General features: G+C 55.4%; 41 protein-coding genes (1 of these 41 running past the window's edge). 16 read left to right on the top strand and 25 right to left on the bottom strand.

The annotated features are described in order from the left end of the window. On the top strand, positions 1-257 hold the 3' end of the coding sequence (locus CXF87_RS16965; RefSeq protein WP_101147477.1) for an alpha/beta hydrolase. 694 nt of this gene lie to the left of the window's left edge; only the last 257 of its 951 coding nucleotides appear in the window; its start codon lies beyond the left edge, outside the window; it ends in the stop codon at positions 255-257. Here CXF87_RS16965 and CXF87_RS16960 read toward each other — a convergent pair. The 4 genes from CXF87_RS16960 to CXF87_RS16945 form a co-directional block, all read right to left on the bottom strand. Beyond that, on the bottom strand, positions 254-949 hold the full coding sequence (locus CXF87_RS16960) for a response regulator (RefSeq protein WP_101147476.1): 696 nt from the start codon (positions 947-949) through the stop codon (positions 254-256). The genes CXF87_RS16965 and CXF87_RS16960 overlap by 4 nt on opposite strands. Before the next feature lie 74 nt (positions 950-1,023). Next, on the bottom strand, positions 1,024-2,430 hold the full coding sequence (locus CXF87_RS16955; RefSeq protein ID WP_101147475.1) for an ATP-binding protein: 1,407 nt from the start codon (positions 2,428-2,430) through the stop codon (positions 1,024-1,026). After that, positions 2,430-5,555 carry an efflux RND transporter permease subunit gene (locus tag CXF87_RS16950; protein ID WP_101147474.1) on the bottom strand — a complete coding sequence of 1,042 codons (3,126 nt, stop codon included), beginning with the start codon at positions 5,553-5,555 and terminating at the stop codon, positions 2,430-2,432. Before CXF87_RS16950 ends, CXF87_RS16955 begins: the two co-directional genes overlap by 1 nt. Beyond that, entirely contained in the window at positions 5,552-6,778 is a 1,227-nt protein-coding gene (locus CXF87_RS16945; protein WP_101147473.1) for an efflux RND transporter periplasmic adaptor subunit, read from the bottom strand. Before CXF87_RS16945 ends, CXF87_RS16950 begins: the two co-directional genes overlap by 4 nt. Positions 6,779-6,983: 205 nt before the next feature. Between CXF87_RS16945 and CXF87_RS16940 the strand changes: the two genes are divergently transcribed. After that, entirely contained in the window at positions 6,984-7,577 is a 594-nt protein-coding gene (locus tag CXF87_RS16940; RefSeq protein ID WP_101147472.1) for a TetR/AcrR family transcriptional regulator, read from the top strand. A gap of 29 nt (positions 7,578-7,606) precedes the next feature. On the opposite strand, the gene CXF87_RS16935 is transcribed toward CXF87_RS16940, so the two are convergent. Continuing rightward, the gene (locus CXF87_RS16935) at positions 7,607-8,617 is read right to left on the bottom strand and encodes a zinc-binding alcohol dehydrogenase family protein (protein WP_101147471.1); all 1,011 of its coding nucleotides are present in this window, start codon (positions 8,615-8,617) and stop codon (positions 7,607-7,609) included. 126 nt (positions 8,618-8,743) lie between these two features. Between CXF87_RS16935 and CXF87_RS16930 the strand changes: the two genes are divergently transcribed. From CXF87_RS16930 to CXF87_RS16920, 3 genes are all read left to right on the top strand, one after another. Beyond that, positions 8,744-9,628: an alpha/beta fold hydrolase gene (locus CXF87_RS16930; RefSeq protein ID WP_101147470.1), complete on the top strand. Its 885-nt coding sequence runs from the start codon at positions 8,744-8,746 to the stop codon at positions 9,626-9,628. Between the two features lie 110 nt (positions 9,629-9,738). Beyond that, positions 9,739-11,922, top strand: coding sequence for an OsmC domain/YcaO domain-containing protein (locus CXF87_RS16925; RefSeq protein ID WP_101147469.1), 2,184 nt, complete (start codon positions 9,739-9,741; stop codon positions 11,920-11,922). Between the two features lie 97 nt (positions 11,923-12,019). Continuing rightward, positions 12,020-12,235, top strand: coding sequence for a DUF2798 domain-containing protein (locus CXF87_RS16920; protein ID WP_101147468.1), 216 nt, complete (start codon positions 12,020-12,022; stop codon positions 12,233-12,235). A 61-nt stretch (positions 12,236-12,296) separates the two neighbouring features. Here the strand turns inward: CXF87_RS16920 and CXF87_RS16915 are convergent, their stop codons facing one another. The 14 genes from CXF87_RS16915 to CXF87_RS16850 form a co-directional block, all read right to left on the bottom strand. Then, on the bottom strand, positions 12,297-13,163 hold the full coding sequence (locus tag CXF87_RS16915) for a DMT family transporter (protein WP_101147467.1): 867 nt from the start codon (positions 13,161-13,163) through the stop codon (positions 12,297-12,299). Positions 13,164-13,371: 208 nt separating this feature from the next. Continuing rightward, entirely contained in the window at positions 13,372-14,607 is a 1,236-nt protein-coding gene (locus tag CXF87_RS16910; protein ID WP_101147466.1) for a cation:proton antiporter domain-containing protein, read from the bottom strand. Positions 14,608-14,653: 46 nt separating this feature from the next. Next, positions 14,654-16,888, bottom strand: a complete 2,235-nt coding sequence (glgB, locus tag CXF87_RS16905) for a 1,4-alpha-glucan branching protein GlgB (RefSeq protein WP_101147465.1) — start codon at positions 16,886-16,888, stop codon at positions 14,654-14,656. After that, positions 16,881-20,228, bottom strand: a complete 3,348-nt coding sequence (treS, locus tag CXF87_RS16900; protein WP_101147464.1) for a maltose alpha-D-glucosyltransferase — start codon at positions 20,226-20,228, stop codon at positions 16,881-16,883. The genes glgB and treS overlap by 8 nt, the downstream gene beginning before the upstream one ends. A gap of 88 nt (positions 20,229-20,316) precedes the next feature. Then, a complete protein-coding gene (locus CXF87_RS16895) occupies positions 20,317-22,344 on the bottom strand; it encodes an alpha-1,4-glucan--maltose-1-phosphate maltosyltransferase (RefSeq protein WP_198556124.1) in 2,028 nt (675 codons plus the stop codon). A 52-nt stretch (positions 22,345-22,396) separates the two neighbouring features. Next, positions 22,397-24,601, bottom strand: coding sequence for a glycogen debranching protein GlgX (gene glgX, locus CXF87_RS16890; RefSeq protein ID WP_198556123.1), 2,205 nt, complete (start codon positions 24,599-24,601; stop codon positions 22,397-22,399). A gap of 101 nt (positions 24,602-24,702) precedes the next feature. Further along, positions 24,703-25,311: a DUF2934 domain-containing protein gene (locus CXF87_RS16885; RefSeq protein ID WP_101147463.1), complete on the bottom strand. Its 609-nt coding sequence runs from the start codon at positions 25,309-25,311 to the stop codon at positions 24,703-24,705. Positions 25,312-25,382: 71 nt separating this feature from the next. Next, on the bottom strand, positions 25,383-28,199 hold the full coding sequence (gene treY / locus CXF87_RS16880; RefSeq protein ID WP_101147462.1) for a malto-oligosyltrehalose synthase: 2,817 nt from the start codon (positions 28,197-28,199) through the stop codon (positions 25,383-25,385). Then, on the bottom strand, positions 28,192-30,333 hold the full coding sequence (malQ, locus tag CXF87_RS16875) for a 4-alpha-glucanotransferase (RefSeq protein ID WP_101147461.1): 2,142 nt from the start codon (positions 30,331-30,333) through the stop codon (positions 28,192-28,194). The genes treY and malQ overlap by 8 nt, the downstream gene beginning before the upstream one ends. Next, the gene (gene treZ, locus CXF87_RS16870; protein ID WP_101147460.1) at positions 30,330-32,162 is read right to left on the bottom strand and encodes a malto-oligosyltrehalose trehalohydrolase; all 1,833 of its coding nucleotides are present in this window, start codon (positions 32,160-32,162) and stop codon (positions 30,330-30,332) included. Before treZ ends, malQ begins: the two co-directional genes overlap by 4 nt. A 56-nt stretch (positions 32,163-32,218) precedes the next feature. Further along, positions 32,219-33,898: a glycogen synthase GlgA gene (gene glgA, locus CXF87_RS16865; protein WP_101147459.1), complete on the bottom strand. Its 1,680-nt coding sequence runs from the start codon at positions 33,896-33,898 to the stop codon at positions 32,219-32,221. 543 nt (positions 33,899-34,441) lie between these two features. After that, positions 34,442-35,374 (bottom strand): lysine exporter LysO family protein, encoded by a 933-nt coding sequence (locus CXF87_RS16860; protein ID WP_101147458.1) that lies wholly within the window; start codon positions 35,372-35,374, stop codon positions 34,442-34,444. Then, on the bottom strand, positions 35,375-36,094 hold the full coding sequence (locus CXF87_RS16855) for a hypothetical protein (RefSeq protein WP_101147457.1): 720 nt from the start codon (positions 36,092-36,094) through the stop codon (positions 35,375-35,377). Positions 36,095-36,184: 90 nt separating this feature from the next. Further along, positions 36,185-37,120: a 2-hydroxyacid dehydrogenase gene (locus tag CXF87_RS16850; RefSeq protein ID WP_101147456.1), complete on the bottom strand. Its 936-nt coding sequence runs from the start codon at positions 37,118-37,120 to the stop codon at positions 36,185-36,187. A 304-nt stretch (positions 37,121-37,424) separates the two neighbouring features. Between CXF87_RS16850 and doeA the strand changes: the two genes are divergently transcribed. The 3 genes from doeA to CXF87_RS16835 are packed head-to-tail and all read left to right on the top strand — an operon-like array spanning position 37,425 to position 40,160. Next, on the top strand, positions 37,425-38,624 hold the full coding sequence (gene doeA / locus CXF87_RS16845; protein WP_101147455.1) for an ectoine hydrolase DoeA: 1,200 nt from the start codon (positions 37,425-37,427) through the stop codon (positions 38,622-38,624). Between the two features lie 25 nt (positions 38,625-38,649). Then, positions 38,650-39,681 (top strand): N(2)-acetyl-L-2,4-diaminobutanoate deacetylase DoeB, encoded by a 1,032-nt coding sequence (gene doeB, locus CXF87_RS16840; protein WP_101147454.1) that lies wholly within the window; start codon positions 38,650-38,652, stop codon positions 39,679-39,681. Positions 39,682-39,689: 8 nt separating this feature from the next. Next, a complete protein-coding gene (locus tag CXF87_RS16835) occupies positions 39,690-40,160 on the top strand; it encodes an Lrp/AsnC family transcriptional regulator (protein ID WP_008956062.1) in 471 nt (156 codons plus the stop codon). A gap of 8 nt (positions 40,161-40,168) precedes the next feature. On the opposite strand, the gene CXF87_RS16830 is transcribed toward CXF87_RS16835, so the two are convergent. After that, positions 40,169-41,398, bottom strand: a complete 1,230-nt coding sequence (locus CXF87_RS16830; RefSeq protein ID WP_101147453.1) for a GGDEF domain-containing protein — start codon at positions 41,396-41,398, stop codon at positions 40,169-40,171. 384 nt (positions 41,399-41,782) lie between these two features. Between CXF87_RS16830 and CXF87_RS16825 the strand changes: the two genes are divergently transcribed. From CXF87_RS16825 to CXF87_RS16800, 6 genes are all read left to right on the top strand, one after another. Continuing rightward, positions 41,783-43,279: an NAD-dependent succinate-semialdehyde dehydrogenase gene (locus CXF87_RS16825; RefSeq protein WP_008956291.1), complete on the top strand. Its 1,497-nt coding sequence runs from the start codon at positions 41,783-41,785 to the stop codon at positions 43,277-43,279. Between the two features lie 152 nt (positions 43,280-43,431). Continuing rightward, positions 43,432-44,865 carry an aspartate aminotransferase family protein gene (locus tag CXF87_RS16820; RefSeq protein WP_101147452.1) on the top strand — a complete coding sequence of 478 codons (1,434 nt, stop codon included), beginning with the start codon at positions 43,432-43,434 and terminating at the stop codon, positions 44,863-44,865. 116 nt (positions 44,866-44,981) lie between these two features. Then, a complete protein-coding gene (locus tag CXF87_RS16815; protein WP_101147451.1) occupies positions 44,982-45,659 on the top strand; it encodes a haloacid dehalogenase type II in 678 nt (225 codons plus the stop codon). A 61-nt stretch (positions 45,660-45,720) separates the two neighbouring features. After that, positions 45,721-46,068: a putative quinol monooxygenase gene (locus tag CXF87_RS16810; RefSeq protein WP_008956294.1), complete on the top strand. Its 348-nt coding sequence runs from the start codon at positions 45,721-45,723 to the stop codon at positions 46,066-46,068. 44 nt (positions 46,069-46,112) lie between these two features. Beyond that, on the top strand, positions 46,113-46,580 hold the full coding sequence (locus CXF87_RS16805) for an S-ribosylhomocysteine lyase (protein WP_101147450.1): 468 nt from the start codon (positions 46,113-46,115) through the stop codon (positions 46,578-46,580). A 176-nt stretch (positions 46,581-46,756) separates the two neighbouring features. After that, on the top strand, positions 46,757-47,368 hold the full coding sequence (locus CXF87_RS16800) for a LysE family translocator (protein WP_035559052.1): 612 nt from the start codon (positions 46,757-46,759) through the stop codon (positions 47,366-47,368). 239 nt (positions 47,369-47,607) lie between these two features. Here CXF87_RS16800 and CXF87_RS16790 read toward each other — a convergent pair whose 3' ends face one another. Continuing rightward, positions 47,608-48,096, bottom strand: a complete 489-nt coding sequence (locus CXF87_RS16790) for a MarR family winged helix-turn-helix transcriptional regulator (protein WP_101147448.1) — start codon at positions 48,094-48,096, stop codon at positions 47,608-47,610. 145 nt (positions 48,097-48,241) lie between these two features. Here CXF87_RS16790 and CXF87_RS16785 point away from each other — a divergent pair, with 145 nt between their 5' ends. Both CXF87_RS16785 and CXF87_RS16780 read left to right on the top strand, forming a co-directional pair. Continuing rightward, the gene (locus tag CXF87_RS16785; RefSeq protein ID WP_101147447.1) at positions 48,242-49,432 is read left to right on the top strand and encodes a hypothetical protein; all 1,191 of its coding nucleotides are present in this window, start codon (positions 48,242-48,244) and stop codon (positions 49,430-49,432) included. Then, on the top strand, positions 49,432-50,670 hold the full coding sequence (locus CXF87_RS16780; RefSeq protein ID WP_101147446.1) for a Zn-dependent hydrolase: 1,239 nt from the start codon (positions 49,432-49,434) through the stop codon (positions 50,668-50,670). The genes CXF87_RS16785 and CXF87_RS16780 overlap by 1 nt, the downstream gene beginning before the upstream one ends. A gap of 197 nt (positions 50,671-50,867) precedes the next feature. Here the strand turns inward: CXF87_RS16780 and CXF87_RS16775 are convergent, their stop codons facing one another. The 4 genes from CXF87_RS16775 to CXF87_RS16760 form a co-directional block, all read right to left on the bottom strand. Further along, positions 50,868-51,692, bottom strand: a complete 825-nt coding sequence (locus tag CXF87_RS16775; RefSeq protein ID WP_101147445.1) for a DUF3037 domain-containing protein — start codon at positions 51,690-51,692, stop codon at positions 50,868-50,870. Further along, positions 51,689-52,435 (bottom strand): HipA family kinase, encoded by a 747-nt coding sequence (locus CXF87_RS16770; protein ID WP_101147444.1) that lies wholly within the window; start codon positions 52,433-52,435, stop codon positions 51,689-51,691. The genes CXF87_RS16775 and CXF87_RS16770 overlap by 4 nt, the downstream gene beginning before the upstream one ends. A gap of 1 nt (position 52,436) precedes the next feature. Then, complete coding sequence (locus CXF87_RS16765; protein WP_101147443.1) at positions 52,437-55,907, bottom strand: class I SAM-dependent DNA methyltransferase; 3,471 nt, start codon at positions 55,905-55,907, stop codon at positions 52,437-52,439. 128 nt (positions 55,908-56,035) lie between these two features. Next, on the bottom strand, positions 56,036-57,307 hold the full coding sequence (locus CXF87_RS16760) for a methyl-accepting chemotaxis protein (RefSeq protein ID WP_101147442.1): 1,272 nt from the start codon (positions 57,305-57,307) through the stop codon (positions 56,036-56,038). Positions 57,308-57,671 lie beyond the last annotated feature (364 nt).

Genomic DNA, 57,671 nt, shown 5'->3' with positions numbered 1-57,671 from the left:
AGACCGAGACGTACCGGCTAGCGTCGCCTGCCTGGCAAATTACCCCACAGGCACCGCCTTTTTTTCTGTTTCACGGCAAATGGGACAAACTCGTGCCGGTGGATCACGCTACGGACTTCTATCAAGCCCTGCAGGCTAACAATATCGAAAGCGAGCTGTACCTCCAGCGCTGGCGCGGCCACATCACCAGCTTCCTACTGCGTGGCGGCGCTATTGATGCAGGCATCGCGTTTCTTAATCGGCAGGTAAACCCCTAACCTTCCGGCTGATACTTATAGCCGACACCATATACCGAGCGGATGATTTCCAGTTCAGGGAGCGCTTCGTGGATCTTCTTGCGCAGTTTTTTGATGTGGCTGTCCACGGTGCGCTCAGAAACGATGCGGTTATCGCGGTACATGTGATCCATCAACTGTTCGCGGCTGAAGATGCGCCCCGGCGCCTGCATCATGACGCGCAATAACTGAAACTCCACCGCGGTCAGGCCCAGGTCCTGCCCGTGGGCAAGGGCTTGCCAGCCGTCTTCGTTTAACACTACCGGGGCGTTTTGCACTTCACTCGGCGCCTCGGCTGCCGCTTGGCTGCGGCGCAGTACGGCTTTGACTCGAGCGACGACTTCACGAGGGCTAAAAGGCTTGCAGATATAGTCATCGGCGCCTAGCTCCAGTCCCAGCAGGCGGTCGACCTCTTCTACCTTGGCGGTGACCATGATGATCGCTATGGAAGGCCACTGCTGGCGAATTTCCCGGCTTAAGATGAGGCCATCTTTACCCGGCAGCATGATATCGAGCAGCACCAGGGCTGGGGAGTGCTGCTCAAGCCACGGCATCACTTCATCACCGTGACCCAGGGTGGTCACCTCAAAGCCATGAGTGGTTAAGTAGTCCGCCATCAGGCGGGCAATTTTCGGTTCATCCTCAACAACGAGCAAAGAGGCAGCATGAGACATAGCGGTAGACTCGCTTAGCAGTGAACGGGAAAGCATGGCTTAAAACAGTTTTTAAACACGAATTCTGAAAAACATTAATTAGCGGCCAACAAAGGAAAGCGCAGCGTCCAGCGCAGCCCACCTAGCGTGGAGGGAGAGGGCGTCAGCGTTGCACCATGGGCATTGACCAAGGCACTCGCAATAGAGAGCCCTAGACCGCTGCCGCCACTAGCGCGGCTGCGTGATCCTTCCACTCGGTAGAGGCGCTCGGTCAAACGGGCCAGCTCGCCTTCCGGTACCCCCGGCGTACTATCTTCCCAAGTGACTACTGCCTCCCCTTTCTGAGTCGTGAGCGTAACACGCAGCTCTCCCGGCGGCTGGGTGTAGGCGCAGCTGTTGTCCAGCAGGTTGTTCCAAAGTTGGCGCAGGCGCTGAGCATCGCCACGAATCATAATGCCAGGCTCGATCTTTTCCGTCAGCGTTAAACCGCTGTCCACTAACCAGCGATCAGCGTCAGCCAGTCGGCTAGCCAGGCAGTCGCTTAGATCCATCGGCGCCAGTTGTATATCCAGCGCGCCCGCGTCGCTTTGGGAAAGCAGACGTAAATCCGCCACTAAGCGCTCTAGCTGACCCACCTCCTGGGCGAGAGAGCTAAGATTTTCCTGACTCAGGGGTCGAATGCCATCCTGCATGGCTTCGATCTCTCCGCGCAGTACCGCCAGCGGCGTGCGCAGCTCATGGGCCGTATCTGATACCCAGCGGGCGCGGGCATCACGGCTGGCTTCCAGCGTGGCGGCAAGCACATTGAAATCCCGCGCTAGGCGAGAGAGTTCGTCGCGGCCGCGTTCCGGTAGCCGGGTGTGGTAGTCGCCTTCGGTAAGGCGCAATGTGGCGCCGGCCAATGCCCGGGTACGACGCCCCAGCCACCAGGAAAGCCCGCCCGCCAGTAGCAATGAAGCAACGCAGAGTGATATGACGATAAGTACCAGATTACGCTGCTGGCGCTCCAGGAAGCGGCTCTCCATGCGCTCCATCATTTCCCGCGGCGGCCGGAATCCCAGCGACCCGATAGTGGTTTCACCGCTTTGCAGGGTTAGCCAATGCCAGTTGCCCGAGTTTTCGCGCCCGCTGTTCGGCGGCACGATAAAGCGTCCATCTTCCGCGCGCAGGCTAAAGTCACGCGCTTCACCTAGCGGTGAGGGTCGGTCGCGATGCTCCTGGCCCAGTTCAAAACGAACAATAAACGGCCAGCGTTCCGGCGACTGCTCCAGCCACTCCCAGCTCTGCTGGGTTTCCCAGCGTGTGACGAGACCATCGGCCAGCAGCGTGGCGCGGCGCTCCTGAGCTTGGTTGAGATAGTCGAGAAAGCCGCGGTCAATACTGTAGGACACGGCCAGAAACATACTGGCTGAGATGGCCACATTGACGCTTAGGATAATCACAAACAGCTTCAGGCCCAGCCGAGAGGGCCGCCATTGGCGTATCGCGGTGAGCATGGTCATTAATGAGTGCCCTCCTCGTGGCTAGGGGTAGAGGGAAGAGTTTTAGGCTGACGCGGGGCACTAAGCCGTTCGCGAACATTCTCCATGCCCAGGTAGAGGCAGGGCACCAGAATTAACAGAATAGCCGTAGCGAACAGCATGCCAAAACCTAGCGAAATCGCCATCGGAATCATAAAGCGTGCCTGCCGCGAGGTTTCCAAGATCATGGGTGCCAAGCCCAAGAAGGTCGTCAATGTGGTCATCATAATTGGCCGTAAACGGCGGGTAGCCGCTGCCACGATGGCGCCCCGGGCATCCATGCCTTCGCGGCGTTTACGGTTGGCGTAGTCAATCAGCACCAGCGCATCGTTAATCACCACGCCAGAGAGCGCGAGCATGCCCAGCAAGCTGATAATCGAAAGCCCGAAACCCATAACCATATGGCCAGCCACTGCACCGACAATGCCAAAGGGGATCGCGGCCAGCACCAGCAGCGGCTGTAAATAGCTGCGGAACGGAATGGCGAGCAGGGCGTAAAGGGCGGCAATCATTAACCACATGGAGGTCCTGAGCGTGGCCAAGTTGTCGGCGGTGTCCTGCTGACGACCGCCCATGCTGACCTCAAGCCCTGGCCAGGTTGCTTCAAGGTTGGGGAACACCTCTTCCTGCAACGTTGCCAGCACCTGGTTAATGGCCAGATCGCTTTCCGAGTCGGCGGTCACGGTAATAATCCGTCGCCCGTTAATGCGCTCAAGACTGCTAGAGGCCTGACTGATGGTGATGTCGGCTACCCGTGAAAGTGGCACGCTGAGGCCGTCAGGCGTGCGCACCGGCATGCGGTAGAGCTCATTCAGGCTGTCGCGGTTGTCGTTGGGCAGACGAACCTCAACGCTGATTTCGCTGCGCCCGACGTACTGTTCAAGTGCCGTGGCGCCCTGAAGAGGTCCGCGTAGTGCTTCGGCTAAATTGCTGCCTGTAAGCCCCAACGCTCGGCCTTCGGCAGAAAGGCGCATCTCTAACTGCGGTTTACCGTCGCCCAGGCCGCTGTCGATATCGGTGAGTCCATAGCCGCCCAATGTTTCCGCCAAGCGTTCGGCGGCGGCTTCCAGTACCTGCGTGTCCGGGTGGGAAAGGCGAAGGCTGAGCGCCGCGCCGCTGCCGGGGCCGCCGACATCAGCCTCAAAACGCACTGACTGAGCGCCGAGTAAATCGCCGGTTAGGTCGCGCCACTCCCGGGCGATGCGCGACGGTGGCCAAGCCTCTAAACTCTCGCTGGCAATATCCAAACGCACTTCCAGGCTTTCGCCGTCCAGGCGGCTGCGTGAGCTACTAAAGCTGAGGGTTTCTTCGCGCTCGCTGAGGACATCGGCGGCGTCGAGCAGTTGCTGGCTAAGCTCACGGCTAACGCTGATATTGCTGCCAATGGGCAGCGTTACCGTTGCCTGCACCTGATCCGATTCGACCCGTGGCATCAGGGAAAAACCCAAACGCCCGCTCATTGCCCAGGAGAGGGCGATCAGCAGAATGGCGATGCCCAGCGAAATACTCAGCAGTCGTTGGTTCAACGCGCGCTGCAGAAACGGCTCGAATTGACGATAGGTGAAGTGGTGCAAGCCGCCCTGCAGGCGCTGGCGAAGTGATTCAAGCGGACGCTGCCACGCCGGCGTTTGGCGCGGTTTGCGGCTATGCGCTAAGTGGGCGGGCAGTATGACGAGCGCTTCCAGCCAGGAGATCAGAAAGACGGTCACCACCACCACCGGCACCGTGGCAAAAATCAGTCCTAAAAAGCCGGGTAAAAACAGCAGCGGCAGGAAGGCGACGATATTGGACAGAATGGCAAACGTGAGCGGCGTGGCGATCTCGCTGGCGCCTTTCACCGCTGCATCGCGCAGCGAGTAACCCTCTTCCCGATAGCTGTAGATATTTTCGCCAACGATAATGGCGTCATCCACCACGATCCCCAGGGCGATAATAAAGGCGAACATCGACATCATGTTGAGCGAGACGCCGATCCAGGGCAGAAACAGCATGGCGCCCAGAAACGCCGTCGGAATACCCAGGGTGACCCAGAAGGCTAGCCGTGCTTCTAGAAACAGCGCCATGAGTACCAACACCAGCGCTAAGCCCATCCAGGCATTTTTTAACAGTAGGCTAAGGCGGTCTTCGTAAATTTCCGAGCTGTCGCGGGAAATAGCCAGGCTAACGCCTTCCGGCATGCCTGCACGCAGGCGTTCAAGTTCACCGTTGACCGCTTCTGAAATACTGGTTGGGGTTTGATCGCCGATTTGGTACACATCGACGGAGAGACCGGGCTGACCGTTATAGAACTCCTCGCGATCGGTCTCGGCAAAACCGTCACTGACCCTGGCGATCTCACCGAGTACAATCGGAGCGCCCTGGGTGCTAGTGAGTATCGGCAGCTCTGCAAAGGCTTCGGCGCTATTGCGCCGCCCTTGATAGCGAATTAGCCACTCGCCTTCGGCTGTCGTTAGCTGACCACTGGCAAGGTCGAGCGCCTCTTCGGCGATGCGGCTAGCCAGCTCCTGATGGTCGAGACCGAAGCGCTCGATGGCCTCTTCGTCCAGGTGGACTTGAATCTCCCGCTCGCGGTTGCCGGAAAGCTCAGCGCGGGAAATGCCCGAGGTGGCTTGCAGCTCGCCGCGCACATCTTCAGCCGCGTCGTGGAGTGCCTCTAGGCCGACCTGGCCATAAACCTGCAGGCTGAGCACACTGCGAGAGCGTCCCGCCAGGGTGAAACGCGGTGGGTCGGCGGCGCTGGGCAGTGTGGTGATAGCGTTCACTGCCTGCTGAATATCCTGATAGGCGCGCATGACATCAATGCCGTCAATCAGCGTGGCGCTGACGTTGGCGCTGCCTTCGCTGGCCGTCGCGGTCAGCTCGTCGATGCCCTCTACATCGGCAATCGCGGCTTCCACCGGTAGCAGCAGGCTCTGTTCAACGTCTTCTGGCGTCGCGCCAGGATAGCTAATCGTGACTTGCACGACTTCGATGTCAAATTCAGGGAATACTTCCTTTTTAATCGCTAGCGACGCCATTAGGCCGCCGACGATAAACAGCACCATCAATAAGTTGGGGGCTACCCCGTGATCCACCATCCATGCCAATGGGCCGCGTGGTACCTTCATGATTCGTCTCCCGGTTCATCTCCCGCTTGGGCCGGGGTGTCGTTGGGCCGACGAATGCGCACTAGCTGGCCTTCTCGAGGTTGGGCCAAGCCCGCGGTGACGACTTGCTGGCCGGTTTCCAGACCGCTACGAATCAAGGCGTCATCTTCCCCGCGATAAGCCAGCATGACCGGCGTTCGGCGCAGGCGACTTTCCTCATCGACTCGCCACGTTATGTCACCCGGGCGAAGCGCGGCAGAGGGTAGTGATATGAGCTGCTCTTGAATAGCGGGTTGAAAGGACGCACGTAGCACGTCGCCCAGACGCAGAGCCGGGCCGTCGCTCTCTAGCGCCAGAGGGTCGTTTACTGCGATGAGTAGCTGTGCCTGCAGGCCATTCTCTTCCAGGCTGGGCAACATCGACACCAGCGTGCCTTCACGTGTGGCGCCTTCGGGCCAGCCGCGGCTGGTTAACGTCACGCTGCTGCCCGCTTCCAGCCACTGCATCCACTCACCGGGTAGTGAGGCACGCACCCAAAACTGCTCGACGCCCACCAGATGCAATACCTCGGTCCCTTGGCTGAGCAGGCTACCGGCACCGACCAAGCGCTCCTGCACCATGGCCCGCCAGGGAGCGGTGAGGGTTGCGCGTTCAACATTCAGTGCTGCCTGATCGCGCGCCACGCGTGCCTGGGTGAGTTCGGCTTGTGCTTGGCGCAGCTGTGGTTCACGCAGTACCAGCGAACGTCGCTCAGCAGAAAGCTGACGCCCAAAGGATTCGTATTCACTGCGGGCGCGCTGCTGCTCTGCTTGTTCTAAAGCAAGTAACGCTTGCGCATTGGCCAACTGCGCTTCGGCATCTTCCAGGCTTAATGCTAGGTCGGCTTGATCAATAAACGCCACGGCGGCATTCTGTTCAACGACTTGGCCAGGCACCACGCCATCGGCAAAACGCTCCAATTGCCCCGCCACACGGCTGGCTAACATCGCCTCCTGCTCTGCTTCAACGCGCCCAAAGCCGTAAAGATTAGGTGCCTGAACACTCGCGTTTACCGTGACGACATCTACCATAGTAGGTAGAGGCTCCGGCGGAGGGGTTCGCTCAATACGGGGCGGTTGGGTAATAATCCACCAGGCGATCGACAGGGTGCCCACAAGAATCAATAATGCCACCACAGCGCCTATACGAATGCGGCCTCGTTGGTAAGACGATTGTGGGGAAGAGAGGGAGCGTTTTGGTGTCATTACCGCGCGTCATCCGTTGGCTAGGGCGAAAATTCCAGAAAAATAAGCGTATGATGCTAGCATCACGCATTGTTAAGCAGCGATTAGTCAAACAATGTGCAAATAACATGTAATTAACATTTACTTGGCACTCAATCCTTTGGCTTTTACTTACTTGGCTTTCACTCATTTGATAGTAATAGACTGACTGGTCTACTTTAAGTATATGAAAAACAATGTAACCCGCGACAAATTAATTGATAGTGGCGCCCAGCTGATTAGTCAGCAAGGCTACAACGCGACGGGTATTAATGCCGTTTTAAAGGCCTGCGGTGTACCCAAAGGTTCCTTCTATCACTACTTCTCCAGCAAAGAGGATTTCGGGCTGGCGGTGATTGAGCGCTTTGCGGCTGCTTATGACGAAACGCTGGTGGCACTACTGGAAGATAGTGAGACGCCGCCACTTGAGCGCCTGAAACGGTACTTCGCGTCAGGCCGTGACCATATGCACGAGTGCGATCATGCCACGGGCTGCTTGATTGGCAACCTTGGCCAAGAGCTTTCGGGCCAGAGCGACACCTTCCGCGATGCGCTAAATCTTGTGTTTCAGCGCTGGGAACAGCGCTTCGTGCGCTGCCTGCAGGATGCTCAGGCGCGGGGTGATATTGCCAGCCACACCGCACCCGAGGCGCTCGCCAGCTTTATTCTCACCGGTTGGGAAGGGGCCATTCTGCGTGCCAAAACGCTTAAATCCGTCGAGCCGATGGAGCAGTTTGAAACGATCCTGTTCCAGCAAGTACTGGTACGCCCATCACCATAGCCAGCGATGGGCGTGACGTTGAACGCGTATTAAAAGCCTTCCAAGACCAGCTTGCCAATCGTGCGGTTGCTCTCAATCAGGGCGTGAGCGTGCTTTAAGTTTTCGGCGTTAATCGGGCCCAACACCTCGCCTAAAGTCGTTTTTAATCGTCCGTCATCGACCATTGCCGCTACTTCGCTGAGCAGGTCATGCTGCTTGGCGAGATCGTCCGTGGCGAACAGCGGGCGGGTAAACATCAGTTCCCAATGCAGCGACAGGCTTTTCATTTTGAGCTTACGTACATCGATTAGCTCAGGGTCATCAATAAGCGCCAGTTTTCCCTGGGGCTTGAGGGCTTCAATAATGGCCTCAAAGTGATGATCGGTCTGGTTAAGGCTAATTACCATATCCACGCCGTCAAAGCCCGCTGCTTTAAGCTCTTGATCAAGCGGCTGGTGATGATTAATCACGGCATCAGCGCCGAGCGACTTCACCCAGGCTTGGCTTTCGGGCCGAGACGCCGTACCAATCACGGTAATATCGGTGAGTTGTTTAGCAAGTTGCACCAGGATCGAGCCAACGCCTCCCGCGGCGCCAATCACCAATAGGCTTTTGCCTTGGGTATCACGCATGCCCAGCTCTAGCCGGTCAAACAGCAGTTCCCAAGCGGTAATGGCGGTTAGTGGAAGCGCAGCGGCTTCAGTGTCAGAAAGGCTTTTCGGCGCTAGGCTGGCGATGCGCTCATCGACCAGTTGAAACTCAGCGTTAGAGCCCTGGCGGGCAATATTGCCCGCGTACCACACCCGGTCACCCGGCTGAAAACGGGTAACGGCGCTACCAACGGCGTCCACAATGCCCACCGCATCATATCCAAGTACGCGCGGCTCGCCGGTTTGCGGTAGGGCACTATTGCGCACTTTGGCATCAACAGGGTTTACGGAAATCGCGCTGACTGCAACGCGAATGTCGTGGGCGTCAGGCGTGGGTAAGGGGAGCTCAATGGCTTGCAGCGCATCAGGATGGTCGATGGGCAGGCTTTGAGTAAAGGCGAACGCTTTCATAGTAGTTCTCTCGTTAACGATAAGTGGCACTATCATGCCCGGATGTTGTTTTATTAAAAAGAACTCTGCTGCGTAATATCAGCGCAGGCTGAATTGATTCGTCATGACATAAGTCAGGAGCTCACCATGTTTGAAGGGTTTGAAAAACAGACACGTCACGTTAACGGTGTCGACATTACGTTTCGAATGGGCGGCAGCGGCCCGGCACTTCTTCTGCTCCACGGCCACCCACAGACCCACGTGATTTGGCACAAAGTGGCAGAAAAGCTTGCCCAGCATTTCACTGTTATCGCAGCCGACCTGCGCGGTTACGGCGACAGCAGTAAACCCGACGACGATCCTGAGCACCTAAATTACGCCAAGCGCGCCATGGCTGCCGATATGGCAGAGCTAATGAGCGCGCTGGGCTTTGAACGTTTTAAAGTGCTGGCCCATGATCGTGGGGCTCGAGTCGCCCACCGTTTAGGCGTGGACCACGCTGAGCGAGTTGAGCGTATGGTGCTTCTCGATATCGCGCCAACGCTTTCCATGTATCGCGGCACTAATGAGGCCTTTGCGCGCAGCTACTGGCATTGGTTCTTCCTGATTCGCCCTCAGCCGCTGCCGGAAATGCTAATCCAGAGCGACCCCGCCCAGTATCTGAAAAGCGTGATGGGCGCACGCAGCGCGGGCATGGCGCCTTTTGCCCCGGAAGCGCTGGCGGAGTATGAGCGCTGCTTGTCTCTTCCTGGCACCGCCACCAGTATTTGTGGCGACTACCGCGCCAGTGCCTCCATCGATTTGGAGCATGATCAGGCCGATATCGACGCGGGCATTAAGCTCACCTGTCCGATAAATGTGATGTGGGGCGCTGAAGGCGCCATTGAAGCTTGCTTCGATGCACTCAGTGAATGGCAAAAAGTCGCCACCGATGTAAAAGGCAAAACACTCCCTTGCGGCCACTATATAGCTGAAGAGATTCCCGAAATACTGCTGGATGAAGCGTTGCCGTTTCTTCTCGACGCTGGATAGGCGATTCGGGAGGCGACTGACCAAGACGAAGCGGGCAAAAAACTGGATAATGGGCCGCAATTCGCCTACTGCCAACTGTTAGGCACACTCATTGCTCCGGATGCCCGCTCATGGAAATCAAAGTTAACTATCTCGACAACCTCCGTCTGGAGGCCAAGTTCGACGATTTTACGGTTATCTCCGACCAGCCGATTCGCTACAAAGGCGACGGCTCGGCACCAGGTCCGTTCGACTACTTCCTGGCGTCGTCGGCCATGTGTGCCGCCTACTTCGTCAAGGTGTACTGCAACGCGCGCAATATTCCCACCGAGAACATTCGCCTGTCGCAAAACAACATCGTCGACCCGGAAAATCGCTACAAGCAGATTTTCAAAATCCAGGTTGAGATGCCGGAAGATATCTCGGAAAAAGATCGCGAAGGCATTTTGCGCTCCATCGACCGCTGCACGGTGAAGAAGGTCATTCAGACCGGCCCCGAGTTCCAGATCGAAGTGGTCGAAAATATCGACGAAGACGCTCAGGCGCTGCTGATGGGCGCGCCGGAAGGGGGCAGCACCTACATCGAAGGTAAAGACCTGCCGCTGGAGCAGACCATCGCCAATATGAGCGGCATTTTGGCGGACCTGGGTATGAAGATCGAGATCGCCTCCTGGCGCAATATCGTGCCCCACGTGTGGTCGCTGCATATCCGCGATGCGGCGTCCCCCATGTGCTTTACCAATGGCAAAGGCGCGACCAAAGAGAGCGCGCTCTGCTCGGCGCTGGGCGAGTTTATCGAGCGCCTGAGCTGCAACTTCTTCTATAATGACCAGTTTTTGGGTGAAGAGATCGCCAACAGTGCATTCGTTCACTACCCCAATGAGAAGTGGTTCAAACCGGGCCCGAACGACGAGCTGCCCGCAGAAATTCTCGACCAGCACTGCCTGGATATCTACAACCCGGAAGGCGAGTTGTGCGGTTCGCACCTGATCGATACCAACTCTGGCCGTGAAGACCGGGGTATTGTGTCGCTGCCGTTTACGCGCCAAAGCGATGGCGAAACGGTCTACTTCCCCTCCAACCTGATCGAAAACCTGTTCCTCAGCAACGGCATGAGCGCGGGCAATACCCTGGTGGAAGCCCAGGTGCAATGCCTCTCGGAGATTTTCGAGCGGGCGGTGAAGCGGGAGATACTCGAACAGGAATTGACGCTACCCGACGTGCCGCAAGAGGTGCTGGCCAAGTACCCCAGCATCGTGGAGGGCATTAATGCCCTGGAAGCTCAAGGCTTCCCGGTGCTGATCAAAGATGCCTCCATGGGCGGGCAGTTCCCGGTGATGTGCGTCACGCTGATGAACCCACGCACCGGCGGCGTGTTTGCCTCCTTTGGTGCTCACCCAAGCTTTGAAGTGGCGCTGGAGCGCAGCCTGACCGAGCTGCTTCAGGGCCGCAGCTTCGAAGGCTTGAACGACCTGCCGCTGCCGACCTTCAATTCGCAAACGGTGTCCGAGCCCAACAACTTCGTCGAGCACTTTATCGACTCGGTGGGCGTGGTCTCCTGGCGCTTCTTCAGCGCCAAGCCCGACTTCGAGTTCAGCGAGTGGGACTTCTCTGGCAGCAATGATGAAGAAGCCGAGACGCTGTTCGGCATTTTTGAAGAGTTGGGTGCGGAAGTGTATATGGCGGTACACGAGGACCTGGGTGCGCCGGTCTGCCGCATTCTGGTGCCGGGTTACTCGGAGGTATACCCGATTGAAGATCTGATCTGGGATAACACTAATAAGGCTTTGGATTACCGCGAAGATATTCTCAACCTGCACCGCCTAAACGACGATCAGCTCACTGATCTGGTCGAGCGGCTGGAAGAGAGCCAGATGGATGACCATGCTGACATTATTACCCTGATCGGCATTGAGTTTGACGAGAACACCGTCTGGGGCCAACTGACGATCCTGGAACTGAAACTGTTGGTCTACCTAGCGCTGCAGCGTCATGAGGAAGCGCTGGACTGCGTGCAGATGTTCCTGCAGTACAATGACAACACCGTCGAGCGAGGCCTGTTCTATCAGGCGATTAACGCGGTGTTGGAAATCGCCCTGGACGACGAGCTGGAACTGGACGACTACCTGCCTAACTTCCAGCGTATGTTTGGCGAGGCGACCATGGCCGCGGTGGTGGGCTCGGTGGAAGGCAATGTGCGCTTCCACGGCCTAACGCAGACGAACAAGCAACTAGAGGGCTTGGAGCGCCACCAGCGCTTAACCGAGAGCTATAAAAAGCTACACGCGGCACGGGCGGCAAAAGCGGGAATTTAAGCATCAGCCACAGGCAGTGATTGTGAACCTCTCTGCTGGTGCGGCGGTACCAGCAGGGTAGGTTTAGGGCACGTGAAACGGTAGTTAAGGACTTCCCATGAAACACCGAATTATCTTCGCCATTCTCATGTCGTTTACGCTATCGCTGATTATGTCCGCCTGGGTGACCTACGTGAATATTGGCACACACCCTGGCTTTGTGGGCATTTGGATGCATGCATGGCTGTTGGCGTGGCCAGCCGCAGGGATCATCGCGTTTATCAGCGGACCCTTTATTCATAGATTAGCCCATCGTATTGCCGAAAAGATCTAACGAACCAATGGTTAGTCGCTTGCAAAGAGTGCTTACAAAGAGCGCTTGCTAAGAACTATGCCTAGCTTGACGTAACGCTCAGCGCGGTGACGGTCACTAGGATCAGTCCCATGCCGATTATCTGAATAATGCTCAGGCTTTCATTTAAAACGGCAACGCCAAATAGGGTGGCCGTGATGGGTTCGACCATGGCCACCATGGAGGCGAGCGCAGGCGTTGTGCGTTTGATCCCCGCGATATAAAGCACAAAAGACACGCCTGCGCCTAAGAGGCCGAGTGTTACAAATAGAGGCCAATCCGATGAGCCCAGGACGCTCACAATCTGCCCTGTATCGCTTGGCACAACGAGCATGATGGCCAGTACCGCGAAGGCGATCGTCAGTATTGCCTGGGGGCTGCCATGGGGTGCAGCGTATTTAAAGCCAAAAATGAAGGCCGCATAAGAGAGCCCGGCAAGCAGCCCGGTAGCTACGCCCATCAACGAGAGGCCGCTAGCACTAATGGCATACAGTTTGGTTAACAGCACCACACCCACCATTACCAGCACGATGGCTAGCCACTTGGCAGCGGTGGGGCGCTCAAGCTTAAGGGCAAAGGAGATCAGATAAACAAATACTGGGGCGCAGTACATCAAGGTAGCCGCGACCGCCACGCTGCCATGATCAATACTGATGAAATAGAAAGTGAAGTTGCCCGCTACGCCAAGGCCCGCCACCACCGACCAGAACCACAGCTGTCGACTAGCTAAGCCGCTATGGCTGCGTTGCAGTAGAAGCCACGCCAGCGCGCAGAGAAGCCCTACAAAACCACGATAAAAAGAGACGACAGAGGCATCCCAGCCGCCGTCTAAAAGAATGCCTGCGATTCCCCCTGAAATACCCCAGAAGAAGGCCGCGAGCGCGATCAACATACTGCTGGCACCTGCCATATTTCACCTTTCGTCCTTGAGCGTTAACACCTAGGAGTAATAGGTGTTTGCACGCATTCCCTTTGCTTAATGATGCTCTTGGTCTGCTACCTGCAAACCCTAATCTTGCCACCTAAAAGTAGACGCTGATCCCGATATGCGAAAGCGCTCCAGGTGGCCTATGGCGTTAACCAAAGAACCAGTAGCGAATAGAACGCTGAGAGCACTCTTACGATGAAGCGCTGGAACCCTTAATTTGTCTATAGAGATGCGAAAACGGCATGGCGGTCAGCCCGTGCACCAAGATGGACGACACTACCAGCAAGCTCACCACGGGCCAGAGTTCAGCAACATCGGTTTTATGATGGGCCAATGCCGCGTAGTAAAGCGCGGCGACCCCAATCGGCCCAAACCAGCCAGTGAAACTGCCATCCAGCTTGCTGGGAAGATCTTTAATATGGCCACCTACTAATAACAGAATGGGTAAGCGGCGCAGGAAAAGCACACCAATCACCAGCAGCAGGGCTGGCCACCCCAAGGAGAGCCACGCTTGCCAGGGGATCATTAAACCGAGCAAGACGAAAATCGGAGAGGTGAAAAAGCGGTCCACGCCTTCTACCACTCTTTCTTCCTCCTGCTTTTCTGAGGCGTTAGCTTGTTGATCAAATGCTAACCCTGCTACGAACACAGCGAGAATTCCGTTACTGCCCGCTAGCTTCACCGCGGCGAGAGTAGTGAGCGCGAGCGCTGTGGTTACCATTAGCATCGAGGGCTGGTCGATGGTGTTTTTTTCTTCAGCTTTGCGCATGGCAAAGCCGACCGAATAACCGACCATCGTTCCTAACACCAGTGCGACTAAAATATCGCCTCCCAGCACCTCCAATATATTGGTGGTGATCGATTGATCCGCGGGTAGCGTCAGCAAAAACACAGCAAACATGACAAAGATAAACGTCAGCCCATCGTTGGCGCCCGATTCACTCGAAATAATGTGGCGTAGATAAGCGGGCAGGTTCTCTTTAGCAACGGGCCCGGTCACCACGGTAGAGGCAACCACCGGGTCTGTGGGGGTAACCACAGCACCGATGAGTAACGCCGCTCCTAATGGCAGACCAAGCGCCCAACCGGTTATAACACTGCTGCATAGCCACATTACCGGCATACCCACCAGCAATAACACGCAGAGCGATCGCCAATGGTTAAAAATATAGGATTTGGGGAGCCGCAGCGCGATACCCATCAAACCAATGGCGACGGCTAAGCGGGCCACTTGTTCTAAAATGGCCATTTCGTTACCCCACTGCGCTGGATCAAGAAGCCCAAATCCGGTAGGCCCCAACACCACCCCGACCAGCAACAAACTGACGGAGTCGGGCAAGCCGACGCGCTTCAGCGGTGTTGATAATAGCCCTAGCAATAAGGCGCTAGCTGCAACGACTAATAATCCAATATTAAATTCGTGCATATTCTTATACTGCCACCAGGTTTAGGTCGTGTTTGGGCTGAGCACCTCAGTCAGTGTTGGGCATGCCGGCCGGACGTAGCAGCAATACCGCGAGTGGCGGTAGCGTCAACTCCAGGCTGGCGATTTGCCCATGTAGGGGGGAGTCTTCGGCGGTTAGCCGACCCAGGTTGCCCATGTTGGAACCGCCATAGCACTCCGCGTCACTGTTAAGGCACTCTTCCCACCCCCCAGTCAGCGGCACGCCCAGCCGATAACCCATACGTGGAATTGGGGTCATATTGGCAACCACCAGCAACGGCTCACCGGTGGCACTCCAGCGTAGCCAGGCAAAAACGCTATTGGTGTTGTCGTTGCCCACCACCCAGGTAAACCCCCGTGGTTCGCTATCGCATTGGTGCAGGGCGGGTAACTCGGTGTAGCAGCGGTTAAGGTCGCTCAGCAAGCGGTGGACACCGGCATGCCGGGCTTCGGCGAGCAGGGACCAATCCAGCTCACGGTCGTGGCTCCACTCCCGCCACTGACCGAACTCGCAGCCCATAAACAGCAGCTTCTTACCGGGTTGCGACCACATGATGGCAAGATAGGCGCGGAGATTGGCGAACTTCTGCCACTCATCGCCGGGCATCTTACCGATCAGCGACCCCTTGCCGTGGACTACTTCGTCGTGAGAAATCGGCAAGACGTAGTGCTCAGAGAAAGCGTAGACCATCGGAAAGGTCATATCGTGATGCGAGTAGTTGCGATATACCGGGTCCTTGGCGATGTATTCCAGTGTGTCGTGCATCCAACCCATGTTCCATTTATAGGCAAAACCCAGCCCGCCCTCCTTGGTCGGCTGGGTGACACCCGGCCAAGCAGTTGACTCCTCGGCAATAACGATGGTGCCGGGGACTTCCTCACTGATGACGTCATTGAGGTGGCGCAGGAAGTCGATGGTTTCCAGGTTTTCGTGACCGCCAAAGCGGTTGGGAATCCATTCGCCTTCGTTACGGGAGTAGTTGCGATAGAGCATTGAGGCAACGGCATCGACACGCAGTGCATCGACATGGAAATGCCGCAGCCAGTGCAGTGCCGAGGCGAGCATAAAGCCATGTACTTCGCGCCTTCCCAGGTTATAGATATAGGTGTCCCAATCTTGATGGAACCCCTCAAAAGGATGCTCATATTCGTACAGAGCGGTGCCATCAAAGCGTGCCAAACCGTGGGGGTCGGTGGGAAAGTGGGCCGGCACCCAGTCGAGAATGACGCCCAGCCCTGCGCGATGGCACTCATCAACGAAGTAGGCAAAGTCGGCAGGTTTACCGAAGCGGGCGCTAGGCGCAAACTGGCTCAGCGGCTGGTAACCCCAGGAGCCGCCGAACGGGTGCTCCATAATGGGCAATAGCTCGACGTGGGTGAACCCCAGGTCCAGCACATAAGGTATTAATTGCTCGGCCAGATCACGCCAACTATAGAGTTCGCCGTTGTCGCCGCCATGTTTGCGCCAGGAGGCAGCATGCACTTCATAAATGCTTATTGGATGGGTCGGGTCATGGATATTTTGCCGCTGGGCGATCCATGCGTCGTCATGCCAGGTAAAGGGGGTGGTATCAGCTACCACCGAGGCGGTAGAGGGCGGTGCTTCGGTGGCTAAAGCAACTGGGTCGGCACGCAGGCCAATCGCACCGTGGGCTTCGACCACCTCATATTTGTACGCCTCCCCAGGACCAAGGCGCGGTACGAATAACTCCCACACCCCAGCAGCGATGCGCAGGCGCATTATGTGTCGTCTGCCGTCCCAGCTATTGAAATTACCGACCACGGAAACACGTTGGGCATTCGGCGCCCAGACCGCAAAGCGAACGCCGTTGACGCCATCTATTGTCATGGGCTGGGCACCCAGGCAGTGCCCCAGCTGTCGATGATTGCCTTCGCCCAGCAGGTAAAGATCCATTTCGCCCAGCAGCAGGCCGAAGCTATACGGGTCCTCGGTTAGCTGTTCGCCTTGGGGCCAGCGAATACGCAGCAGATAGGGAGCCGCATGAGGTAGTCGGGCAGCGAATAGACCAGGGATTTGCATGCCCGTCAGGCAGCAACGCACACTGCCGCCGTCGCGGTCGAGTACATCAACCCCTACCGCGCCGGGTAGGAACACGCGCAAAAACTGCCCTTTGCCATCACTGTGAATGCCGAGGATGGCGAAGGGATCGCGATGGGTTCCTTGCGCTAGCGCACTGGCGTCTTCCTCAGTCAACCACAAGCTGCGATCCAGAAGGGGGCGGGTGTGAATAACATTATTCATGTGGCTTTCCTGGGCTGAGTTGTTCGATGAGGGCAGCTAAGCCGTGCAGCGGCACACCCAACCATTCGGGGCGGTTGGCGGCTTCGTAGGCAATTTCGTAAGCTGTCTTTTCGAGCACGAACAGGTCCACCGCCGCGGCGGCTCCGCTGGCTTGCTTCCACTCGTGGGGTATTTCCATGGTGGCCAGCCAATAAGCGTTGAGAAAGGCTTGGCGGCCTTTAAGCAGATACTGCTCCACCACCGAATGGCTAGTGTCGGTATGTGTATCGGCGCCTTCATTGTCGCCGGGCCGGGCTTCCTCCACCTTGGCATAGGCATAGTCGAAGGAGCGCAACATGCCAGCCACATCGCGCAGCGGGCTATCCTTCGCGCGACGCTCTTCCAAGGGCCTGGCCGGTTCGCCTTCAAAATCGATGATGTAAGCATCATCATGAGCCACCAGAACTTGGCCAAGATGTAGATCACCATGAATACGGGTGAGTAGGCTGCCTTGGGCAAGTTCCGCCATCTTTTTGATGGCATCCATCAACGTGGCGCGGCGAGCCAAAATAATGTCGGCAAGCCGCTGTTCGGCTTCGTTGGCAGTGTTCTTGTGTTGCTCCAGCACGTTTAGCGCTTCCTCAACACGCTGCGTCACGCGTTGTGTCCAGTGCTGCACATGGGAGAGACCAGCGACTTCGGGCGTGAATGCTGGGTCGTCGTTGGGCGTCGCCAGCACCATATGCAGCTCACCCAATCGACGCCCTAAGGTAGTGGCAAACTCTGCCAACTCCTCGAAGGCGCCGTAGCGGGCTTCGGCTTTTGGCTCGCTTGCCCGTTCGTCGTCCGCCACCGCTTCACGAATGGCACGTTCCAGCTTGTTGCGCGTCCATGACCAGGCATCGCCCTGGTTGTCGATGAAGCCTTGCAGAATCATGAGCGTCTGCGTGGAGCCCTCTTCGAGCCGGGTTACCACGCCGTACAGGGGCACGGTATGCATAAAGCCCCGCTCAGTCAGGTAGCTGCCGATCTCTGCTTCGGGATGGAGGCCAGGCTCCAAGCGTCGGAACAGCTTGAGCACTAATTGATGATTGATGATCACCGAGCTATTGGATTGCTCGGCACTCTGCTGAACCACCTCGAGGTGCTCGGGAAGCGTCAGTTCGGCGAAGGCGGCGGTTGGCAAGAAATGAATTTCTCCTTTCTCATAAGGCAGCACAGTGCCTAGGCGCATGTTTTCTAGTACCGCCAGCGTAAAGGCATCCAGGGTGACTGCATCGGTGAGCAGCCCGACTTCGTGGAAACGACGCACCCGTGCCATGGCGAGCTGTTGGGGTAGCGGATTGCTTTGCTCGTCTTCGCCCAGGAAAGCCAGCGGCAGTTGGTAGCGCTCGCTACCTTGGCCATGTTTGACCTCCAGCTCGGTAAACAGCAGTGAGTGCCCGCTGTGCTCAAGACGGCCGGTGGGGTGTAGGTGGACGTGTTCGATACGGGACTGCTTGGCAGCAAACCAGCGTCGCTTAGGCAGGTAGCTGGGCAGCGTTTCACGTTCGAGTAGCCGTCTGGGCGTCTCCTCAAAAATCTCCTCAAGGCGTTTTTTGATAATCAGCGTAACGTAATCCGGCATGGGCTCTGGTACAGGAACATGCCACTCCGGCATGGCGGTAGCCGGGGCCAGCAAGAACCAGAAAAAACCGTAGGGAGGCAGCGTCAGCAGGTACGCCAGTTTACCCACCGGTGGAAAGGCGCTTCCGCCGACCATTTCTACCGGCACCTGACCGGCAAATGCGGAAAGGTCGAGCTCTACCGCCTGAGCGGTGCTGGCCACATTGGCTACGCACAGCAGTGTTTCTGTTTCGCCATTGTCGAGCGTCATCTCACGCAGGTAGGAGAGAATATGCCGATTGGAGGGGTAGAGTGGGCGCATGGTGCCACGGCTGAAAGCACGGTGCTGACTGCGTACCGCCAGTAGCCGCCGCATATTGCTAAGCAGCGAGTGCGAGTCACGAATTTGTGCTTCCACATTCACCGTTTGATAGCCGTAGAGCGGATCCATAATGGGCGGCAGCACCAGCTTGGCCGGGTCGGCGCGAGAGAAGCCGCCGTTGCGATCCACCGACCACTGCATCGGCGTACGCACGCCGTCACGGTCGCCGAGATAGATATTGTCGCCCATACCAATTTCGTCGCCGTAATAGAGCACCGGCGTGCCCGGCATGGAGAGCAGTAGGCTGTTAAGTAGCTCGATACGACGCCGGTCGCGCTCCAGCAGCGGCGCTAACCGGCGGCGGATGCCTAAGTTGATACGCGCCCGGCGGTCGGCGGCGTAGTGATTCCAGAGGTAGTCGCGCTCCTTATCGGTGACCATTTCAAGGGTCAGTTCGTCGTGGTTACGCAAAAAGATCGCCCACTGGCAAGTGGCCGGTATTTCAGGCGTCTGACGCAGAATGTCGGTAATCGGGAAGCGATCTTCCTGAGCCAGGGCCATGTACATGCGCGGCATCAAAGGAAAATGGAACGCCATGTGACACTCGTCGCCGTCGCCGAAGTAGGGCCGGGTGTCCTCGGGCCACTGGTTGGCTTCGGCGAGCAGCATGCGGTCGGGGTAGCGCTCGTCGAGCACCGCTCGGATCTTCTTGAGTACCACGTGGGTTTCGGGCAGGTTTTCGTTGTTGGTGCCTTCGCGCTCAACCAGATACGGTATGGCGTCCAGGCGCAGGCCATCCACCCCCATATCGAGCCAGTACTCCATGACCTTGAGAATCTCGTCGAGTACCACGGGGTTGTCGAAGTTGAGATCCGGCTGGTGGGAGTAGAAACGATGCCAGTAGTAGGCGCCAGCCACCGGGTCCCAGGTCCAGTTGGAGGATTCGGTGTCGAGAAAGATGATCCGTGTGCCGGGGTACTTCTGGTCGGTGTCCGACCAGACATAAAAGTCGCGTTCTGGTGATCCTACTGGCGCCTGGCGCGCGCGCTGAAACCACTCGTGCTGGTCGGACGTGTGGTTAATGACCAGCTCGGTAATAACGCGCAGGCCGCGTCGGTGTGCCTCGTTGATAAAGCGCTGGGCATCCTCTAGCGTGCCGTAATCGGGGCTAACGCTGGTGTATTCAGCAATATCGTAACCATCGTCGCGACGCGGCGAGGGGTAGAACGGTAAAATCCAAATAGTGTTAACGCCCAGGCTGACAATATAGTCCAGCTTCTGAATCAAACCTTCGAAATCGCCGATACCGTCGTCGTTGGCATCGAAGAAGGCCTTCACGTGTACCTGGTAAATCACCGCGTCTTTGTACCAGAGTGGGTCATCGAGGAAATCCATCGCCTCGACGGCGTGTGTTTCGCTGCTGGCATCCATCATTGGCTTACCCTCTCTGCTTTGATCATTAGGTCAAAATTGACACGAACTAGCGGCTTCCAAGCCAATACCGTTGTTAGTAAACCGGTAGCTAGTGAACCGGGCGAAGTCGCCAAATGGCGAACGGCATAACGGCGGGGTCTAAGCGCATCGATTGCCATTTGCCATGCCAAGTCCATTGACGGCCACTCATGAGATCCTCCACATGCAGTGCCGCTTCGTCGGGAAGTTCGAATAGCGCCATGGGCAACTCAAAGGCGCCCTCCTGAGGCTCAAACGGGTCAAGGTTGACCGCGACCAAGATGGCCTCGTCGCTTTGCTCGGTGCGCTTGGCGAAGAGCAATAAACGGTCGTTGTGTACCGCATGGAAGGTCAGCCCAAGATGGCTATGCAGCGCCGGATTCTCGCGCCGGATTCGGTTGAGCTGGGTGATCTCATAGATGATGTTGCCGGGGGCGCTATAGTCGCGCAGGCGAATCTGGTACTTCTCTGAATCGAGGTACTCCTCCTTGCCGGGTACCGGTGCGCCTTCGCAGAGTTCAAAGCCGGAGTACATGCCCCACAATCCTGACCCCATGGTGGCCAGCGCCGCGCGAATCAGGAATCCCGCCCGCCCAGACGATTGCAGAAAGTAGGGATTGATATCCGGTGTGTTGACAAAAAAGTTGGGCCGATAGCCGTCACGCAGGGGCGATTCATTGAGTTGCGTGAAGTATTCGGTTAACTCCGCCTTGGTATGGCGCCAGGTGAAATAGGTATAGCTCTGTGTGAAACCCAGCTTGCCCAGGCGCAGCATCATGGCCGGGCGGGTAAACGCTTCGGCCAGGAAGATCACATCAGGGTCACGTTGGCGAATATCGGCGATTAGCCATTCCCAAAAGGGCAGCGGCTTGGTGTGCGGATTATCCACCCGAAATATTTTCACCCCTTCATCGACCCAGCCTTGCACCACATTGCGCAGTTCAAGCCACAGCGAGGGAATCGCCTCTTCGGCGTAAAAATCGACGTTAACAATATCCTGATATTTCTTGGGCGGGTTCTCGGCGTAGCGAATCGAGCCGTCGGGCCGCCAGGAGAACCAGCCGGGGTGCTCCTTTAACCAGGGGTGATCCGGTGAACACTGAATGGCAAAATCGAGCGCTATCTCCAGGCCGTGTTCGGCGGCAACACGGACCAGCTCGCGGAAATCTTCGCGGGTGCCAAGCTCAGGATGGATGGCGTCATGTCCGCCTTCTTCGCTGCCAATGGCGTAAGGACTGCCTGGGTCGTTCGGCCCGGCTTCAAGACTGTTGTTAGGCCCTTTGCGATACGCCCGACCGACAGGATGGATAGGCGGGAAATAGAGCACGTCAAAGCCCATGTCGCGAATTAACGGCAACCGCCTGTGTACATCTTTGAACGTGCCGTGGCGATTGGGATTGTCGGTTTCCGAGCGGGGAAACAGCTCATACCAGCTGGCAAAACCTGCTTTAAGCCGCTCTACCTCAAGCGGATAAAGGGCGTCGCTTCTGGTTAGATGCGGGCGAGTATCCGCTTTGTGCATCAACCTAGTCGTTTCATCATCTAATAGCAGCGCGACGCGGTCAGCATCATTCTGCGCTAGCCGAAATTGCTCGAGGAGGTCAGCCAGTGATTCATAAAGCGTTCCTTCGCTACGCTCGGCGGCTTGTTCCACCAGTCGTCTGCCTTCTTCCAGTTCGAGCCCGATGGGTACCCCCGCCTGGTGTTTCTTGGCAAGCTCGTAGTGATAAGTGGCATAAACATCCCACCAGGCTTCAATAATAAAACCATGGCGGCCCACCCGGTGAGGCGTGAAACTCCCTTCCCATACATCCAGGCCGAGGGGTTCGACCTGGCTCATGGGCGCGCGCTGTTGCTGCCCCTCATCGTCGTGCCAGCAGATAGCCGCTGCCAGCGCATCGTGACCGTCGGCGAAGATGGTGGCTTTCACCACTACCGTTTCGTTAACGATGGCTTTGGTCGCAAAGCGCCCCTGATCCAGGGAAGGGCTGACGGCTTCAATGGCAATGCGCGGGGCATGGGTGGCCGCTAGGCCATGGTTCTGGTGTTGACTCTGTGCCGGGAAAGTCCCGGACGTGGGATAGACAGGTGAACTCATCGCATGCTTCTCCTTGCAGCGCGAAAACGACAGCGAAGGTATCCGCGCCGCCTTATACCGAGGTAACGGCGCCTTCGTTGTGCTGCACTAGCTCTAGCAGGGCCAGTGAACGACCTTCCAACACATGTTCCTCACCAAAGGCGCGCTGGAACGGGGCTTCCTCACAGGTTTGGCTGGTGTCGAGGCGGCATAACCATCCGCTACCGCTTGGGGCGGCCGGTAGTTGAAAAGCGACGGCCTCGTGGTGCGCATTGAAAATTAGCAGCAAGGTGACATCGGCCCCCGCACGGCGTATGCCGGAAGGCTGCGCGCGACCATCGAGTAAAAGACCGAGTGTGCGCGCCTCGGTATCTTCCCAGCGCTCAACATCCATTTCGGCGCCATCCGGGGCCAGCCATGTCACTTCCTTGAGCCCCATTTCTTCGTTGTATTCACCTGAAAGGAAGCGACCTCGCCGCAGGATGGGGTAACGCATCCGAAGTGCGATCACGCGCCGCAGGTACTCGATCATGGCGTGGGCGTCACCGTCGAGATTCCAGTCCACCCAGCTGATCTCGTTATCCTGGCAGTAGGCGTTATTGTTGCCTTGCTGGGTGCGCAATAGTTCGTCGCCCGCCAGTAGCATCGGCGTGCCTTGGGAGAACAGCGTGGTGGCGATAAAGTTACGGATCTGACGCAGCCGTAATGCCTGGATATCCTCATCGTCAGTAGGGCCTTCGACGCCATGGTTCCACGATAAATTGTGGTCATGGCCATCCATATTGTCCTCGCCGTTCGCCTCGTTATGCTTATCGTTGTAGGCCACCAGATCAAAAAGGGTGTAGCCGTCGTGGGCCGTCACGAAGTTGACCGAGGCGAATGGCCGCCGGCCACGCCGTTTGAAGAAATCCGCTGACGCCATGAGCCGGGTGGCAAGCTCGGGTAACTGCCCTTCATCGCCGCGCCAGAAAGCGCGTACCGTATCCCGGTAGCGGTCATTCCATTCTGCCCAGCCAGGAGGGAAGCCACCGACTTGATAACCGCCGGGGCCGCAGTCCCAAGGTTCGGCAATTAGCTTAACCTGACTGAGAATAGGGTCCTGTCGACAGGAATCGAGAAAGCCGCCCCCCTCGTCGAAGCCGTGGGGTTCGCGGCCAAGAATGGTCGCCAAATCAAAGCGGAAACCGTCGACGCGCATTTCTGTGGCCCAATAGCGCAGCGAGTCGGTGACCATTTGCAGCACACGCTGATGGCTAAGATTAAGAGTATTACCCGTGCCGGTATCGTCGATGTAGTAGCGCGGCTCTTCGGGCATCAGCCGGTAGTAAGAGGCGTTGTCGATGCCTTTAAGCGAAAGGGTGGGACCTAGCTCGTTACCTTCGGCCGTGTGGTTGTAGACCACATCGAGAATGACCTCCAGGTCGGCGGCATGGTAACGCGCCACCAGCTCTTTAAATTCATTGATGCTTTCGCCAGAGATATAGCGCGAATGGGGGGCGAAAAAACCGAGCGTGTTGTAGCCCCAGTAATTGCGCAGCCCTTGCTCTAACAGGCGCTGATCATCTACGAAGGCGTGGATCGGCAGTAACTCAACCGACGACACGCCAAGGGAGTGAATATAGTCAACCACATCGTTGACCATCAGCCCGGCAAAGGTGCCACGTAGCGCTTCTGGTACCGAAGGATGGCGCATGGTATACCCACGAACATGGGTCTCATAAACAATGGTGTGATCCCAAGGCAACTGCACATCCCGAGAGCGACCCCAGGTAAAGGCCGGGTCGATCACGCGGCAACGCGGCATAAACGGTGCACTGTCCCGATCATCGAAACTTAGATCACCGTCGGGATGGCCGATGGTGTAACCAAATAGTGCTTCATCCCATTGCAGGTCACCCACAATCTGTTTGGCGTAAGGGTCGAGCAGCAGCTTGTTGGGGTTGAAGCGGTGGCCTTCCTCGGGGGCGTAAGGGCCGTGTACACGGTAACCATACAGTTGGCCGGGGCGGGCGTCGGGTAGGTAGCCATGCCAAACTTCGTCGGTATATTCGGGCAGCTCTACACGTGCCAACTCCTGTTCGCCGGTTTCATCAAACAGGCATAGTTCAACCCTCGTGGCATTCGCCGAGAACAGAGCGAAATTAACGCCTAGCCCATCCCAGGTCGCCCCTAAAGGAAACGATGATCCTTCGTGAACACGTGTCTGCCGCATAACGCTTGGGGTTTCGTCGGCGGCAACGGACTTATCGCTGTCCCGCGAGGCGTGGCTTGTATTCATTGCATTCATCCTTGGGCCATTCGGGCACTTGGGTGTTAGCTAACGTTTTAACGTCTGTTTGTTAACAAGCGTTTTTTAACGACCGTTTTTAAAAACAGCTTTTAACTCTCGGGGTCGCTTGTCTTAGGCGTATTGGTTTTCTTCGCCTGTGGCGTCGCTTTTTTCGTTGTCTTGGCGTCTGTCTTTTTAGCCGTTGCCGTCTTACCTGCTTTCTTAGATGTGTTAGCTGTCTTAGCTGTGCTCGTCTCTTTGCTAGCGGCCAGCGGGTCGCTGCTACGCCGCGGGCGGCGGGTACGCGCCACCGTGGCGGAGTCCTCAGGCAGTGGTTCCATCGAACTCGCTGTAGCGTCGGGGGCGGTGGGCGCTTGGGGCGGATGGCCCCGATCCTGTACCGGCACGTCCTGCCCGACTAAGGTGTCGTCGCGAAAGGGAGCTTCATCGAAGTCGGGGTCGCCGTCCGGGTCTTCCAGCGGTAAACGGTTCTCCTGGATGCCTACCTCGTCATCCTCTAGCGGCAAGTCCTCCTCCAAGATAGGTGTTTCGTCCAGAGGCTCACCGACTTCTTCCAAGTCGGCGTCGTTACCGGCTGCTTGCTCAGCGGCAACGATCTTTAATGCCCTATCCCAATGGCGTTGCTGTTGGCCTTCGGGGCGTCCTTCAGCTTCCCAGATGCTGTAGGCCAGTTGACGCACGCGTTCTTCGTCAGTCATGTCAGCTCATCCTATGTGCTATGTCACAATTCGTTTTCGACGCTCGTTTTCGATGTGACAGGGTGTGGAAGTCATCTAGAAGTAACCCAAGCGCCGCTGCTCTCCGTGTCGTTGTTACGCAGATAGACACCGATGGGGAGTTCCGCCAGCAAGGAGGCGATAGGAAGTCCGTGGTCGCCTATCTCCAGAGAAGACTCGGTCAAAATCCCCTGCCAAACGCCAGCATCTGGCTGTAGCAAAGTATCTCCCCAGTGCGTCGGGGGAATATGCGGTAGCTCAGCGTTGCCTAGTAGCGCTGTCGTCAGCCGGGGTACTACCACCAACAATCGGTAGCCAGCGTAACGCCGGGTAAATGCCATCACGTGGTCGGCCTGCTCACCAGTTGCCGAGAGAGGATGATAATCACCGTGGGTAAATAGCCGCGGATGACGATGGCGCAGCGTCAGCAACCGGGCGATGAGCGCTTGCTTTATCCGTCCATCCCGCCACGTTAACAGTGCCTCTGTAGGCGTTAGGGCCGCTTCAAGCGCCGCTTGACGCGCGGCATGGTCGACGGGTCGGCGATTATCAGGATCGACCAAGCTGTAATCCCAGAATTCGCCACCTTGGTAGAGGTCAGGCACGCCGGGAACGGTCAGGCGCAGTACCGTTTGTACGAGGCCATTGAGGGCGCCAGGTAGATCAATAGTGCGTGCCGCCGCTGCAATGGAATCGCGCAGGGGCGGTGTGGTCAGTAAGTCCTCAAGGAACGCTTGTGAAGCGGACTCATAAGTATCATCTGGCCATAGCCAATGGCTGCGTAACTTGGCTTCGCGCAGGGCTTTTTGCTGCCACTGAGCGATCCGCTGGGTAAACATTTGCATCGCGTCGTTGTCCAGCGGGTCAAGCGTTGGCGCCCACGCCCCTAGTAGCACCTGATAGAGAATCAGTTCATCGCCCGGTGATGGGGCGATCCCATCGGGCAGTGAGCGTCGTAGCGGTGCCGCTAACCGCCGCCAATGCTCCACTTGCGTAGCAAAGTAGGTGGCGTGTTCACTGAGCGCTGCCAGCCGTGCGCGAACATCTTCGCCACGTTTGTGGTCGTGAGTGGCGGTGGTCACCATGGAGCGGGGGAACTGGCGGGCACGAAAGGCATTCGCCTCGTGAAAGTGCCTGGGAGAATGGCTGAAGTGCTCGCCATCAAAACCCACATCGTTGCGTGAGATCAACACGGCGCTGCGATACCCGGCGGTATCTTCCACCGCCTTCGCCGCCACCGGTGAGGTGAGCTGCTGAAAGCGCACGATGGCGCGCTGGCGCAGTCGGCGCTCGTCATCCTTATCGATGTCGCCAGGCGCTTCGCCGCCCAGCCAGCGCTCTAACGCGTCGAGCACTGCCACATCTGGCGGATTCAGCGCTTGCCGAGCCCCTCGCATCGCCTGAGCGAAGAAGGGCGCATCGGCCTCGGGGCGTCCGGCCTCATCGGCATAGCTGCGATAGATAGGGAAGTGAACGATTAAGGCTTCCAGCGCCCGGCTGATGGCCGCCAGGGTAATATCCCGGCTGGCCAGCCGGGTGCGGGCAACGGCATGTAAAGCGTTAGCACAGGCATTGAATTCGCTGGCCAATAATGAGGTCAGTATCTCGCGCCTGGCCAGCCGTACCTCAGCTAAAAAATCAACGTCTCGGCCACTGATTTCCTGCCAAAGCGTGCGCAGTGGTGCGGCGCTGGCCGGGTCGTGCTGTATGCCTGAGACCTCGTTCATAAACTCATAACCGCTGGTGCCGTCCACGCCCCAGTCGTTATGCAGCGTTTCGCCATCACCCAAAATCTTTTCTACATAGAGAGCGACTTGGCGAGGCACATCGCTCGGTCGCTTGGCTTGCAAGGTATCCAGGCGCTGGCGCAGCGTTAGGCAATAGCCGCGTGGGTCGGCAAGCCCATCAACGTGATCGACCCGTAAGCCGTCTACCCAGCCCGCTTCGACCAAACGTAACGGCAGGGCATGAACGGCCTCGAACACTTCCGGCACTTCAACGCGTAGCCCGCCCAGTTCGGTGACATCGAAGAAGCGCCGCCAGTTGATCTCATCAGAGGCGGTGCGCCACCACGCCAGGCGGTAATGCTGGCGTTCAAGTAAGTTATGCAGGCGAATGGCACCGTTGGGGTTTGCACCGTCAAACAGGGGCAGAACAGCGTCGAGCGACTGCCGGGCAGCGGGGGATTCCATCACTTTGCTTAGCTGGTAACGCGCCTCGTCAGCAGCGGTATAGGCGTCTTCGCGTTGCTGCAGGGCATCGAAAAAGGCCGCCTGTTCGTGCAGCACGTTGTGCTCAGCAAAGCGTAGTATGTCGCCGTAATGACGAGGATCGATGGGGAAACGGTGCTCGTGATAATCCACATGGAAGCCCGCCTTATCGGCGTCGTAGCTCAGTTCTAATTCACCGGAATGCAGGGTTTCGGCATAAGGATCACCCAAGAACGGCACTAGCAGCTTTCCGGCAAGCGAGAGGGCGGCGTTATTAATATCAGCAGCGTGCCAGTCAATATCGAAGAAGTCGGCATAGGGGCTATCTTTCCCCCAGGTCAGCACATCCTGCCACCAGCGGTTTTGGGAGCCCCCCACCGCTAGGTGGTTGGGGACAATATCCAGGATTAGCCCCATGCCACGCGAGCGAAGCCGCGATACTAGGCGCTCCAGCGCCGCCTCACCGCCTAAATCAGGGTCGATGCGTGTTGGGTCGATGCCATCGTAACCATGGGGCGAACCGGCACGTGATGCCTGTAGAGGTGAGGCATAAATATGACTAATACCCAGGCTGGCGTAATAGTCTACCCAGTGTTCGGCATCCTCTAGGGTAAAGTCGCGGTGAAACTGCAACCGCACAGTCGCGAGGATTTCATTCATGAGTCGATTTCCCAAATAGGGCGGATCGTGATGGTTTGCTAGAGGAGGTGGCTTTGCGCGCACGTGTCAGCGCCACGAGCCGTTGACGAACCTCATCCGATGTCAGTAAATCGTTGGCATCGGATGCCCAGCGCCGACGCCAATTAGGGTGCTCATCCACCGTGTTTGGTAAGTTGGCTTGCTCCTCAAGCCCCAGGGCGTCTTCAACTGGGAGCAGGAGTAACGGCGCGGGCGTGGCAGCTAAGTGGCGCGCACACGCATCGAGTACCTGCGAGGCGGGTATATCGGCTGCTTCTAGTGTCTCGGTCGTCGGCTTTACACCCAGTAAGCCCAGCGTAGTGGCGAGTTTGGCCCGTTCCTTGCGCCTGGCTAGCTGTTCGCTTTCAGCACTTTGCGTTTCCTTGAGTAGCCCCAGGCGGCTGCGCCATTCAATATCGCGCCCCGCCCACCAGCCCGCCACGGTGGGCAGGTCATGGGTTGAGGAGGTTGCCATGGCATGTGGGTTCCAATCGCTGGCGGCAAGGAAGTTATGCGCCTCGTCCTGCTCGAACCACAGCACCTGCATGCCTAATATGCCGCGTGCGGTAAGGCGTTCTCGAAAGCCGGGGGCGACGGTGCCCAGATCTTCACCAATCACGATGCCGCGGTGTCGCCAGGACTCCAGCGCCACTAGGCGCAGCATGTCATCTAGCGGGTATTGGAGATAACCGCCTTCAGTGGGCGATGCGCCACGAGGGATGAGCCATAATCGCAACAAGCCAAGGATATGATCGATCCGCACCCCGCCGGCATGGGCGAAGGCACTGCGCAGCATGTCGATAAAACTACGAAAGCCTGAACGCTTTAGGCCATCGGGAGAAAAAGCGGCAAGCCCCCAGTCCTGTCCATGGGCATTAAACAGGTCGGGTGGGGCGCCGATTGAGACGCCTTCCAGCATATCCGTCGGGCGGCTCCAGGTTTGGCTGCCTCCAGCATCTGCCCCCACTGCCAGATCAGCGATCAACCCAATCGCCATACCACTCTCACGGGCGACGCGCTGGGCACGGGATAGTCCCTCGGCGGTTATCCACTGCAAGAAAGCATGAAAACCTATTTCATCGGAGCGGGTTTCGGCGAAGTGAGCGAGTTTAGGGCTAGCGGGGTCGCGTAGCTCCGCGGGCCATTCTCGCCAGTCGCCGGGGCCGAATTCTCTTTGCAGTGCTTCGAAGCGGCAATGATTTTCCAGCAAGGCGCCACCCGCACGTCGAAATGCCTGCATCTCTCGGTGTAGGGCTTGTGCTTCATCATCTTCACGCACCATGAAGTCATCGTAGAGATAACGTAGCCAGGAGAGCTTGGCGCGTGATGCCTCGGGCCAGTCAAGGTAGTCATCGGCTTCCAGACGTCGCAGCTCAGCTTGCAGCCCATTACGGGCCTGGGCGTCATGAACACTGGCGTCGCCCAGCAGGGTTTCCGCAGCGCTGTAAAGCACGTTATAGAATAGGCGGGTGGAGGGGGAGTAGGGGCTGTAGCGCTCAGGGTCGGCGCTGAACATGGCATGGGTCGGGCTAATCGCCAGGGCATCCGCGCCTTGCTCGGCGGCATGCAAAACGCACTGTTCCAGCGCCAAGGTGTCGCCAATACCGCCGTCACCGGGGCGCCGCAAGGCGTAAAGCTGCGCTGCCAAGCCCCATAGCCGTGGTGTGGTCTCACCGCTGGCGTCACTAAGCGAATAACACTGGTGTGGCGCGACGGCCAGGGTCAGTTCGGTATCGGCTATCTGCAACTGGTGATAGCCGATCTCGGTAACGCTGGGCACCGCACCATTATCGTCGAGGTAACCTTGTTTAGAACCGCCCTGCTCAAGCTGCAATGTAAACGCGGTGCCGGGAGGCAACGGCGAGGGCAGCGTGATCGGTGTGTCACAGTCGGCGGTAAGCAGCGGTGGCCATTCTGCAGGGCTTGCCGGTGCATGGAGACGTTTCAGGCGTTGCAAGCCTTCCTCTATGGCGGACTCACTCGCCGTTGAATAGCCGAGTACTTCCAGTAGGTTACGCTGAGCCTGCTCAGACAATTGGCAGGGCTCGCCGTCGCTATTTTCCCACTCCAGCAGTAAACCGGCCGCTTCGGCGAGTTCCTTCAACGGCGCTTTCATGCACTGACCTCCTCGTCACCGGGGTTGTGACGCAACCAGGCAGCCGCAGTGCGGGCTGGCATCCGGCCGCTCTCGGCGGCCTTTGCGGCCCCTTCGGTGGTTTCATAAAGCAGCTGACCTACTCCCAATCCCGGCGTGGTGGCTGCCTGCTGCCCAAGATTGAGTGCTATCACTAGTTGGGTGTCGTCATTCATTTGCCAGCGGGCCAGTACGGCCTTGTCGCCGAGTACTTTTGCCCCCAGTGCTTCCGCGCCAGGCAGGCGCGGCACAATATGCTGGTGGCGCAGTGCTAATAGCGTGCGATAGCGCTGCAAGCAGGCGGCAAAGGGAGAGGTTTCCCTCGCGGCGAAGTCGGGGATGGAGGCTTCGAAGGTGGTCAGCGCATTAGGGTCGGGTATGCGTTCGCGGCTCTTTTTGTCAAGAAAAGCGCAAAAGTCGGCAAACTCTGCCCGCCGCCCTTCGCGAACCGCTTGAGCGAGCTCCTCATGATGTTCGGTGAAGAATAGAAAGGGCCGGGTGGAGCCCCACTCTTCGCCCATGAACAGCAGCGGGATCATGGGTGACAGCAGCAGTAAAACCTCAGCGGCTGCCAACGAATCGGCATCAGTGAGTACATTTAACCGCTCGCCGAGGGCGCGGTTGCCGGTCTGATCATGGTTCTGGAGAAACGCGACGAAAGCTGTCGGCGGCAGATGGGCGCTGGGCTCTCCGCGGGAATGTCCATGACGCGATGTATGGCCCTGAAATATAAAGCCTTCACTGAGGCAGCGGGCCAGCCGGGGCGTAGCGTTATCGACAAAATCGCTGTAATAGCCTTCCTGCTCGCCGGTCAGCAAGACATGCATCACGTTGTGCCAGTCGTCATTCCATTGAGCGGTAAACTGCTGTTGGTTGAGCAGGCTGGCGGTATTGCCTTCGTTCTCTAGCACCAGATGAATATGCCGCTCGGGGGCTATTCGGTTGCGTATTGTTTCGGCCAACTCGACCAGGAAATCCTGCTCGCTAATGGCGTGGACAGCATCGAAGCGCAAGCCATCCAGGTGGTACTCCTCTAGCCACATCAAGGCGTTATCGATGAAGTAACGGCGTACCATTGGTTGGCGAAAGTCGATGGAGGGCCCCCAGGGCGTGACCAAATCCTCACGGAAGAAGGCGCCAGCGTAGTTGGCCAAATAGTTGCCGTCGGGGCCGAAGTGGTTGTAGACCACATCAAGAAACACCATCAGACCGTAGGAGTGGGCCTCGTCGATCAGTGCTTTCATGTCATCAGGGCTGCCGTAGGAGGCTTCCACCGCGTAGGGCAGCACGCCGTCGTAGCCCCAGTTACGCGCACCGGGAAATTCCGAGACCGGCATCAACTCAATGGCAGTGACACCCAGTTCGGCCAGGTAGGGCAGGTGTTGGCGCACGCCTTTAAAGCCACCCAGGGTGCCGACATGCAGTTCGTAAAGCACGGTTTCGTGCCACGGGCGCCCCTGCCAATCGGTGTTTTTCCACTGGTAGTGGTTGGGGTCGATCACCACACTGGGGCCGTCGATATCACCGGCCTGGGCACGGGCGGCAGGGTCGGGTACGAGGCTGCCCTGCTCATCGTTCTCATCGTCGAACACTCGGTAGCGGTAGCGAGCACCGTGCTCACAAGCCACTTCGGCCGTTGCGCGGCCGTCATCGGCCTGGTCCATGGTGACACTGGGCAGTCCTTCAACCTCTACATCGACCCGGCGAGCGCCTGGCGCCCAGAGCACGAACCGAGTTAAACCTTCCTTGACGATCTGCGCGCCGAAGACAGGTTGAAAGTTATTCTTTTGCAGTTGAGGCCTTTCAAACATCGCTTGCCACCTCTTTCACCAGTCGCTTTCACAGGGGCGTTCTCACCAGGACCTTGTTACTGAACCAGAGTCGCCTCATTACCTGCCTGCTCAAGGGCCTGCAGGTACAGCTTGCTGTAGGGGACGATTGACTGCTTCCAGTGGTAGCGTCCCGCCATCGCAGCGCCGCGCATGGCATTGAACAGATCGGTTGAGCGGTACACGGCAAAGGCGCGCTGAATGGCATGCATGTAGCTGCCGAACTGCATGTCGTCGAACAAAAAACCGGTCACGCCGTCCTCAATCGTATCGGCCAGGCCGCCGGTGCGGTGAGCAATCGGCAGGGAGCCGAACCGCTGGGCATACATCTGGCTTAGCCCGCATGGCTCGAAGCGTGATGGCATCAACAGAAAATCACTTCCCGCGAAAAGGCAGCGAGCCTGATACTCGTCGAAACCGATGTAAGCGGCGATAGCGCCAGGAAAACGAATGGCCAGCTTACGTAAAGCTTCCTCGACATGGTGTTCGCCGCAGCCCATAAAAACGATTTGGCCGCCCGCATGGACAATGGCCTTCGCGGCCTCGATGGTCAGATCCAGGCCTTTCTGATGCACCATGCGTGATATCACCGCAAACAAGGGGCCTTGACTGGGGGTTAGCCCAAAGTGACGACGCACATAATCAGCATTGGCACGCTTACCGCGCCAATCGTTAGAGGAGAACGCTTGGATCAAAAGGCTATCGGTGCGTGGGTCCCAGGAATCGTCAATGCCATTGGGGATGCCGCTCAAGCAACCTTGTTCGTCTTTGCAACGAAGTAGCCCGTCGAGCCCACAGCCGAATTTCGGTGTCGTGATCTCCTGGGCATAGGTCGCACTAACGGTGGTCACTTGCGAAGCATAGACGATTCCCGCTTTCATAAAGGAAATGTCGCCATAGTATTCGACGCCATCAATATGAAACGCCTCGTCAGGAATGCCGAGCACCTCAAGGCGCGAGGCATCAAACACGCCCTGGTAAGCCAGATTATGAATGGTAAAAACAGTCGGGATGGGTTGCCCTTGGCCTTGCCAGTGCAAATACGCCGGTGCCAAGCCACAGGCCCAATCGTTGAGGTGCAATAACTGGGGCTGCCAATCGAGATTTGCCTTGCCCAAGGCGATATCGGCAGCTGCCCGTGACAGGCGAGCAAAGCGGATATCATTATCTTTCCAGCCTTCATCTTGACCATCGCCATAACCGCTAGAGCCGGTGCCATAGGGAGTGCCTTCACGTTCATAAAGCTCTGGGCAGAGCAGTACATAAACGATCAGCCCATCGCGGCAGGTTAGCTGGCCAATATCACACGCTGGCAATCCCGCAAAAGAAGGCAAATGGCCAACAGTTACAATGTCATAGTTGGACTGAACCATTTCCCGATAAGCGGGGATTAATACCCGTACATCGTGATGCGCTGCCAGTGCGCGGGGAAGTGCCGAGGAGACATCGCCCAGACCGCCGACCTTAACGAAATCGGTAATTTCAGTGGTAACAAATAGAATGCGCTGTGGAGAGTCGAGTTTATCGTTATGGCTTCGATCTATAATGCCATAACGGCGATCGGTAACAGTTTGATTTAAATGGTGCCGGGGGATTAATTGGTTATAGGTAAAAGGAACCTCTTTCAGTCTAGGCCCCTCTTGTTCGTCATTTTCTACCATGCTCTCGTCCGGCATGCTTTTAATGTTAGCAACCTCACTCAAAGCCACATCGCCCATGTTCTACCTCCCTGGATTACCATGGTCAACACTGTTTAATTGATAGCTTTTAACTAGATGGCCTTAAGTCAGGCCGTATTTAACTATCTAATATTTAACTATCGAGTATTTAACTACCTAGCTCATTACTCCTTAATGACTTCCTTTCCTTACCCTCGGCTACCATGCCTCTAGGCGTTGTATCGGAAGTCGCTACTTAAGAACAGGCGCTACTTAAAAACTATAGTTGAGAAATCATAGGTTAGCTAAATGGGGGGCGACCATAACCTACATCAATAAGCGTGTTAAATAAGTATTGGAAGAGCTAAAGAGGCACAATGGAAGAGCGGTTAAGTTCGTTAAATTCTTTGGCTTTAAAGGGTTATGTTTAAAGTTTAATAAAAGATAAGAGGGTTTTTTCTATTTTTGTTTGTTGAATTTCCCTTTGTCTTTAGCGAGCTGGGCTGTGTTTTTAACAAAAGTAAATAATAACTTTGGCTTGCTTATTAATCGCTTAGGGCAGGGGGCGAGGGCCATTGCGAAAAAAAGCATGGCCCGTAGCATTTAAGCCGATAGCGAAAGAAAAAACAGGATCAGCGGGGGGGATAGCAGCGAAAGAATAAACCCGCTGACCACGGCGATAGGGACGCAGGCCACGCCGCCATGTTGCTGAATGACGGGCAAGGTGAAATCCATGGAGGTCGCCCCGCCGTAGCCAATCGCCAACGCGGTATGGCGATGGATCACCAGCGGAATCAGGATAAACGCCAGCAGCTCGCGGGTGAGGTCGTTGAAAAACGCCACGCCACCCATTAGTGGGCCTAACTGATCACCAATCAAGATAGCGGACAGCGAATACCAGCCGAAGCCCGAGGCCATCGCCAACCCTTCGTTCCAGCTAAGTGAAAGCAGCGGTGCGGCAACCAGGCCCGCCAGTAATGAGCTGATTGCTAGGGTGACTGCAATCATCAGCCCCATACGGTTAAGCAGGATTTGTCTAAGAGGCATACCTGAGTTGCGCAGCTGGCAGCCAATCAGTGCCAATAGTAGGTAAAGCACCCATTCGGCGAGTAAATCGGCGGTGCTGAAAAGCCCTTCGCCCACAAGAGGCCCTGCCAGCAGGCCGACGATAACGCCGCCCGCCACCACAGCAACGAGCAACAGCGAGCCCTGCATGGCGGCCAATTTACTGGTGGGTGCATTCTTTACCACCGGCGAGTTGCCTGCCTTAAGGGGCAAACGGCATGATAACCACCAAAGCGCTGCTAGGTTAAAGGCGGTGGTAATGCTAAATAGCAGTAGGGCGTTGCCACCTAAGCGTGAAAATTGGCTAGCTAGGTTTTCTAGCCCCGCCAAACTGATGCCCATGAACAGTAAAATCAAATAAACCGAGCCGCTAACGGCTCGGTTTATTAACTGCTGAATGCGGGTGGCATGCACCGGTACCAAGTAGCCAAGAACCAGCGGTAACAAAACAATCAATAAGCCTGAAAACATTTAGGGCGTCGTGCCCCCGTCTGGGTTGAAGTTGGTTAACGTCAGCTGCGTTTCGCGGCTGCCCTCTTTTTGGTACACCGCAGACAGAATCAAGCCGGGCCAGTCGGGGTGAAAGTGAAGTTGCAGCAGGCGGTCAGGTTTCTCTATATCAATCAAGGATACCTGCAGCGCTTCAAACTCACCGGCAGGGACGCTAATGGTGTCAGGGGCGTTGGTATTTTTTTCTGTAACATAATACTGAAAGTGCTCATCACGCCCCTTTTGATCAACAAACTCAATCTCGCAGGGAGCGCTCTCGATGCAGTTTTCATGCCCCGCCCGGCGCGATAAATCAAACAGCGCCGTTTGCCGATCTAAGCTGGGAATATCGTTTTCGTTTAATTCATAGCTATCACCGACGCCTAGCACTGAGTAGCTGCTATTAAAGAGCAGCGCCTGGGTCTCATCGCCGTTGACAGCAAAACGGCTGAATTCCTGGCCGCGTGCCACGGTAATGGAAAAACGCATGTCGCTTAACCAGTGGCTACCTTCGTTAGTGAGCCGGTGGGTGATGGTGGCCCCAGGCCAGCCGCGCACTTCAAGCCGGTATTGGGCCTCAAAGGGGCGTGGGTCTTTGAGTGTGTCTGCTGCTAACGCCATGCCGCTCAACCAGAAAGCGGCAAGACTCAACCCTATCCCCGCAAGCATGCGGCTAGGCTGTCGTGCGAAAACATTGACCAAGGCCGTCCCTCCAAAAATGGTGTCTTCCTAAGAGCCTTTAGCCAGCGCTTGGTTCCCAGCGCGCTAGTATAACCGCGGTGGAGGAGGGCTTCAGTAGCCCGCGTCCGGGTTGACGGTGGAGAGTTTTTCACCTGATTCAAAGGCATGTAAGTAGGAAATTACCTGGTCGATGGCATCATTCAGCGGCGTAGGCGCCGCCATATGCGGTGTAACGACCACATTGGGATGCTGCCATAGCGGACTGTTTGTCGGCAGCGGTTCCTCCTGAAAGACATCCAGTAGTGCCCCTCGCAAGTGGCCCGGCTGGTCAGCACTGCCCAACGCATCCAGCAATGCCTGTTCATCAATCAAGCTGCCCCGGCCTGGGTTGATCACGCTGGCGCCTTTGGGTAATTGGGCAAGACGCTCGGTGTTAAGAATGTGTTTGGTCGCTTCCGTGTCAGGCAAAATAGTGACTAAGCTTTGCACCTGTCCTAGCAGTTCGGTTAGCCCGTCATCGCCGTGAAAACAGTGTACGCCGCTAATTTGCTTGGGCGAGCGGCTCCAGCCCAGCACCGGAAAACCAGCTTGCTGCAAAGCGCTGGCCACAAAACCACCTATCGCCCCCAGGCCTAGTACACCCACCGGCCACTGCGATTTCTCTACCACGGCCTGTGGTTGCCAGGTGGCGCTTTGCTGCTGTTCCCGGTAACGGTCCATGCTGCGGTAAAAATGCAGCACACCATACAGGGCGTAATCGGCCATTAACTCGCCCATGCCCGCATCGCGTAACTTCACAATCGGTACATCGCTAGGCAGCCCTGGCGTTTTCAGCAGGTAATCCACCCCGGCGCCTAAGTTGATAATCCCTTTTAGTTGAGTCTGTTCTTGCAGCAAATGCGCAGGCGCTTTCCAAATGGCGAGGTAGTCAGCCTGTTTGCGCTCCTCCGCGGGTGCTTCGCTAGTTAGCACTGTGGCTTGGGGCAGTGCCTGTGAAAGCGCCTCCTGCCACTGTGCAGCTTCGTCAATATGGACAATAATTTTCATCCCGCCTCCTCTCGATAAAAGTGTCTTCACTGCCGTTATCATGGTGAGCGATGGGGACTGTTGCAAGCTCGCTCAGCCTAAATAATGATGTTCTATGCACTTTTTGTCATAAAGCCTTTGACCGCTAACCGAGGGTCGGTGCTAGTATCGCCTTAAGACGACATTGGCGGGCCTGCTGCAACCACAGCAGATGCAACCCCGACGCCTGATCGGTGGTGGCCAGGTCGATCCTGTGGCCCAGCGTTGTGTGCCTAACAGTAGGCAGCACGTTGGTTCTTGGTGATCCTTAATGGCGAGTTGCCCGATGACTCAGGTTTCCCTACCTTTCACACGCGAAGAATATGCTACCCGCCTGTGGAAAGTGCGTGCTGAAATGGCCAGTCGTGGCATTGACGTATTAATCGTCAGTGACCCTTCCAATATGGCTTGGCTAACCGGTTACGACGGTTGGTCGTTTTATGTGCATCAGTGTGTCCTGGTGGGCCTCGAAGGCGAGCCGGTATGGTTCGGGCGGCGCATGGATGCCAACGGTGCCCTGCGCACCTGCTGGATTGATCCCGACAACATTACCTACTACCCGGATTACTATGTGCAAAATCCGGATATGCACCCGATGGAGTATCTGGCGCAGTCGATCATGCCTGATCGCGGCTGGCACTTGGGTGTCGTGGGTATGGAGATGGATAACTACTACTTCTCCGCCAAGGCCTACCTGAGCCTGCTGAAAGAGCTGCCCCATGCACGCTTTATGGATGCCAATGCGCTGGTCAATTGGTGTCGTGCGATCAAGTCGCCCCAGGAAGTGGCCTATATGCGTATTGCCGCCAAAATCGTGGAAGGCATGCATACGCGTATCTTGGAAGTGATCGAACCTGGCCTGCCGAAGAGCAAGCTGGTGTCGGAAATTTACCGCGTTGGCATTGAAGGCTTTGTGGATGAGAACGGCAAAGTATTTGGCGGTGACTATCCCGCCATTGTGCCCATGTTGCCCACCGGTAAAGACGCCGCCGCACCGCACCTGACCTGGGACGACACGCCGTTTCGCAAAGGCGAGGGTACTTTCTTTGAAATTGCCGGCGTGTTTAAGCGCTACCATGCGCCGATGTCGCGCACGGTGTATTTGGGTACGCCTCCGGTCGATTTTATCCGCGCGGAATCGGCCCTGTTGGAAGGCATTGAAAATGGCTTAGCGGTCGCTAAGCCCGGTAATCGCACAGCAGACATCGCCATGGCGCTGGGTGCCGCGATGGATAAATATGGCTTTGACCGTGGCGGTGCCCGCTGCGGCTATTCCATCGGGCTTTCTTACCCCCCTGACTGGGGCGAGCGCACCATGAGTCTGCGCCCCTCCGATGACACTATTCTGGAGCCGGGCATGACGTTTCACTTTATGCCGGGGCTCTGGGAAGAAAACTGGGGCTTGGAAATTACCGAAAGCATCTTGATTACCGAAGATGGCTGCGAAACCCTGGCCAATTTTCCGCGCCAGCTGTTTGTTAAGTAGTGGTTTGTAAAAAAAGGAATATCCAATGACCGATCAAGCGAACCAATTGCGGCCAAGCCCCATTTCCGCCACCGTTGATTTTGATGCCGATGGCGTGCAACACGGCTTTTTAAAACTGCCCATCTCCACTGACGAATCCGCCTGGGGCGCGGTGATGATTCCGGTGACCGTGGTCAAGAACGGCGACGGCCCCACGGCGCTGCTGACCGGCGGCAACCACGGCGATGAGTACGAAGGCATCACCTCGCTGCTGAAGCTCTCTTCGACGCTTAAAGCAGAAGACGTAACAGGGCGGGTGATTATCGTCCCATGCATGAACACCCCAGCCGTTATGGCGGGCAAGCGCACCTCGCCGATGGATAAGGGTAACCTCAACCGCAGCTTTCCCGGCGACCCCAATGGCAGCGTCACGCCGCAGATTGCCGACTACTTTACCCGCGTGCTGGTGCCGATGAGTGATGTGGTGCTTGATCTGCACTCTGGCGGCCGTACGCTGGATATTCTGCCGTTTGGTGCGTCTCACGTACTGGATGACAAAGCGCAGCAGCAGTCCGCTCTGGAAGGTGCCAAAGCGTTCGGCGCCCCCTACGCCATGGTGATGTTTGAGCTGGATGCGGAAAAGCTCTTCGATACCGCCTGCGAGCGCCAGGGCAAAGTGTTTGTGGCCACAGAGCTTGGCGGCGGCGGCACGTCGACTCCCTTAAGTATCGCCATTGCCGAACGCGGCGTGCGCAATTTCCTGATTCACTACGGGCTAGTCAAAGGCGAAGTCGAAATGCCCGCAGGCGGGCAGATGTATCTCGATATGCCCGACGCTAGCTGCTATGTGCAGAGTCAGCACTCCGGCGTGTTGGAGCTGCTGGTGGCGCTGGGCGACGAGGTGAAAAAAGGCCAGACGATTGCCTATGTGTATGACATGACGCGCAGTGGCACTGCACCAGTGGCCTACAAAGCCGAGCGCGATGGCATCTTAATGGCCCGCCGTGCGCCCTCGCTCATCAATATGGGGGACACCCTGGCGGTGATTGCCGATGTTGTCGAACGCCTGGAGGCGTAACCCCCGGCATGATGAAACTTGACCGTTACGATCTGAAAATCCTCGATATCCTCTCCCGCGATGGGCGGATCACTAAATCGAAGCTGGCCGAGGCGATCAACCTCTCGGTCAGCCCCTGCTGGGAGCGGGTAAAACGCCTGGAAAAGGCCGGTGTTATCGAAGGCTACACCGCACGTATCAATGCAGACGTGCTGGTGCCGCGCAATCCCGTCTGGGTGCAGATCGAACTTAAGCAACACAATGCCGAAAGCTTCTCTCGTTTTGAGGCCTTAGTGATGCAAACTCCCGAAGTCACCGAGTGCGTGGCAGTGGGGGGCGGCGTCGATTATCTGGTGAAGTTTGAAGCGCGTACGATCGATAGCTACCAGCGCCTGATGGATAAGTGGCTGGTGTCCGAAGCCGGTATCGAGCGCTACTTCACCTATATCGTCACCAAAACCGTCAAGCGTGTGCCGATCGGTATTGATACCGAGGTTTAGGCGGCAAGCTACTTCGCGTTAACTGCATTAAAGAGATAAACCGGACACTGAGGAAGGGCGCTACCCGTCGCATATGAGCCGAAGCGCACCCGGTTGCGCCCCTCGCGTTTGGCTTCATAAAGCGCAATATCGGCCGCTTTTATCAAGCTTTCGAGTTCTGCTTCAGGGTCGAATGGCCCGGTACAGACCCCCACGCTGACGGTTACTTTACCCTCCTGAGTAGTCTGGTGGGGAATAGCCAAATTGGCGACTTGATGGCGAATGTTTTCCGCAAGAGCAAGAGCGCATCGTGGTCTTGGACTATATTCTGAACGTAAAATAAGGAACTCTTCGCCGCCAAAACGGCACACTACATCATCCGCGTCGCAGGCGGTGCGAATCGCGCTGGCAACGGCGCGCAGACAGCGATCCCCTTCGGAGTGGCCATAGTAGTCGTTAAAGGTTTTGAAATAGTCCACATCGACAATAATGACCGCCAGGTAGCTTTGCCTGGGGGGTTGTTGTTGAAGCTCAGCGGCATGACGGTCAAGGGCCCGGCGATTGGCAAGCCCTGTTAACGGATCCACATGGGAAATTTTTTCAAGCTCGGCATTGCGTGCGGCTAACTCTTCGCGCAGCGTTTCGACGCTCACGTTTTCCAAGTAGAGCCGCAGTGATTCTGCGCAAAAACGGTAATTGGCTAATAACGTTAATACCAGCACGGGGACACTAAGCGCCAAATGGTTCGCTACATAGCCGCTGTCGGCCCCAGCTAAAAAACCTATCGTGGCATACAAGCATGCGAATACAAACAGTGAGCCGTAGAAGCTGTATTCAAAAGGCGGCATGAGAACAATGGTCAGCACCATAAGAAACACCAGGCCCGCGTAAAAATACCCCAACACTTGCGGGTTCTCGGAGCCAAGCAGGACGGCACACCACGCCACGGTAGCAAGGCATACCACCAACACGGCCGCCAGCTCTTTTCGGCGTATAGAAACAGGGCGCTTGTAATAGGCAAAGAGCATGATAGTGGGTGGGCCAACGATGAGGGCGCGCAGTAACACCGAGCGGATAGCGACATCGGGTAGCAAGAAAATATCGACCAACGTGTAAGAAAAATAGAACAGTGCCAGCAGTAAAGTGTGCAAATGCAGTGACCGCAGCCGCACATCGTGGCGGTCTATATCGTACTTATGACGTACCGACATGGTGCCGATACATTGTGAGAGCTGCTGGTAATAAGAAAGTCGAAACACGGACACCCTCTCAAAGTTCTTCAAACAATGCCTTAATCACATCGCTATAGCTTGATAGCTAATTTTAATAAAGAGAAACCAAGCTTAACCGAGAAATTACCTGTGTGGGGCTGAAATATTTATTCGCAACAATTGTTTAATTTTGTCTGTCTGAGTCGCGCTGTCGTCTCAAAGCGTTAAATGAATGCTGCACCAAAAAAAAGAACTGCCAAATGCCCTCTGACAAAAAAAGTCGCGTGATAAACCTCGGTTTTCAAAAACACTTCGTGGCGCCTCTCCGTTAACCTATGTGCATTCGATGGCAAGGCTAATGAGCGCTTGCTGACAATGCCACACAGTTATTGCAGCGCTCGGTTAGCCAGACTGCATTTGAGGGAGGTTTCCATGACCACACTATCGACCACGCTTGCCAAGCGCCTGGAAGATCCGCGTCTGTTCCGGCAGTACGCCTACGTGAACGGTAAATGGACCCATGGGGAAGGCGGTCGCGAAGAAGCGGTGTATGACCCCGCCACCAATGAAGCCATTGGCCATATCCCATTGCTGGAAGCCGAGCAGATCACTGCCGCTGTGGATGCAGCAGAAGCGGCGTTTGTACACTGGCGGGCACTGCGCGCTGATGAACGCTGCGAGCGTTTGCTGGCTTGGTACGACCTGATTCAAGCCAACCGTGAAGACCTCGCCACCATCATGACGCTGGAGCAGGGCAAGCCACTGCCCGATGCTCGCGGTGAAGTCGAGTACGGTGCCAGCTTCGTGCGCTGGTTCGCGGAAGAGGGCAAGCGTACCTACGGCGAAACTATTCCCAGTCATATCCCGAATGCGTCACTCGGCACCATTAAAGAGCCGGTCGGCATTGCCGCGATGATTACCCCGTGGAACTTTCCGCTGGCGATGATCACCCGCAAGGCCGCCGCAGCACTGGCAGCGGGTTGCCCGGTGATTGTGAAGCCTGCCAACGAAACGCCGTTCTCGGCGCTGGCGCTGGCGGAGCTTGCCGAGCGGGCAGGGATTCCGGCAGGGATTTTCAACGTCGTGCTGGGCGACCCGGCGGAAGTCTCAAAAATTCTTTGCGGCGAGTCGCGTATTCGTGCGCTCTCCTTCACCGGCTCCACCCGCGTGGGCCGCTTGCTGATCGAGCAGAGCGCTAATACCGTTAAGCGACTCTCTTTGGAGTTGGGTGGCAACGCGCCGTTTATCGTTGGGCCGGATATGGACCCGAAGCAGGCCGCCTACGCAGCAGTCGATGCCAAGTTCCAAACCGCCGGGCAGGACTGCCTAGCCGCCAACCGAATTTTGGTACACGAATCCATTCATGATGAGTTCGTCGAGCAGTTCGCCGAGCGCATGGCGGCACTCACCGTGGGGAATGGCCTTCAGGGTGAAATTGACCTGGGCCCGCTGATTCACCGTCAGGCGGTGGAAAAAGCCGCCGCGATTGTCGATGACGCCATTTCCAAAGGCGCCAAGATGATTGGCGGAGACCAAAGCCAGGCGCCCGGTGAGAACTTCTTTATGCCGGTGATGCTGACCGGCGTAACGCCAAAAATGAAGGTATGGCGGGAAGAGAACTTCGCTCCGGTAGCCGGGATTACCGCTTACAGCACCGATGACGAAGTGATCGAAATGGCCAACGACACCGAGTACGGCCTGGCCGCGTACATCTACACCCACGATATCCGCCGTATCTGGAAGCTGATGCGCGCACTGGAATACGGCATGGTCAGCGTTAACTCCGTCAAAATGACCGGCCCGCCGGTACCCTTTGGCGGCGTGAAGCAGTCCGGCCTTGGCCGTGAAGGTGGCGCCACGGGTATCGATGAATATCTGGAAACGAAGTATTACTGCCTGGGCGCGCTGGGATCAGTTTCTGGTAGCTAACATCCACATTATCGCCCGGAGTGTCGGGCGATAAGCAGAATTAAAACGTTAATCGCTCAAACAATTAGGTGCCTACAGCGGCCATCCAGAGCCGGTTTTGTAGGAGCCAGACTTGTCGGGCGATACGTCCTTTATAGATAAGAGAGAACGCTATGAGCTTGCATCAGGATTTGATCGAACGCGATCGTAAAGTCACTTTCCACGCCTCTACCCACCTGCGCGATTTCGCCCACGGCGACCTGCCGGGCCGCGTGATTACCGGCGGTAAAGGCATCAACATCGTGGATAAGGATGGTCGTGAATTTATCGACGGCTTTGCCGGGCTTTACTGCGTCAACATCGGCTATGGCCGCACCGAAGTCGCTGAGGCAATCTACAAGCAAGCGCTAGAGCTCTCCTACTACCATACCTACGTAGGCCACTCTAACGAGCCGCAGATCGAGCTTTCCGAACGCATTCTGAAGATCGCGGGCATGAACATGTCCAAGGTCTACTACGGCATGTCCGGTTCAGACGCCAACGAAACCCAGCTCAAGATCGTGCGCTACTACAACAACGTACTGGGTCGCCCGCAGAAGAAAAAGGTCATCTCGCGTATGCGTGGTTACCACGGTTCCGGTATCGCCTCTGGCTCGCTGACCGGTCTGAAAGCGTTCCACGATCACTTCGATCTGCCGATTGACACCATTCGCCATACCGAAGCGCCGCACTATTACCTGCGTGCCGCTGAGCAGCACGGCATGACCGAGCTTGAGTTCTCTGCCTATTGCGCCGAGAAACTCGAAGCGATGATTTTGGAAGAAGGCCCGGATACCGTCGCCGCCTTTATCGGCGAGCCCGTGCTGGGTACGGGCGGTATCGTACCGCCGCCGGAAGGCTACTGGGATGCCATCCAAGCCGTGCTGGCGAAGTATGACGTGCTGCTGATTGCCGATGAAGTGGTGTGTGGCTTTGGCCGTACCGGTTCTGATTTCGGCAGCCATCACTACAACATGAAGCCTGACCTGGTCACCATCGCCAAAGGCTTAACCAGCGCCTACCAACCGCTTTCCGGCGTGATTGTCGGTGAGAAAGTGTGGCAAGTGCTTGAGCAAGGCACCGGCGAATACGGCCCCATCGGCCACGGCTGGACTTACTCCGGTCACGCACTGGGTTGTGCGGCTGGCCTTGCTAACCTGGATATCATCGAGCGTGAAAATCTGGTGGGCAACGCCGCTGAAACCGGTGCTTACTTCCAGCAGCAGCTAAAAGCTAACTTTGAAGGTCATCCGCTATTGGGCGACGTGCGCGGTGTAGGCCTGATGGCAGCGCTGGAGTTCTCGCCAGACGCCAAGCAGCGCCTGCACTTCGACCCAGCGCTGAAAGTCGGCCCGCGTGTTGCGGCAGCCGCGATGGAAGAGAACCTGATTGCACGCGCCATGCCCCAAGGCGACATTCTCGGCTTTGCACCGCCGCTGACCATTAACCGGGGTGAAGTGGACGAAATGATTGGCCGCGCCAAACGCGCCATTGATCGCGTGACTGATGAGCTAGTGCGCTCCGGCGACCTTAAAACCGGCCAGCAGGAGGCTGCCTTTACGGTTTAATCACCTATATTAGCCTTTTGAGCGCCGCTGCCTGTGCAGCGGCGCTTTTGTTTTTGTAGGCCACGACTATGCTGAATACAGTTGTTAGCCAATTGATAGTAAAGGAGAGGCCCACGATGCAGCCGGTATTAGCCTTCGATGTTTACGGCACGCTGATTGATACCCAGGGAGTGACCGTTGAGCTGGAACGACGCTTGGCCGATGCTTCCAAAGCAGGCGAATTTGCCCGCCGCTGGCGGGAGAAGCAGCTTGAATACAGCTTCCGCCACGGCCTGATGGGCGCCTATGTGCCCTTTTCTGAATGTACCCGCGAAGCGCTGGTCTTTATCGACCGGGCGCTACAAACCGGCCTTTCCGATAACGATCACGATCACTTGATGGCGGTGTATGGTGAGCTACCTGCGTTTGACGATGTCGTGCCCGCCTTGGATCAACTGCGCGATGCGGGCATCCGCTGTGTGGCGTTCTCAAATGGCACTGCCGATGCCGTCTCGACGCTACTGACGCGTGCGGGCGTTGAGAGCCATATGGATGACGTCATTAGCGCGGATGAAGTCAAGCGCTTCAAACCGGACCCCGCCGTGTATTCCCATTTGCGCAGCCGCCTGGAAGCCCGCCCAGAACACACCTGGCTAATTTCCAGCAATCCCTTTGATGTGATTGGAGCTACCCATGCCGGGTTACGCAGCGCCTGGATACGGCGTAATTCGGATGCGCCGTTTGACCCCTGGGGCATTGAGCCCGATATGACGGTCACTGATTTAGGCGCATTGGCCGAACGCATTATTCGCTAGGTTGTGAACCTGCGTAGACAAGCCGCATAATGACGCACGCTTAACGACTTAGGATATGAGCATGTCAGAAAAAATTTACTGTGTTGCCGGCTTTAAACCCAAACCAGGCAAGGAAGAAGCCGTATTTAAAGCACTTCAGACCCTAGAACCGAATACGCACCGGGAAGATGCTTGCATTCACTACACGGTAACGCGCCAGATTGACAACCCCTTTGCCCAGGGCACCGGTTATCCGATCGTGTTTCATGAAATTTGGGCCAGTCGTGAAGAGTTTGAAGCGCACTGCCAGCGTAAAGAGATTCAAGACTTCTTCGCCAAGCACGTTGAGTCACCAGATGGCGATATTGAAGATGCCAACGTGTGTGTTTACACCGATGAGCCATGGAATTTTGACGCGCCCAAGGTGTAAGCGAAATGGTTTAAGCGAAAAGTTTTAAGTAAAAAGGAGCTAACATGACCGATAAAAAGATGAACGTCGAAAGCTTTAACCTGGATCATACCAAGGTAAAAGCCCCATACGTACGTTTAGCCGACATCAAAGAAGGCCAGAACGGCGACCGTATCCACAAGTACGACCTGCGGATCTGCCAGCCCAATAAAGATCACATGGAAATGCCAGCGCTGCACTCCCTTGAGCACTTGATGGCTGAACTGTCGCGCAATCACACTGATAAAGTGGTCGATATCAGCCCCATGGGCTGCCAAACCGGCTTCTATATCGCGATGATCAATCACGACGACTATGACGGCGTGCTGACGATCATCGAACAAACGCTCAACGATGTGCTGGTCGCTACCGAAGTACCTGCCTGCAATGAAATGCAGTGCGGCTGGGCCGCCAGCCACAGCCTGGAAGGTGCCCAGGAACTGGCCCGCAACCTGCTGGCCAAGCGCAACGAGTGGACGGAAGTGTTCGCATAAGCGTTATGTAACCGCACGAACGACGCGCGAACGTATTAATAAAGTAAGAAGCCGAACGCCTCCTGGGTATACGCCCAGGAGGCTTTTTTATTGTCGGTGCATTAACGGATGGAAAACGCCAAACAACGGTGACATGCTGGCACAACGTACGCATTTTCCACGGGTGAGGCATTAACATGTTATTGGACACATGGCTTTTATACCTGATCGCCTGCATTGGTCTATCGCTTTCGCCAGGGCCAAACGGCCTGTTAGCGCTGACCCACGGCGCCATGCATGGCAGCCGTAAAACCCTATTTACCATTGTTGGCGGTGCGACAGGGTTTATGCTGATTATTGCCCTATGCATGTTTGGGATCGGTGCACTGCTTAAATCATCGGTGGTATGGCTGACCGTGCTGAAATGGGTCGGTGGGGCCTATCTTATTTGGTTGGGTATTCAAGTGTGGCGTTCGCCGCCAATTACGGGCGACATTGATATTAATGCAAGCCGAGCGAGCGGGTGGCACCTGTATCGCCAAGGCGTATTGGCATCGATTACCAACCCCAAAGTACTACTGTTCTTTAGCGCCTTCCTACCTCAGTTTATCGACCCCCAAGGCAGTTTGATGCTGCAATTCTTCGTGCTGGCAGGCACCTTTGTGGCTATCGAATGCATCGTGGAAGGCTTGCTCGCCAATATGGCCAACCGCATTCGTCACTGGTTAAAACGCGTCGGCCGCGGATTCAACCGCACCTGCGGCGGTATCTTTGTTGCTATCGGGGCTGCGTTGCCGTTAAGGGCTTAGCGTTGTTCATCCTGATCGGTGACTGTCATTAACATTTATGCAGCCTCTCTTAACTGACATACCTAGCCCATAGACGCGAGCCTCCTGCTGACTGTCCTTGTTATCTTCTGACAACAGCAATAATCGTTCATTAAAGATGATAGCTTCTGCTTCGGACATGACACATATGGATATCTTTATGTTTGCGGCCATTGAAAAAATGCCGTCACCTTCTCAAATGCTTGCTATCAACGGCAGCACTAAAATACATCGAGCGCTGATGAGCTATTTAGCGCGCCACTATCGATGATCTTTCGGCAGAGGCTCAGAAACGTTTTTCGTTCTAAGTCTGTCAGCGCGCCGAATACCTCTTCTTGACGCCGAACCACCTTATTTTCGATCTCCGAAAGCAAGGCGGCGCCTTCGGCGGTAGGAAAAAGTTGCTTAGCGCGCGTGTCATTATTATCTACTTCACGTTTGATCAGGCAACGATCCTCAAGCAGTTTGATTGCCCTGCTGATCGAGTTCTGTGGTCGCGGGAAGAGGAGTTGTACGTCTTTTGCGAGAATGCCTGGAAAATAGCTGACTGCATAAAGCGTTGACCACGCATTTACTGGCATATCATAGTTTTTTTCGATAAAACGGCTAGTTACTTGGTTATTAGCCAGTACGATGTGGCTCATTGCCATTAGATAGCACAGATCTGAGGAGAAGGTCTCCTCAAGCATTGATAACCTTTTGTCAGTCATCCTTGATACCTCTTTCAACGGTATACATACCACCATCCTGTTGCAATATAAATCCATATGGATCTATATTGAGTTTTAGCGCGCAGCATATTACAAGTTTAAAGCTACTTAGCGGGCTGCGTTCAAACCGGAAAAAGGGGTTCTCATGTCACAACTCGCAGCCTTCGCAATACTCGCGTTCATTCTTTATATCGGCGATGTGGCCGCTTTACGTACCAAATCAAAGCTGCCTTCAGTTTTTGTATGTGCCGTTTTATTTCTAATTGGCTATTGGACTTTTTTTCCCGCAAATATAGTTGAGATCGCGGGCATTCCAACACCTGTGGTTTATCTCGCTATATACCTGCTTATTACCAACATGGGCACTTTGCTGTCGATCGATGAATTGAAGCGGCAATGGCGAACGGTCGTCATTGCACTTTGCGGGATCGCTGGTATAGCAGCAATTCTATTCACTGTGGGACGGCTTTTTCTTGATTACCAAACAGTAATTGTAGCAACTCCTCCACTAACAGGCGGCATTGTGTCGTCACTGATCATGTCGCAAGCAGCTTCTGAGGCCGGACTTGAGAGCCTCGCGGTGCTTGCTATATTGATATATGTGATGCAGGGCTTCATTGGCTATCCGTTAACGTCGCTGATGCTTCAGCGAGAAGGACGTCGCGTTCTCAACCTTTATCGGGCTGGACAATGGGTAGTCACTGACGATGCTGCAACCGGTTCGACATTGGGCGAAAATCCTCTGCCGCGCCTCTTCCAGAAGATGCCACCTGCCTACAACACGGTGTACTTCAAACTTTTCCGGCTAGGAGTTGTTGCCTTTCTGGCGTGGGGCGTGGCTCAACTAATTCAACCTCTTTTCGAAATAAGCCCCTTTGTACTTTGTTTGATTGGTGGTGTACTCGCATCCTCCTTTGGCTTTCTCGAACGCCAGCCACTGCAGTCGGCGAACTCTTTCGGCTTTGTCATCATGGTCTTGATGCTGTTCATTTTTGGTGGTCTCAACCGGGCAACACCTGAAATGCTGCTTGATCTCGCTGGCCCAATGTTCGGTGCGATCATTATCGGCATCGCTGGCATGTACATTTTTTCCTACGTGGCGGGCAAACTTTTGGGAATGACGCCGGCCATGGCTTTTGCCTGTTCACTGACAGCGCTCTATGGGTTCCCCGCGGACTACGTTATTACTAACGAGGTGGTAAACACGCTTACCGACGATGAGAAAGAGCGCGCAGCCCTTTCCGCACATATGATGCCTTCCATGCTGGTCGCCGGATTTGTCACGGTGACTATGGTATCCGTTGTTATAGCAGGTATTTTTACAGGATTGATCTAATGACACAGCAGCATATTAACGAATTCCGAGTTCAGGATATGATCGAGTGTATCGCACGGTTCACATCGACACCTGGTAAAGGAACTACTCGCCTTACCTACAGCGCAGAGCACAGGGATGTACGAGATTATCTGCTGGGGAAAATGAAAGAGGCGGGACTGCAGACGAGGGAAGATGCCGTCGGAAATCTTTTTGGGCGAATTGAAGGCAAAAACCCGGCCCTTCCACCCGTGTTAGTGGGGTCGCACTTCGACTCCGTTCCGAACGGCGGTAACTTTGATGGCCCCGCGGGGGTAATCGCTGGGCTTGAAACAGCTTTTGTTTTTCAAGAACTTGGCCTGAAACCAGAACGATCTGTCGAGATTATTGCGATGATTGAGGAGGAGGGTGGTCGTTTCGGTAGTGGGCTATTGGGTTCTCGTCTTCTGACGGGCCAGGTCAAACAGCAGGAACTGTATGAACTGAAAGATCAAAACGGCATATCCGTTGCACAGGCAATGTCAGAGTTTGGGCTGGATCCTTCAAGGTCTGACGAAGTGGCGCTGTCAGCAGGTTCTCTCCACGCCTTTCTGGAGCTGCACATTGAGCAGGGGCCGGTTCTTGAACAAAACCAGGAAGACATCGGCATTGTCACCGAGGTTGTCTCGCTGTCACAGATTGAGGTGACCGTGATTGGTGCGGCGGGCCATGCGGGAACGACTCCAATGAATGCCCGAAAAGATGCGATGGTCGGGGCAGCAGCTGTTATCGCTCGGATTCCTGATATCGTTATAGAGGTGGATAAGGCAGCTGTTGGCACTGTCGGGCGTATAGTAGCTCAACCGGGTGGTGCGAACGTCATTCCTAATAGTGTCTCTTTCAGCGTTGATATCCGGTCGCCGCAGGCGGAAAACGTTGCCGAGATCAAGGGCAAGCTTCGCACAGAGTTGAAGCAACTTCTGGATGACGGTCTTACGTTCGAGATCAACGAAAAGATAACCATTCCGTCCACGCCAATGGCCAAAGAGATTCAGGAACAGTTCGCTAAAGATGCCGATGCCAGTGGAATAAAGCGGCGTTGGATGCCCAGTGGCGCAGGGCATGACGCTATGATCTTGTCGAAAATAACGCAGACGGGATTGATCTTCGTCCCGAGCCGCGATGGTATCTCTCATGCACCTGAGGAATGGACTGACTACGATAAGCTTGCGAAGGGGATTGAGGTGATTTTCCGAACCGCAAAAGCTCTCTCTGAGTGAAATAAACGATCAGAAACTTAGGCTTGGCTTGGCTCCTTCATAGTCTTTCTCTCTCATGTACTAGATCGCAAAATATATTGGCTATCTAAACGGGTATATTTTTTTAGAGTCCATAAGTATCGGCTGCGTAGCACGTAGCCGAGAAACTTTAGTTCACGCAGCATAAAAGCAGCAATATCGTTAAGATGCCTGTCGTTCTATACAACAGGCTCTGCGACTGCCTTGAGAATATTGTATTGCCCTAGTTGCTCGGGAAGTACGCGCGCGGTGTATTGGTTTTCTATCTCACGGCAAATTTCTTGATAAGCGCGTAGTTTAGGGCCTTTGTGTACGTTAGGTGTTTGGCTGATAAACACCATGTCATCAGGAGCATTTTCAGACATTTTCAGTCGGCGTAAATGCGCCAGCCATTTATCTCCTTTTTCAATAATTCGGCTAGCGTCTTCTAGATCGAAGCTGATGGGTTTAATTGCCTGGCGTATACGCGCACCTTCCTGCCAAACAAATGGCAATTTTACGCGAACAATATCATTACCCAGCGTTTGCTCTGTGTATCTGCGATTCAGTGATCTAAGCCAATGCGTAACGTTTTTAGTGAGCTGTTCTTCTGGTGTAGCTATGTGTTTGAAATCATGATGAACATAGCGATTGAATAGCTCGTCAAGGGCAGCCACTGGGTCTTTTGCAGCGAGTGTGCCTGGATTGCTGAAGCGGAACATAGCTTCGCGCGGTTCTACCAATTCATTGAAAATGCGCAATTGCACATCCAATTGACCTTTATGGCGGTTGGCTAAATCAACCGTACGCTTCAGTTCAGTCACGAAATATTGGCGTGCTTGAGTAAACACCTTTGCTGGCAATTTATCGAAAAAATGAGTGATGCGTTTTCGTGAAACAGTTTCGACACGCTGAAGAAACTCGCCATTATTGCAGAGCATGATGATCCCCAGGTTCGCGAACTCACCTGTATCGAGATAGGGCTGAAAGCGCAGTACCGCGTAATTACAAATAATTGCGCTCATATCAAGCTCCAGAAGGACGGATCGCGTAAACGTACTAACAAATTAAAGCGCTCTGCTAACGTGGGCTGTATCTCAGAGGTCTCGTCGTCTATATCTCGGTAGAGCCACTCTAAAGGTATTAAATCAGTGATCATATCCCAATCATTCAGTGCAGCGTCAAGCACCGCTTCGTGGCGTGCGCGTATTTCGAGGTCTGCAAAGCGTTCACGTTGGTGACTAAATACATGATTTTCAAAATTACCTGTGTGGTCTATGGGGTCAAAAGCTAAATTATGATCTATGACCACCAAACCACTTACAGCGCTCCATAGTAGATTTACATTGCCTCCCTGGCTGCTTAAACATCGATCTTCATTATTAACCCAAATATCAAACAGTAAGAGACGCTGCTGGGTACCTTCGTCGATCTCTCCTATTAACGAGAAGAGTAAGTCTTGGCTGTGGGGAGCTACCTTAGACGCAAAGGCCATTCCTCCCTCTAGATCCCCTGCACGTGGTTCTGTTGAAAAGTCCAACATGCCCGTTGGAAAACGCATTAAGGCGTACTCAGCAACAGGCAATTCACAGCGTCGTGCTAATTCAGAACAAATGAGTTCAGATACCAGTGACTGTTGGCCAACGCCATTGACGCCTTTCACAACATATTGATCATTATTTGCATCACGTATGATAAATGGCTTTGTGCGCCCTTGGGTCGATTGGCGCAGAATTTCCTTAGCCTCTACTACGTAAGGTCTTTTCATATCACCTCACCAATCGCCATTGCTCGCCTTCTTGCTGGGCTTGGCCGAGGGCGGCTAGGGCGGAGAGTACCTCGTTTACGCCTTTTACCGGTTTGCGTTTGAACTGGGCTGCCAGGCTTTCGGCGCTGTGTGGGCTGGCGGCGAGCATATCTCGTAGTTGAGTGACTTGGCTGGCCAAGTCTTTGGGCCATGCTGCTTTGGTTTTTTCAGCGGTGAGTGTTTCGCTTGCCGTCGTAGCGCTTTTTAGCTCGGTTTGGGTGGGCGCTGCTTCTTCCGGCGCTTGGTACTCCGGGCGTAGCCAACGTACTTTTCCTTGGGCTTCTTCGGCGACGCGCTGCTTGTTAAGCGCTACTAAGCGCATTAACAGCTCCTCTTCAGCCTCTGCCTGGGCAGCGGGTTTGTCCGGCAGCGGCGTGGTGGCGCCGGGTAGGCCGACTAGCTCTTTTGCCAAGTCATCCCAGCCGTAGACGTTAAAAACTGCTTTGTCTAAAGCATCGTGGTCGGCGAGCAGGGTGCTGACTAAGCCTTGCTGATTGATGGTTTGCTCTTTGGCGTTGAGTTCTTCCCCGGCGCGCAATTTTTCCATCACGTTGTACATGCCGGTGAGCGTCAGCGTTGGGTACTCGGCCTGTTGGCGTTTGCGGTGGGCGTCGATCTGCTCGGCCAGTTGGCCGATCTTCGACGCCTGCTCGTCGGTAAGATCAGGAAAGGGAAAGGTCTCGAAGCAGCGGGTGTTGTTATAGCGGGGATCGTTGCCAACCCCAAGTCTACCGCCTGAATGTAAAGCCCAGAGAGCATGTGTCCGAGAACTGAGGCAAGCTAAAATCCATGTTTTATCCGTAGCAAAAGCTATTAAACCTTGGTCGGGTAGAGTTGGAGATCTTAGTGTTGTGAAAAGTCTATGCTTGGATGTCATCACCGTGACTATGAAGCTATTTAATAGTTTTGTTGAACTGCGAAACCTCGGTTGGTTCTCAGCAAATAGCCACCACTTCTCCCTTCTTGATTTTCTGGAGTCTTGGTCTCTTTTAGGCTTGACTTTTTCAAGTAGCCACTGATATGCATGAGGATAATTTTCCTTTGCAAAATGTTTTTCTAATCCAAAAAAGTCGATAGCAAACAAATTCCTTGGCGAAGATGTTATATCTTTACCGTTCATTATCGGTTTTATTATTTTCTCCATTTCGGTTGTTTCTAAGTGTAGAGCAGGGATATCTTCTCGGCTTATGATGAATCCATCACCCATAAAAACAACCCCTCTATTGCTAAGAAGTTTGTTTGCGTGTAATAGTTTTGCCCCCGCCACATCCGCCCCAATCGTTAAATCAGCAAACACCTTACCTTCGCGGCGGCTAAGCGCCACGCTATGGGCTTCACGATTCTCTTCGCTGCTTTCATTGGTGACTTGCTGCAAAAGCCCTGGTGCTTCGCCAGCGCGGCCCACGGTCATGGCGATGCGCACGGCGGCACCGTCGTTGCCATCTACCCAGGGGTGGTCGGGTATGGCAAAGGTGAGCGACAGTTGCTTTTTGGCATCGCTTAAGTGCGGTTCTAATACGCGGCGGTTAAAGGTTTGGCGCAGGCTGTTGGTGGTAATAAAACCAAATTGCTGGGCGTTGCCAGTGCGGACCGCTTCAGCGGCAATATGCCACCAGTACATCACAAAATCGGCGGATTCCGGCACGGTGCCTTTATACACTGAGCGGACAGCATCAACATAGCCATCGCCCAGGGCGCGGCGCATGGTAGAGGCGCCAATGAACGGCGGGTTGCCGACAATATAATCCGCCTCTGGCCACTCTGCGCGCCTGGGGTTGTGGTAGCGGTAAACGTCAGTACGGCCGCTTTCATCGGGGATCAGCTCGCCCGTGGCGGGGCTTTTCTTCATGCTGATGCCGTCCCAGACGGTGACTTTCTCTCCATGTTCGTCCAAGAGCAGCTCTTTGCTGTCGTATTCAATTAGCGCATCACGCTCTTCGATATTGTGGAAGTCTTTCAGAATCGGTTCGGGCAGATCGAGGCTGCCGTGAATACGGTAGTGCCACTGCAGATAACCAATCCATAGCACGATTTCGGCAATGGCGGCGGCGCGGGGGTTAATTTCCATGCCGAGGAACTGCTGGGGCGAGACGGTTAGCCCTTCGGCGTCCAGGCTGTCTTGCCCACCGCTCAGGTCGGCAATCAGGTTTAATACCTCGCCTTCAAGGCGCTTCATGTGTTCCAGGGCGACATATAAGAAGTTGGCGCTGCCGCAGGCGGGGTCAAGCACCCGTATTTGGCACAGCTTGTGGTGAAAAGCGCGCAGGCTTTCCAACGCTTTGTCGATTTTGCCTTTTTGGTTGTGGGCTTCCGCCACCACTTGCGCAGTGGCCCATTCGCGGCGTAGTGGTTCAATCAGGGTAGGCATTACCAGCCGCTCTACATAGGCGCGGGGCGTGTAATGGGCTCCTAATTTGTGGCGTTCGCGGGGGTCTAGGGCGCGCTCCAGCAGCGTGCCGAAAATAGCGGGCTCTACAAACCGCCAGTCGGCTTTGGCCGCATCAATAAGCAGCTGAATCTGTTCTGCATTAAGTGGAATCGGGTCGATACCTTTAAACAAGCCGCCGTTAAAACGCATAATTTTGGCGGTGAGCACGCCGCTAAAACCGCCGCTGTTCATGCTTTCCCACAGCGAGCCGATGGCGTCAGTAAAGTGTTCAGGGGTTGCTTTCATGCGCTCTAAAAACGTGGTGAAACTGCCTTTGGGCAGTAGCTCCACGTCTTCACTGAACATGGTGAACAGGCAGCGCTTCAAAAAATGCGCCACGCGGTCGACTTCATAGCCATCGGCTTCTAGCGTTTTCGCTAAGGTAGCAAGCTTGCCGCTGACCTCGCGAGTGACGCGGGCAGCGTATTGGCTCGGGTCTAGCGTATCGGGTGCTTCCCATAGCGCTTTAAGGCGTTGCTGAATGTCTGGCTGGCGTAAGTCTTCCAGCTTAATGCGGTAATTACGCGGATCTGGAAAGGGGACATAGGTGCCGCCGGAGCGCGAAAACTCAGAGTAGAGTGCCAGCGTGCGGCCAACATCCGTGACTAAAATAAACGCTGGGCGGCCTTCTTTAGCGGGCAGGGCGCGTACATATTGGTCGGCTTGGTTATAAGCCGCCTGCATGGCTTTATCCCAGCCTTTGGTTTCTAGCCCTTTGCCGGTTTGCTTGGCTTCCAGTACAAACGCGCCGCGCTTGTAGAGGTCGATAAAGCCGCGATTTTCGCTGCCATCAGGGTTTTGAATATCTACCCGGCGCTCAAAGGTGTAGGCGTTTTCGCTGTTATCTTTGCTGGCGGGGTCGGGCGTGGGGAGTTCAAGCAGTGTGCACAGTTCTGAAAGGAAGAGCTGATAGTTGGCCTTTTCGGTGCCGGTGGTGCCTTTCCAGCGCTCGATAAAGCTATCAACAGCGGCAGGCGTGGCAACCGCAACGGGCGAATCGAACATCAGTAAATATCCTTTCAGGCATGTTTATCTAAACTAGTTAAGCTGGGTTAGATAATAGCATGCTTAAAAGCGATAAAAGGAGGTTGATGTGTAAAGGGTGCACTTCCTTGTGCATGAAATCGGTTTGGCTAAATATGCGTATCGGCGGCGAGTTGTTCGATAGAGGTGGCGACATTGCGGGCGTCGTGAAGAATCTTATTCACAATGGTATCAATCTCACTAACGCTGGACTGGCTGGCTTTGCCCTGCTGAATCACTTGCTGCATGGATTGAGTCGTACGTTCTACCAAGCTGCTGTTGTCTTTAAGTACCTGGGTGATTTGCGCTACCGCCTCGGTGGCGCCTTTGGCGAGTTGGCGTACCTCGTTTGCCACCACGGCAAAGCCACGGCCTTGTTCGCCCGCACGGGCGGCTTCTACGGCAGCGTTCAGCGAGAGGAGGTTGGTTTGGTTGGCAATTTTTGCGATGGATTCGGTGATTTTTTGAATACCTTGTGACTGCTTATGCAATTCATCAATCAGTGCTTGCGCTTGGACTAGCGTTTGCGCGGCCTGTGCGGCGCCTTTCACCATCTCATCTAAATGACCCAGGCTTTCTTTAGCGGTTTGCTCAATTTGCGACGTACTGCTTTGTGCTGAGCTTATCGTACCTGTCGTGGCGGTGGCTTTTTCAACCAAAGGCGTAATATTACTGGCGAATTTAACAACGGCTATGACGTTACCGTCTTCATCCTCAACAGGGTTATACGTCGCTTCAAGCCATACGGTTTTGCCCTGTGCATCAACCCGTTCAAAGCGGCCTTTTTTGAATTCACCGCTGGCAAGATTCTGCCAAAAGTTGGGTTGCTGGCGATAAAAATCAGGTCGGCAAAACATAGAGTGATGTTTGCCGATCAGTGCCTCTTTGCGATAACCCATTACTTTTTCAAAGTTTGGGTTTACATCCAGGATGTCGCCTTCTGGCGTAAACTCAATCACGGCCGTGGAGCGGTGCAGGGCATGCAACAGCGAATCTTGGTGTTTAGCTGCTTGGTGGCTTTTAGTAACTTCGTTCGCTACTTTAAGAATTTGAGTTACTTTACCCATACGTGTGCATATTGGCAGGTAGGTTGCTTCAAGCCACACCTCTTCTCCATCTTCTTTAAAACGGCGAAAGCGCCCATGGTGGCTTTTACCAGCGGCAAGCGACAGCCAAAATTTTTGATACTCTGGGCGTTGTGTTTCGGCGGCATCGCAGAATATACGGTGATGTTGCCCTTTAATTTCCTGTAACCGAGCACCCATTACCTCTAAAAACGATTGGCTAGCGTGCTTGATTACCCCTTGTGGCGTAAAGAAAATACAGGCCGTATGATTTAGTAATGCTTTATAGAGTGATGCGTTAAAAAAGGTATTGTACATTTTGCCTTCTCTGTATTTAGTTAAATAATACTGGGAGCACAGGCACAAGGGGAGGCACCTAAGTGAAAAGAGGCTTTATCATCAAGCGAGATTAATTTTTATTAACTGCATCCTTATTGATGAATCTTAACTCATTTTTAATAATATAGTTCTCTTTACACTAGGTTTGTAACCATTCAAATGTGAACAAAAGTTAACTATGAAAGGCGCACGCGATGGGGGCGGTGTAAGAGGCCAACTGATGGTTTCTACTGCTTTGGTGATAGCTGATATTGACATTCGGCCGCCTTACCCCTATAAACGCGAAATAATCCATCACCCTAGGCCCTCATGTTCCTCTTAATCACGATTGCTACCCTTTCAA

The sequence above is a fragment of the Halomonas sp. MES3-P3E genome (assembly GCF_002836035.1).
GTDB classification, from domain to species: Bacteria; Pseudomonadota; Gammaproteobacteria; order Pseudomonadales; family Halomonadaceae; genus Vreelandella; species Vreelandella arctica.
This window is presented reverse-complemented; position numbering and strand designations above follow the sequence as displayed.

Coding starts and splice junctions, on each gene's coding strand:
- CXF87_RS16935 (WP_101147471.1), bottom strand. CDS start 8,617: ATGAAAGCGTTCGCCTTTACTCAAAGCCTGCCCATCGACCATCCTGAT.
- glgX (WP_198556123.1), bottom strand. CDS start 24,601: ATGAATACAAGCCACGCCTCGCGGGACAGCGATAAGTCCGTTGCCGCC.
- CXF87_RS16945 (WP_101147473.1), bottom strand. CDS start 6,778: ATGACACCAAAACGCTCCCTCTCTTCCCCACAATCGTCTTACCAACGA.
- doeB (WP_101147454.1), top strand. CDS start 38,650: ATGACCGATCAAGCGAACCAATTGCGGCCAAGCCCCATTTCCGCCACC.
- CXF87_RS16960 (WP_101147476.1), bottom strand. CDS start 949: ATGTCTCATGCTGCCTCTTTGCTCGTTGTTGAGGATGAACCGAAAATT.
- CXF87_RS16805 (WP_101147450.1), top strand. CDS start 46,113: ATGACCGATAAAAAGATGAACGTCGAAAGCTTTAACCTGGATCATACC.
- CXF87_RS16760 (WP_101147442.1), bottom strand. CDS start 57,307: ATGTACAATACCTTTTTTAACGCATCACTCTATAAAGCATTACTAAAT.
- CXF87_RS16915 (WP_101147467.1), bottom strand. CDS start 13,163: ATGGCAGGTGCCAGCAGTATGTTGATCGCGCTCGCGGCCTTCTTCTGG.
- CXF87_RS16940 (WP_101147472.1), top strand. CDS start 6,984: ATGAAAAACAATGTAACCCGCGACAAATTAATTGATAGTGGCGCCCAG.
- CXF87_RS16810 (WP_008956294.1), top strand. CDS start 45,721: ATGTCAGAAAAAATTTACTGTGTTGCCGGCTTTAAACCCAAACCAGGC.
- CXF87_RS16765 (WP_101147443.1), bottom strand. CDS start 55,907: ATGTTCGATTCGCCCGTTGCGGTTGCCACGCCTGCCGCTGTTGATAGC.
- glgB (WP_101147465.1), bottom strand. CDS start 16,888: ATGAATAATGTTATTCACACCCGCCCCCTTCTGGATCGCAGCTTGTGG.
- CXF87_RS16955 (WP_101147475.1), bottom strand. CDS start 2,430: ATGACCATGCTCACCGCGATACGCCAATGGCGGCCCTCTCGGCTGGGC.
- treS (WP_101147464.1), bottom strand. CDS start 20,228: ATGATGGATGCCAGCAGCGAAACACACGCCGTCGAGGCGATGGATTTC.
- CXF87_RS16775 (WP_101147445.1), bottom strand. CDS start 51,692: ATGAGCGCAATTATTTGTAATTACGCGGTACTGCGCTTTCAGCCCTAT.
- CXF87_RS16770 (WP_101147444.1), bottom strand. CDS start 52,435: ATGAAAAGACCTTACGTAGTAGAGGCTAAGGAAATTCTGCGCCAATCG.
- treY (WP_101147462.1), bottom strand. CDS start 28,199: ATGAATGAAATCCTCGCGACTGTGCGGTTGCAGTTTCACCGCGACTTT.
- CXF87_RS16790 (WP_101147448.1), bottom strand. CDS start 48,096: ATGACTGACAAAAGGTTATCAATGCTTGAGGAGACCTTCTCCTCAGAT.
- CXF87_RS16925 (WP_101147469.1), top strand. CDS start 9,739: ATGGAAATCAAAGTTAACTATCTCGACAACCTCCGTCTGGAGGCCAAG.
- CXF87_RS16825 (WP_008956291.1), top strand. CDS start 41,783: ATGACCACACTATCGACCACGCTTGCCAAGCGCCTGGAAGATCCGCGT.
- CXF87_RS16800 (WP_035559052.1), top strand. CDS start 46,757: ATGTTATTGGACACATGGCTTTTATACCTGATCGCCTGCATTGGTCTA.
- CXF87_RS16950 (WP_101147474.1), bottom strand. CDS start 5,555: ATGAAGGTACCACGCGGCCCATTGGCATGGATGGTGGATCACGGGGTA.
- treZ (WP_101147460.1), bottom strand. CDS start 32,162: ATGTTTGAAAGGCCTCAACTGCAAAAGAATAACTTTCAACCTGTCTTC.
- CXF87_RS16850 (WP_101147456.1), bottom strand. CDS start 37,120: ATGAAAATTATTGTCCATATTGACGAAGCTGCACAGTGGCAGGAGGCG.
- doeA (WP_101147455.1), top strand. CDS start 37,425: ATGACTCAGGTTTCCCTACCTTTCACACGCGAAGAATATGCTACCCGC.
- glgA (WP_101147459.1), bottom strand. CDS start 33,898: ATGGGCGATGTGGCTTTGAGTGAGGTTGCTAACATTAAAAGCATGCCG.
- CXF87_RS16885 (WP_101147463.1), bottom strand. CDS start 25,311: ATGACTGACGAAGAACGCGTGCGTCAACTGGCCTACAGCATCTGGGAA.
- CXF87_RS16815 (WP_101147451.1), top strand. CDS start 44,982: ATGCAGCCGGTATTAGCCTTCGATGTTTACGGCACGCTGATTGATACC.
- CXF87_RS16780 (WP_101147446.1), top strand. CDS start 49,432: ATGACACAGCAGCATATTAACGAATTCCGAGTTCAGGATATGATCGAG.
- malQ (WP_101147461.1), bottom strand. CDS start 30,333: ATGAAAGCGCCGTTGAAGGAACTCGCCGAAGCGGCCGGTTTACTGCTG.
- CXF87_RS16930 (WP_101147470.1), top strand. CDS start 8,744: ATGTTTGAAGGGTTTGAAAAACAGACACGTCACGTTAACGGTGTCGAC.
- CXF87_RS16895 (WP_198556124.1), bottom strand. CDS start 22,344: ATGAGTTCACCTGTCTATCCCACGTCCGGGACTTTCCCGGCACAGAGT.
- CXF87_RS16785 (WP_101147447.1), top strand. CDS start 48,242: ATGTCACAACTCGCAGCCTTCGCAATACTCGCGTTCATTCTTTATATC.
- CXF87_RS16835 (WP_008956062.1), top strand. CDS start 39,690: ATGATGAAACTTGACCGTTACGATCTGAAAATCCTCGATATCCTCTCC.
- CXF87_RS16860 (WP_101147458.1), bottom strand. CDS start 35,374: ATGTTTTCAGGCTTATTGATTGTTTTGTTACCGCTGGTTCTTGGCTAC.
- CXF87_RS16820 (WP_101147452.1), top strand. CDS start 43,432: ATGAGCTTGCATCAGGATTTGATCGAACGCGATCGTAAAGTCACTTTC.
- CXF87_RS16910 (WP_101147466.1), bottom strand. CDS start 14,607: ATGCACGAATTTAATATTGGATTATTAGTCGTTGCAGCTAGCGCCTTA.
- CXF87_RS16920 (WP_101147468.1), top strand. CDS start 12,020: ATGAAACACCGAATTATCTTCGCCATTCTCATGTCGTTTACGCTATCG.